General features: G+C 66.6%; 51 protein-coding genes (1 of these 51 running past the window's edge). 30 read left to right on the top strand and 21 right to left on the bottom strand.

Going from position 1 to position 56,810, the window contains the following annotated elements; all coding sequences use genetic code 11:
- Positions 1-1,959 carry the 3' portion of a hybrid sensor histidine kinase/response regulator gene (locus tag D7T59_RS00265; protein ID WP_180850780.1) on the top strand. The gene continues 441 nt to the left of window position 1, outside the view, so the window shows 1,959 of its 2,400 coding nt (coding positions 442-2,400); its start codon lies off the left edge, out of view; it ends in the stop codon at positions 1,957-1,959.
- 2 nt (positions 1,960-1,961) lie between these two features.
- Here D7T59_RS00265 and D7T59_RS00260 read toward each other — a convergent pair whose 3' ends face one another.
- From D7T59_RS00260 to D7T59_RS00250, 3 genes are read right to left on the bottom strand one after another with little or no spacing between them, the layout of a single operon-like run.
- Complete coding sequence (locus tag D7T59_RS00260; RefSeq protein WP_258012883.1) at positions 1,962-2,663, bottom strand: Rossmann-fold NAD(P)-binding domain-containing protein; 702 nt, start codon at positions 2,661-2,663, stop codon at positions 1,962-1,964.
- A 1-nt stretch (position 2,664) separates the two neighbouring features.
- The gene (locus D7T59_RS00255; RefSeq protein ID WP_180850779.1) at positions 2,665-3,339 is read right to left on the bottom strand and encodes a ChrR family anti-sigma-E factor; all 675 of its coding nucleotides are present in this window, start codon (positions 3,337-3,339) and stop codon (positions 2,665-2,667) included.
- Positions 3,336-3,959, bottom strand: coding sequence for a sigma-70 family RNA polymerase sigma factor (locus D7T59_RS00250; RefSeq protein ID WP_164136639.1), 624 nt, complete (start codon positions 3,957-3,959; stop codon positions 3,336-3,338). Before D7T59_RS00250 ends, D7T59_RS00255 begins: the two co-directional genes overlap by 4 nt.
- Before the next feature lie 133 nt (positions 3,960-4,092).
- Between D7T59_RS00250 and D7T59_RS00245 the strand changes: the two genes are divergently transcribed.
- From D7T59_RS00245 to D7T59_RS00190, 12 genes are all read left to right on the top strand, one after another.
- Positions 4,093-4,860 (top strand): hypothetical protein, encoded by a 768-nt coding sequence (locus tag D7T59_RS00245; protein ID WP_180850778.1) that lies wholly within the window; start codon positions 4,093-4,095, stop codon positions 4,858-4,860.
- Between the two features lie 81 nt (positions 4,861-4,941).
- Positions 4,942-5,892 (top strand): acyl-CoA desaturase, encoded by a 951-nt coding sequence (locus D7T59_RS00240; RefSeq protein ID WP_164136637.1) that lies wholly within the window; start codon positions 4,942-4,944, stop codon positions 5,890-5,892.
- Position 5,893: 1 nt separating this feature from the next.
- Entirely contained in the window at positions 5,894-7,171 is a 1,278-nt protein-coding gene (locus D7T59_RS00235) for an NAD(P)/FAD-dependent oxidoreductase (RefSeq protein ID WP_180850777.1), read from the top strand.
- Positions 7,168-7,935: a DUF1365 domain-containing protein gene (locus D7T59_RS00230; RefSeq protein ID WP_180850776.1), complete on the top strand. Its 768-nt coding sequence runs from the start codon at positions 7,168-7,170 to the stop codon at positions 7,933-7,935. The genes D7T59_RS00235 and D7T59_RS00230 overlap by 4 nt, the downstream gene beginning before the upstream one ends.
- A complete protein-coding gene (locus tag D7T59_RS00225; RefSeq protein ID WP_180850775.1) occupies positions 7,932-9,191 on the top strand; it encodes an SAM-dependent methyltransferase in 1,260 nt (419 codons plus the stop codon). Before D7T59_RS00230 ends, D7T59_RS00225 begins: the two co-directional genes overlap by 4 nt.
- Before the next feature lies 1 nt (position 9,192).
- The gene (locus tag D7T59_RS00220) at positions 9,193-9,735 is read left to right on the top strand and encodes a DUF2878 domain-containing protein (RefSeq protein WP_164136633.1); all 543 of its coding nucleotides are present in this window, start codon (positions 9,193-9,195) and stop codon (positions 9,733-9,735) included.
- The gene (locus D7T59_RS00215; RefSeq protein ID WP_180850774.1) at positions 9,732-10,517 is read left to right on the top strand and encodes a DUF1295 domain-containing protein; all 786 of its coding nucleotides are present in this window, start codon (positions 9,732-9,734) and stop codon (positions 10,515-10,517) included. Before D7T59_RS00220 ends, D7T59_RS00215 begins: the two co-directional genes overlap by 4 nt.
- The gene (locus tag D7T59_RS00210; RefSeq protein ID WP_180850773.1) at positions 10,514-11,587 is read left to right on the top strand and encodes an SAM-dependent methyltransferase; all 1,074 of its coding nucleotides are present in this window, start codon (positions 10,514-10,516) and stop codon (positions 11,585-11,587) included. The genes D7T59_RS00215 and D7T59_RS00210 overlap by 4 nt, the downstream gene beginning before the upstream one ends.
- An 8-nt stretch (positions 11,588-11,595) precedes the next feature.
- A complete protein-coding gene (locus D7T59_RS00205; RefSeq protein WP_180850772.1) occupies positions 11,596-12,138 on the top strand; it encodes a lipocalin family protein in 543 nt (180 codons plus the stop codon).
- Between the two features lie 134 nt (positions 12,139-12,272).
- Positions 12,273-12,833, top strand: a complete 561-nt coding sequence (locus tag D7T59_RS00200) for a fasciclin domain-containing protein (RefSeq protein WP_164136629.1) — start codon at positions 12,273-12,275, stop codon at positions 12,831-12,833.
- A gap of 312 nt (positions 12,834-13,145) precedes the next feature.
- Positions 13,146-13,772, top strand: coding sequence for a LuxR C-terminal-related transcriptional regulator (locus tag D7T59_RS00195; protein ID WP_180850771.1), 627 nt, complete (start codon positions 13,146-13,148; stop codon positions 13,770-13,772).
- A 14-nt stretch (positions 13,773-13,786) separates the two neighbouring features.
- Positions 13,787-16,081, top strand: a complete 2,295-nt coding sequence (locus D7T59_RS00190; protein WP_180850770.1) for an ATP-binding protein — start codon at positions 13,787-13,789, stop codon at positions 16,079-16,081.
- Here D7T59_RS00190 and D7T59_RS00185 read toward each other — a convergent pair whose 3' ends face one another.
- From D7T59_RS00185 to D7T59_RS00145, 9 genes are all read right to left on the bottom strand, one after another.
- The gene (locus D7T59_RS00185; protein WP_012480151.1) at positions 16,082-16,837 is read right to left on the bottom strand and encodes a SapC family protein; all 756 of its coding nucleotides are present in this window, start codon (positions 16,835-16,837) and stop codon (positions 16,082-16,084) included.
- 110 nt (positions 16,838-16,947) lie between these two features.
- Positions 16,948-17,220 (bottom strand): hypothetical protein, encoded by a 273-nt coding sequence (locus tag D7T59_RS00180; RefSeq protein WP_005409616.1) that lies wholly within the window; start codon positions 17,218-17,220, stop codon positions 16,948-16,950.
- Positions 17,221-17,537: 317 nt separating this feature from the next.
- Positions 17,538-19,574: an elongation factor G gene (gene fusA / locus D7T59_RS00175; RefSeq protein ID WP_180850769.1), complete on the bottom strand. Its 2,037-nt coding sequence runs from the start codon at positions 19,572-19,574 to the stop codon at positions 17,538-17,540.
- A 497-nt stretch (positions 19,575-20,071) separates the two neighbouring features.
- Positions 20,072-20,812: a hypothetical protein gene (locus D7T59_RS00170; RefSeq protein WP_180853136.1), complete on the bottom strand. Its 741-nt coding sequence runs from the start codon at positions 20,810-20,812 to the stop codon at positions 20,072-20,074.
- Between the two features lie 89 nt (positions 20,813-20,901).
- Positions 20,902-21,663: a heme ABC transporter ATP-binding protein gene (locus D7T59_RS00165; RefSeq protein ID WP_180853135.1), complete on the bottom strand. Its 762-nt coding sequence runs from the start codon at positions 21,661-21,663 to the stop codon at positions 20,902-20,904.
- The gene (locus D7T59_RS00160; RefSeq protein WP_111202636.1) at positions 21,660-22,703 is read right to left on the bottom strand and encodes a FecCD family ABC transporter permease; all 1,044 of its coding nucleotides are present in this window, start codon (positions 22,701-22,703) and stop codon (positions 21,660-21,662) included. The genes D7T59_RS00165 and D7T59_RS00160 overlap by 4 nt, the downstream gene beginning before the upstream one ends.
- Positions 22,700-23,746 (bottom strand): heme/hemin ABC transporter substrate-binding protein, encoded by a 1,047-nt coding sequence (locus D7T59_RS00155; RefSeq protein ID WP_180853134.1) that lies wholly within the window; start codon positions 23,744-23,746, stop codon positions 22,700-22,702. The genes D7T59_RS00160 and D7T59_RS00155 overlap by 4 nt, the downstream gene beginning before the upstream one ends.
- 51 nt (positions 23,747-23,797) lie before the next feature.
- Positions 23,798-25,174 (bottom strand): YncE family protein, encoded by a 1,377-nt coding sequence (locus D7T59_RS00150; RefSeq protein WP_180853133.1) that lies wholly within the window; start codon positions 25,172-25,174, stop codon positions 23,798-23,800.
- A gap of 122 nt (positions 25,175-25,296) precedes the next feature.
- On the bottom strand, positions 25,297-26,325 hold the full coding sequence (locus D7T59_RS00145; RefSeq protein WP_180853132.1) for an alpha/beta hydrolase: 1,029 nt from the start codon (positions 26,323-26,325) through the stop codon (positions 25,297-25,299).
- Positions 26,326-26,606: 281 nt separating this feature from the next.
- On the opposite strand from D7T59_RS00145, the gene D7T59_RS00140 reads away from it, so the two are divergent.
- A complete protein-coding gene (locus D7T59_RS00140) occupies positions 26,607-26,981 on the top strand; it encodes a hypothetical protein (RefSeq protein ID WP_180853131.1) in 375 nt (124 codons plus the stop codon).
- A 73-nt stretch (positions 26,982-27,054) separates the two neighbouring features.
- Here the strand turns inward: D7T59_RS00140 and D7T59_RS00135 are convergent, their stop codons facing one another.
- The 5 genes from D7T59_RS00135 to D7T59_RS00115 form a co-directional block, all read right to left on the bottom strand.
- The gene (locus D7T59_RS00135; RefSeq protein ID WP_164136619.1) at positions 27,055-27,444 is read right to left on the bottom strand and encodes a DUF805 domain-containing protein; all 390 of its coding nucleotides are present in this window, start codon (positions 27,442-27,444) and stop codon (positions 27,055-27,057) included.
- 189 nt (positions 27,445-27,633) lie between these two features.
- A complete protein-coding gene (locus tag D7T59_RS00130; protein WP_014037159.1) occupies positions 27,634-28,911 on the bottom strand; it encodes a replication-associated recombination protein A in 1,278 nt (425 codons plus the stop codon).
- A gap of 272 nt (positions 28,912-29,183) precedes the next feature.
- Positions 29,184-29,822, bottom strand: coding sequence for an outer membrane lipoprotein periplasmic chaperone LolA (lolA, locus tag D7T59_RS00125; RefSeq protein ID WP_005413289.1), 639 nt, complete (start codon positions 29,820-29,822; stop codon positions 29,184-29,186).
- Between the two features lie 111 nt (positions 29,823-29,933).
- Entirely contained in the window at positions 29,934-31,877 is a 1,944-nt protein-coding gene (locus tag D7T59_RS00120; protein WP_180853130.1) for a DUF3857 domain-containing protein, read from the bottom strand.
- Positions 31,878-31,916: 39 nt separating this feature from the next.
- Complete coding sequence (locus tag D7T59_RS00115) at positions 31,917-34,277, bottom strand: DNA translocase FtsK (RefSeq protein ID WP_032127351.1); 2,361 nt, start codon at positions 34,275-34,277, stop codon at positions 31,917-31,919.
- Between the two features lie 233 nt (positions 34,278-34,510).
- On the opposite strand from D7T59_RS00115, the gene trxB reads away from it, so the two are divergent.
- The 3 genes from trxB (at position 34,511) to D7T59_RS00100 (ending at position 37,877) form a co-directional block, all read left to right on the top strand.
- The gene (gene trxB / locus D7T59_RS00110) at positions 34,511-35,482 is read left to right on the top strand and encodes a thioredoxin-disulfide reductase (RefSeq protein WP_107230492.1); all 972 of its coding nucleotides are present in this window, start codon (positions 34,511-34,513) and stop codon (positions 35,480-35,482) included.
- Between the two features lie 149 nt (positions 35,483-35,631).
- Positions 35,632-36,678 carry a DUF2806 domain-containing protein gene (locus D7T59_RS00105; protein ID WP_180853129.1) on the top strand — a complete coding sequence of 349 codons (1,047 nt, stop codon included), beginning with the start codon at positions 35,632-35,634 and terminating at the stop codon, positions 36,676-36,678.
- Between the two features lie 74 nt (positions 36,679-36,752).
- Positions 36,753-37,877 carry a GNAT family N-acetyltransferase gene (locus tag D7T59_RS00100; protein WP_180853128.1) on the top strand — a complete coding sequence of 375 codons (1,125 nt, stop codon included), beginning with the start codon at positions 36,753-36,755 and terminating at the stop codon, positions 37,875-37,877.
- Positions 37,878-37,962: 85 nt separating this feature from the next.
- On the opposite strand, the gene D7T59_RS00095 is transcribed toward D7T59_RS00100, so the two are convergent.
- Positions 37,963-39,231 (bottom strand): hypothetical protein, encoded by a 1,269-nt coding sequence (locus D7T59_RS00095; protein WP_180853127.1) that lies wholly within the window; start codon positions 39,229-39,231, stop codon positions 37,963-37,965.
- A gap of 71 nt (positions 39,232-39,302) precedes the next feature.
- On the opposite strand from D7T59_RS00095, the gene aat reads away from it, so the two are divergent.
- The 3 genes from aat to D7T59_RS00080 all read left to right on the top strand — a co-directional run bounded on the left by aat (position 39,303) and on the right by D7T59_RS00080 (position 40,924).
- Positions 39,303-40,043: a leucyl/phenylalanyl-tRNA--protein transferase gene (aat, locus tag D7T59_RS00090; protein ID WP_180853137.1), complete on the top strand. Its 741-nt coding sequence runs from the start codon at positions 39,303-39,305 to the stop codon at positions 40,041-40,043.
- 86 nt (positions 40,044-40,129) lie between these two features.
- On the top strand, positions 40,130-40,348 hold the full coding sequence (gene infA / locus D7T59_RS00085; RefSeq protein ID WP_005409596.1) for a translation initiation factor IF-1: 219 nt from the start codon (positions 40,130-40,132) through the stop codon (positions 40,346-40,348).
- Between the two features lie 201 nt (positions 40,349-40,549).
- Positions 40,550-40,924, top strand: coding sequence for a hypothetical protein (locus D7T59_RS00080; RefSeq protein WP_180853126.1), 375 nt, complete (start codon positions 40,550-40,552; stop codon positions 40,922-40,924).
- 75 nt (positions 40,925-40,999) lie between these two features.
- Here D7T59_RS00080 and clpA read toward each other — a convergent pair whose 3' ends face one another.
- Positions 41,000-43,285, bottom strand: a complete 2,286-nt coding sequence (gene clpA / locus D7T59_RS00075) for an ATP-dependent Clp protease ATP-binding subunit ClpA (RefSeq protein ID WP_049432227.1) — start codon at positions 43,283-43,285, stop codon at positions 41,000-41,002.
- A 138-nt stretch (positions 43,286-43,423) separates the two neighbouring features.
- Here clpA and D7T59_RS00070 point away from each other — a divergent pair, with 138 nt between their 5' ends.
- Positions 43,424-44,236, top strand: a complete 813-nt coding sequence (locus D7T59_RS00070; protein WP_180853125.1) for an APH(6) family putative aminoglycoside O-phosphotransferase — start codon at positions 43,424-43,426, stop codon at positions 44,234-44,236.
- Between the two features lie 174 nt (positions 44,237-44,410).
- Here the strand turns inward: D7T59_RS00070 and clpS are convergent, their stop codons facing one another.
- Positions 44,411-44,737, bottom strand: a complete 327-nt coding sequence (gene clpS / locus D7T59_RS00065) for an ATP-dependent Clp protease adapter ClpS (protein ID WP_005409592.1) — start codon at positions 44,735-44,737, stop codon at positions 44,411-44,413.
- Between the two features lie 112 nt (positions 44,738-44,849).
- On the opposite strand from clpS, the gene D7T59_RS00060 reads away from it, so the two are divergent.
- The 7 genes from D7T59_RS00060 to D7T59_RS00030 all read left to right on the top strand — a co-directional run bounded on the left by D7T59_RS00060 (position 44,850) and on the right by D7T59_RS00030 (position 49,909).
- Positions 44,850-45,320, top strand: a complete 471-nt coding sequence (locus D7T59_RS00060) for a hypothetical protein (protein ID WP_164136611.1) — start codon at positions 44,850-44,852, stop codon at positions 45,318-45,320.
- 1 nt (position 45,321) lies between these two features.
- On the top strand, positions 45,322-45,783 hold the full coding sequence (locus D7T59_RS00055) for an NUDIX hydrolase (protein WP_180853124.1): 462 nt from the start codon (positions 45,322-45,324) through the stop codon (positions 45,781-45,783).
- A complete protein-coding gene (gene mnmA / locus D7T59_RS00050; RefSeq protein ID WP_180853123.1) occupies positions 45,780-46,922 on the top strand; it encodes a tRNA 2-thiouridine(34) synthase MnmA in 1,143 nt (380 codons plus the stop codon). The genes D7T59_RS00055 and mnmA overlap by 4 nt, the downstream gene beginning before the upstream one ends.
- Positions 46,919-47,533 carry a high frequency lysogenization protein HflD gene (gene hflD, locus D7T59_RS00045; RefSeq protein WP_180853122.1) on the top strand — a complete coding sequence of 205 codons (615 nt, stop codon included), beginning with the start codon at positions 46,919-46,921 and terminating at the stop codon, positions 47,531-47,533. Before mnmA ends, hflD begins: the two co-directional genes overlap by 4 nt.
- Positions 47,534-47,752: 219 nt before the next feature.
- Positions 47,753-48,943, top strand: coding sequence for a methyl-accepting chemotaxis protein (locus tag D7T59_RS00040; RefSeq protein WP_032127364.1), 1,191 nt, complete (start codon positions 47,753-47,755; stop codon positions 48,941-48,943).
- Between the two features lie 98 nt (positions 48,944-49,041).
- Positions 49,042-49,257 carry a hypothetical protein gene (locus tag D7T59_RS00035; protein ID WP_049427834.1) on the top strand — a complete coding sequence of 72 codons (216 nt, stop codon included), beginning with the start codon at positions 49,042-49,044 and terminating at the stop codon, positions 49,255-49,257.
- 124 nt (positions 49,258-49,381) lie between these two features.
- Entirely contained in the window at positions 49,382-49,909 is a 528-nt protein-coding gene (locus D7T59_RS00030) for a hypothetical protein (protein ID WP_180853121.1), read from the top strand.
- A gap of 76 nt (positions 49,910-49,985) precedes the next feature.
- Here the strand turns inward: D7T59_RS00030 and D7T59_RS00025 are convergent, their stop codons facing one another.
- Complete coding sequence (locus D7T59_RS00025; RefSeq protein ID WP_180853120.1) at positions 49,986-52,745, bottom strand: EAL domain-containing protein; 2,760 nt, start codon at positions 52,743-52,745, stop codon at positions 49,986-49,988.
- 131 nt (positions 52,746-52,876) lie between these two features.
- On the opposite strand from D7T59_RS00025, the gene D7T59_RS00020 reads away from it, so the two are divergent.
- Both D7T59_RS00020 and D7T59_RS00015 read left to right on the top strand, forming a co-directional pair.
- A complete protein-coding gene (locus D7T59_RS00020) occupies positions 52,877-54,979 on the top strand; it encodes a sensor histidine kinase (protein WP_164136604.1) in 2,103 nt (700 codons plus the stop codon).
- 4 nt (positions 54,980-54,983) lie between these two features.
- Positions 54,984-56,759, top strand: a complete 1,776-nt coding sequence (locus D7T59_RS00015) for an EAL domain-containing protein (RefSeq protein ID WP_180882678.1) — start codon at positions 54,984-54,986, stop codon at positions 56,757-56,759.
- Positions 56,760-56,810: the final 51 nt, after the last annotated feature.

Here is a 56,810-nt window from a genome sequence, read left to right as displayed (position 1 = left end):
GCCCAGTTGCAGCAGGTGACCGACGCCGTTCCTGCGCTGATCGCCCAGCTGGACAAGGACCATCGCTACCGGTTTGCCAACAAGGCGTTTCTGGACTGGCATGGCTTCAGCCTTGCCGAACTGCTGGGCCGCACGGCAAGGGAAGTCAGTGGCATTTCTGCGTTTGAGCACGCGTTGCCCAGCCTGGAGCGCGTGCTTCAGGGCGAGCGCGCCAGCTTCCAGGTGGAACTGATCCATCGCAGTGGCCAGTCACGATTCGTGCAGATGGATTGTGTACCGGAACATGCGGCCGACGGCGGTGTGGTTGGCTACATCTGCATGGGCAGCGACGTTTCCCAGCTGAAGCAGGCCGAGCTGGCGCTGCGCGAAGACAACCAGGAACTGGAGCGGCAGGTCCAGGCGCGCACGGCCGAGTTGAGGGCCAGCAAGCGTCGCCTGCAGGCCATTTTCGAATCCAGCTTCCAGCACCAGGTACTGCTCGATCTTTCCGGCGGCGTGGTTGATGCCAACGTCGCGTCGCTGGCCGCTGTGCTGGCCGACAAGAAGGATGTGGTGGGCCAGCCTTATATGCAGTCGCCGTGGTTCGCCACGACCGACGAGGTCGCCACGACCGTTGCTCAGGCCGTCACCGATGCCGTGCACGGCCATAGCTCGCTGCATGCACTGGATATCGAGCTGCCGACCGGACGGCGTAGCTTCGACTTCTCGTTCCGTCCCCTGCTGGACGCAGACGGCGCGGTTACGGCCGTGGTCTCCGAAGCGGTGGAAACCACCGCCCGGCTGCAGGCCGAACACGCGCTGCGCCAGTCACAGAAGATCGAAGCGGTGGGCCAGCTCACCGGCGGCATCGCCCACGACTTCAACAACATCCTGACGGTGATTTCCGGCAACGTCGAACACGCCATGCTGCTCAGCGAGCGGGCCGGCGAACCGGCCGCGCTGGTCGGCCGCGCCCTGGACAATGCCCTGAAAGGCGTGGGCCGCGCCGCCAGCCTGACCCAGCGCCTGCTGGCATTTGCCCGCCGCCAGCCGCTGCACAGCCAGGCGGCCAACCTCAATGACCGCCTGCTGGACATGCATGACATGCTGCAGCGTGCGCTGGGCGAACTGGTGCAGCTGGAAATCCGTGCCGCCGAGGACATCTGGAGCGTGGAAATCGACGTCAGCCAGCTGGAGGCCTCGGTACTCAACCTGGCCGTCAACGCCCGCGATGCCATGCCCCACGGTGGCCGGCTGGTGATCGAGGTCGACAACAGCCATCTCGACCACGACTACGCTGCCCTGTTCCCCGACGCGGCGCCGGGCGAGTACGTGATGCTTCGCGTGCGCGACAACGGACACGGCATGGACGCAGCCACCCTGGCGCGCGTGTTCGAGCCCTTCTTCACCACCAAGCAGGTTGGCCGTGGCACCGGCCTGGGCCTGTCGATGGTGCATGGCTTCGTCAAGCAGTCCGGTGGCCATGTACTGATCGATTCGGTGGAAGGCGGCGGCACCAGCATCACCATGATGTTCCCGCGTTCGGCGCTCGCCCTGCCCTGCGAGCCGAGCGCGCCACTGACCGGCCTGGCCGGTTACTCGCCACGCGAGGAAACCATCCTGGTGGCCGAGGACAACGACGATGTGCGTGCGCACACGGTTGAATCACTGCGCCTGCTGGGCTACCGCGTACTGGAAGCGCATGACGGACCGTCCGCACTGCGGTTGCTGGAGCGGCCGGACACCACGGTCGACCTGTTGTTCTCCGACGTGGTGATGCCTGGTATGTCGGGCTGGGAACTGGTCCGCGAGGTTCGCGGGCGCTGGCCCGACGTTGCCGTCCTGTTCACCTCAGGTTATCCACGCGATCACGACGCGGTCGGCAGCCAGGGCCGGGCGGCCGCGCTGCTGCCCAAGCCATTTACCCGCAGCGACCTGGCCCAGGCGGTGCGTATCGCGCTGGAAGGTACGGCGCACTGAGGTCAGGCAACCGGCTCGCGCACCTCCGCCGCGATCCGGTTGATGTCCGCGCACTCCACCGTGGCCGGCGGATGCTCCGTGCCGGCCAGCGCAATCATCGCCTGGCCCAGTGCCAGGTTGCTGGTCACCAGCGATGGCGCGATCACGCCCGCCAGTTTCATCAAGGGCGCGCCACCCCAGTACAGCGGCTTCAGCAGGCCATGACGGGTGCCGGTACCCTGCACGGGGCGTACGCCACCCGGACGCAGCATGACGGTGCGAACCGGCAGCGCCCGCAGTGCCCGCTCGGTCTCGCCCTTGATCCGCAACGGCATGAACCGGCTTCGCGCATCTGCGCCGGCACCGGATACATACAGGAAGCACCCCTGCGGATTTGCCGCGGCCCAGGCGCGGGCGACGGCCAGGGTGGTGTCCAGTGTCACCCGCCGGTACTCGGCCTCGGCCGTGCCCACCGGTGGAGCGCCGGCACAGTAGAAGCAGGCGTCGAATCCCGACAGATCATCCTGCAATTCCTGGATCCCGAGGAAGTCCGGCACGATCAGCTCGCTGCCACTACCGTTCAGGCTGCCCGGGCGCCGGACCAGTGCGGTCAGATCGGCGACCCGGGGCGAGCGCTGGCAGGCCAGGGCCACACCCTGCCCGACCAGCCCCGCGGCACCGGCCAGCAGAACCCGCAGCGCGCCTGTGGCCATCGCTGCACTCATCCTAGAGCTTCACAAAGCGCTGGATCTTCCGCGCCAGCCAGCCGCTGAACACCAGTGGCGCATCCAGCGCGGACACGCAGATGCAGGGAACGCCAGGTGCGGTCACCGGCTGATGCTCCACATCCTCATCCAGATCCGCCACGTCGCCCGGCGCGAACAACCCCAGCGCATCGTTGTACGAGCCCCGCAGGATCTGGGTCAGCTCGCTGCGGCCATGGCTGTGCATGGGCAGGCACTTGCCAGGGGCGATCTTCAGCATGATCAGCGAGGGCATCTGCTCGGCGCGGATGCAATGTACACCGGGTGCCATCCAGCGCCAGCGCAGGCCACCCAGCGAGGTGCCAAAGTACGGATGCAGTGACACCGGCAGATGATCGGGATCGGCCTCGGGGCGCTCCTTCGGCATCGGGCGCGCGGCTCCAGCCACGGCCATCGGCGTTTCCCTGGACAGCTGCATCAGCATTGCCTCGCGCAACCGTTCGCGGCGCACGTCCCCATCGGACGGCTGGGTCTGCTCCAGCAGCACCGAGCCGATCGCCTCTGCGTCGCGCAGGCGCTGGCGGCAATGCGCACACTGCTCCAGATGGGCGCCCGCCACGATGCTCAACGGCGCAGGAAGCGCGCCTGCGGCGTAGCTCATCAGCGTGGATTCGTGCAGATGGTGGTGCGGATTCACAGCGCACCTCCCACTTTTGACTGCAGCTGCAGGAACGCGCGCCGCAGGTGCGATTTCACCGTGCCCAGCGGCATGCCCAGCGCTTCAGCGATCTCGCTGTGGCTCTTGGCCTCGAAATAGGACATCCGCACCAGCCGCGCCTGCACCGCAGGCAGCTCGTTGATGCGCTGGCGAAGACGCGCGTGGTCGGCGAACTGCTCGGCGCTGCTGCGCTCGATCACATCCAGTGTTGCGGCGTCCTCCACCGCGGCCTGCACCTGCATCCAGCCACGCTCGCGGCGCACTCGATCAATATGCAGGTTGCGGGCGATGCGGTACAGCCAGGTACTCAGCGCGCCCTGGGCCGCATCGTAGTCGGCCGCCCGCAGCCACAGGCGCAACAGGCATTCCTGCGCCAGCTCCTCGGCCACGGCATCGGGCGCGCCCAAGCCGCGCAGGTACACGCACAGCCGCGGCATGAAGTAGTCGTAGATCCGCATGAAACAGTCGCGGTCGCGCAGCCGCGCGACACCGTCCATGTCACCGGCCCAGTTTTTCGGCTCGCTGCTGGGCTGCTGGGAGCTGGACACGATGCGTGCGCTGTCGAGGTTGGCAAGGGTGCTGGCGGCGTCAGGGTACATCTGCGTTCGCGGCGGGCGGGTGAAGGTCTGTCCTCTGTACGCGCAGAGGCAGCCATTGGATGCAGCCGGCACCGCGCATCCAACCGGCCATCCCTGCCGTATGACCTGAGCCCACCTCTTCCGGATGAACGCGATGCGCACCGCCTGGCTGCTGCTGTGCCTGCCCCATGCCGCGTTGGCGGCGCCCTGGCTGCGAAGCGAAGGCGTGGCCACCTCCGCGCAGGGCGCGATTCTCTACCGTGAAGTGCACTGGCGGCGCGATGCAACCGAGGGTGCCGAGCGCTGGGTGCTGTACCAGTGCCCGGGTGGCCAGCCGTTCGCCCGCAAGCACCTGCCGGCCAGCCTGCTTCCGCAGGCCCGAGGCTATTCGCTGCAGGACCGGCGCAGCGGCCAGACCGCCCAGATCGAGACCGCCAGCGGCGCGGTGTCGATCGTCTGGAAGGAGGATGCCGCCAGCCCGCCGCGGCAACGCAGGCTCGATCTGCCGCCGGACGCGGTGATCGATGCGGGATTCGATGCGGCGGTCCGCCTGCACTGGACAGCGCTGATGCAGGGCGAACGCGTTTCGCTGCCGTTCCTCGTGCCCGGCCGACAGCGCTACTTCCCGGTGCAGGTGAGGCATACCGGCAGCCTGCGCTGGCAAGGCATCGACGCCCAGTCGATCGAGGTCAGCCTGGACACCTGGTATGGCGGCATCGCGCCACGCCTGTCACTGGTCTATGCCAGCGCCGACCGGCGCCTGTTGGAATTCAACGGCACCAGCAATCTGCGCGATGCGCGCGGCTCGTATCCACAGGTGACGGTGCGCTTCAGCTCGCCACCGGGGCAACGCCCCGCGTCGGAGTGGCAACAGGCATGGGCGCAGCCACTGGTCGACCGCTGCCCCGTCACGAACGCGTGAAGTCGACATTCACTGCACTACGTCGCATCCATTGCGCATTCTGCTGCGTACAGGAAGACACGACACCCGCCGAGATCCGCCATGGCCTCTGTATCGCCCCTCCCCCGTCGACGCTGGCGCCTGCTGCGCACCCTGCAACGATGGGTCGATACCGGCAACGCTGCGGATGCCGGCACAGAGCAGCCGGGCCGCATCGACTGGCTGCGTGCGGTCCCGTTTGCACTGATGCACCTGGCCTGCATCGCGGTGATCTGGGTAGGCGTCTCGTGGACGGCAGTCATCGTGGCCGCGGCGCTTTATGCGGTGCGCATGTTCGCCATCACCGCCTTCTATCATCGCTACTTCTCGCACCGCACCTTCCAGGCACCGCGTGCGGTGCAGTTCGTGTTCGCGGTGATCGGCGCCTCCAGCGTGCAGCGGGGCCCGCTGTGGTGGGCTGCCCACCATCGCCACCATCACCGCCACGCTGACCAGCCACTGGACCCGCACTCGCCGCGCGAAGGCGGCTTCTGGCGCAGCCACATGGGATGGTTCCTGACCCGCGAAGCATTCGCCACCGACCTGTCGCGGGTGCCGGACCTGGCGCGCTTCCCTGAACTGCGCTGGCTGGACCGTTTCGATACCGCCATTCCGGTGCTGCTGGCCATCGCACTGTATGCACTGGGTGCAGCACTGGAGCGCTGGGCGCCGGGGTTGCGCACCTCGGGCCCGCAGTTGCTGGTGTGGGGCTTCTTCATCTCCACCATCGTGCTGTTCCATGCCACGGTCACCATCAACTCGCTGGCGCACCGCTTCGGCCGTCGCCGCTTCGAGACCCGCGACGACAGCCGCAACAATCTCTGGCTGGCCCTGCTGACCTTCGGCGAAGGCTGGCACAACAACCACCACTTCTTCCCCGGCACCGTACGCCAGGGTTTCCGCTGGTGGGAGATCGACCTGACCTGGTACGGGCTGCGCGCAATGGCGGCATTCGGCCTGGTCAAGGGACTCAAGCCCATCCCCGAGTGGGTGCTGGCAAAGGCGAGGTACTGACATGCGCATCGCCATCATCGGCTCGGGCATCTCAGGGCTGGCCAGCGCCTGGTGGCTGCAGGAACAGCACGACGTGACGCTGTTCGAGGCCAACGATTACCTGGGAGGCCACACCCATACCCACGACGTGCAGGTGGGAGGCGTGCGCATGGCCGTGGACACCGGTTTCATCGTCTTCAATCCCCAGCACTACCCGCTGCTGACGGCACTGTTCGATGAGCTGGGCGTGGCCTCGCAGCCGACCACGATGAGCTTCTCGATGCACAGCGAGCGCAGCGGCGTGGAGTACAACGCCACCTCGCTGGATGGCCTGTTCTGCCAGCGACGCAACCTGGTGTCACCGCGTTTCTGGGGCATGCTGGCCGATCTGCGTCGCTTCTATCGGGATGCCCCGCTGCTGCTGGCTGAAGAGGACGGGCCGACGCTGGGCGAGTACCTGCGCGCCCAGCGCTATGGCGATGCCTTCATTGAAGAGCACCTGCTGCCGATGGCCTCGGCGCTGTGGTCGTCGCCCACCGCCACCGTGCAGGACTTTCCCGCGCGCTACCTGGCCCAGTTCATGGCCAACCACCAGATGCTGCAGATGACCGGGCGGTCGCCCTGGCGGGTGGTCACGGGTGGCTCGGCCCGCTACGTGGATGCACTGCGCTGCCGCTGGCAGGTACGTGAGCGCCTGCAGTGCCCGGTCCAGCGGGTGGAGCGCATGCCTGGTGGTGCACGCGTGTACAGCGCCGCCGGTGTCGAGGCCTTCGACGAAGTCATCCTGGCCTGCCATAGCGACCAGGCGCTGGCCCTGCTGGGTGATGCCGACCCCGTCGAGCGCGAGGTACTGGGTGCCATCCGCTACCAGCGCAACGAAGCGGTACTGCATACCGATGCCTCGCTGCTGCCGCGCAACCGCAAGGCCTGGGCGGCCTGGAACGCGCACGTCCCGCAGGATCCGGCTGCGCACTGCACGGTCAGCTACTGCATGAACCTGCTGCAGGGCCTGCCTGGCAGCACGCCGCTGGTAGTCACCCTCAACCGCAGCGAGGCCATCGACCCTGCCAGGGTGCTGCGCACGCTGCACTATGCACACCCGGTGCATGATCACGCTGCGGTTCGTGCGCAGCAGCGCTGGGCAGACCTGCAGGGCCATCGCCACACCTGGTTCGCAGGGGCCTATTGGGGCTGGGGCTTCCATGAGGATGGCATCCGCAGTGCCCGCCGCGTGGTGGATGCACTGGAGGCCTGCGCACCGCACCGCCGGGGCTTGGTACCGGGCGAGGTGGCGGCATGAGCGCCAGCGCACTCTATTTCGGGCAGGTGATGCACCGCCGGCATCATCCGCACCCCCATGCATTCCGCTACCCGGTTGCGCAGCTGCTGCTCGACCTGGATGAACTGGAGAGCGTGTTTGCCGGGCGCTGGCTGTGGTCGGCCAATCGCCGCAACCTTGCCGAGTTCCGGCGCAGCGACTATTTCGGCGATCCCGCACAGCCTTTGGCCGATGCCGTGCGCGACCATGCGGCGATGACGCTCGGTCATCGACCCTCGGGGCCGGTGCGCCTGCTCACCCACCTTCGCTTTGCCGGGCATGTGTTCAACCCGGTCAGCTTCTACTACTGCTACCACGCCGACGGCAGCACGCTGGACTGCATCGTGGCCGAGATCACCAATACGCCCTGGAAGGAACGGCACGCCTACGTGCTGCCGGTCGCTACGGCCGTCCACGAAGGGGCGTCACTGCGTTGGCAGTTCGACAAACGCTTCCACGTCTCGCCGTTCATGCCGATGGACTGCCGTTACGACTGGCGCTTCAACAGCCCTGATGAGGATCTGCGCGTGCACATGCAGGTCTGGCGCGACGGCACCCGCCAGTTCGATGCCACCCAGACGATGCACCGCCGCCCCCTGGACGGCCGCGGCCTGGCGCAGGTACTCGTCTGCTACCCACTGATGACCACCCAGGTGGTGGCCGCCATCCACTGGCACGCACTGCGGCTGTGGCTGAAGCGCAACCCCGTACACGACCACCCCACCCTTGCCGGGAAACCGCGATGAACTCGATGACACCTTCGGTGACCCTGCCGCGCCCCGGCGCGCTGGACGCCTTCCTGCGCCGCCGCCTGCTGGCCCAGCTTGCCCCCTTGCGCGATGGCCACCTGTGCGTGCGCGATGCGCTCGGCGAGGTCCGGCTGGGCAATGCCCACGCCGGCCTGCAAGTGACGGTGACCATCGATGACCCATCGTTCTACCGGAAGGTCGCTGCGCAGGGCAGCGTCGGCGCTGGCGAGAGCTACATCCAGGGCGACTGGCACTGTGATGATCTGGTCGCATTGATACAGCTGCTGGTCCGCAACCGCGACCTGCTGGACGGCATGGAGCGCGGCCCGGCCAGGGTGGGCGGGTGGCTGCTGCGTGGCTGGAACCGGCTGCGCCGTAACAGCCGCGAGGGCAGCCGGCGCAACATCGCGGCGCACTACGACCTCGGCAACGATTTCTTCGCCCTGTTCCTGTCACCGGACCTGATGTACTCGTCGGCGTTGTTCGCCAGCGAATCCGAATCGTTGGCGTCCGCCTCGCGTCGCAAGCTGGACCGCATCTGCCAGCAGCTGCAACTCAAGCCGGGCGATCGCGTGGTGGAGATCGGCACCGGCTGGGGTGGCTTCGCGGTGCATGCAGCCCAGCACTATGGCTGCCACGTCACCACCACCACCATTTCCGCCGAACAGCATGCGCTGGCCGCCGAGCGCGTGCGGGCCGCCGGCCTGCAGGACCGGGTGACGTTGCTGATGCAGGATTACCGTGACCTGCAGGGCCAGTACGACAAGCTGGTGTCGATCGAGATGATCGAAGCCATCGGTGCCGAGTACCTGGACACCTACATGGCAACGCTGCAGCGCTTGCTGAAGCCCGATGGCGTTGCACTGCTGCAGGCCATCACCATCGAGGATCATCGCTATGAGCAGGCACGGCGCAGCGTCGACTACATCAAGCGTTACGTGTTCCCTGGCAGCTTCATCCCGTCCATCAACGCCATCATGGCGGCCAAGACGCGGTCCAGTGACCTGCAGCTGATCGCCCAGCAGGATTTCGGCCATTCCTACGCGCTGACCCTGCGCGCCTGGCGCCAGCGCTTCCTTGCGCAGCTGCCTGCGGTGCAGGCGCAGGGGTTCGATGCGCGCTTCTGCCGCCTGTGGGACTTCTACCTGGCCTACTGCGAAGGCGGCTTCCTGGAGCGCTCAATCGGGGTCTCGCACCTGCTGCTGGCACGCCCGGGCCATCGGCCTGCGGTCCCGCCTGGTGAAGGCCACTGAAATGCGACGGTTCTGGGCCAACCTGCTTGGCAACCAGCTGGTCTGGCTGTGCGCCGTGGCCGGGGCCGGGCGCGGCTGGCAGTGGCCCGCGTTGCTGGCTGCTTCGCTCTACATCGGCAGCCAGCTGCTGACGTCGGCGCATCCGCGACTGGACCTGCGGCTGCTGGTGCTTGCGTTGGCCTGCGCCTGGCTGGTCGACGCCAGCGCGGCCGCCAGCGGCACCGTGCGCTATGCCGCCGCCCCACTGGGATGGGCGCCGCCGCCCTGGATCATGGCCTTGTGGGCTGCATTCGCAATGACCCTGACCACTTCGATGCGCTTCCTGCAGCGCCATCCTGCCCTGCCGCCCCTGTTCGGCCTGCTGCTGGCGCCACTGGCCTACCTGTCGGCCGCGCATGGATACGGTGCGGTGCAGTTCAACAGCCCGATGTGGCAGGGCGTCCTGATGCTGGGCACAGGCTGGGCCATTGCACTTTCCCTGTTGTGCCGCGCCGCCCGCCCGCGCACCACACCGCAGCCACCTCTCATCGGAGCGTCATCATGATCAATCTGCTCTGGGTGCTGCTGTATGCAGTGCTGGTGATGAGCTGGGGCTGGGCCTGGCAGCGCTGCCACCACAACATCGGTGTTGTGGATGTGCTCTGGGCCAAGGGCGTGGCCGCGGCCGCGCTGCTGCTGGCGTTGCTGGGCGATGGAGCGGTGGCGCCACGGGTGGCGCTGGCTGTGCTCGGCGGCCTGTGGGGCGGTCGCCTGGCCTTTCATCTATGGCATCGCGTCCGGCACGAAGAAGAGGACGGGCGCTATCGCTACCTTCGTGACCACTGGCAGGGACACCAGGGAAAGATCTTCGGGTTCCTCATGGCACAGGCACTGCTGGTGGGGTTGTTCGCCCTGCCCTTCGTCGCGGTCGCCGGCAATCAGACCGCTGGCATGACGCGATGGGTGCTGGCGGCCGCGCTCGTCTGGCTGCTGAGCGTGGGCGGAGAGGCGCTGGCCGACCGCCAGCTGGCCCGGTTCCGCGCCAATCCGGCGAACAAGGGCCACACCTGCCGTGACGGGCTCTGGCGGTATTCCCGCCACCCCAACTACTTCTTCGAGTGGCTGCACTGGTTCACCTACGTACTGCTGGCCGTCGGCTCCCCGCTGTGGTGGCTGGCCTGGCTCGGCCCCGTGCTGATGTATGTATTCCTGCGCTATCTCAGCGGCGTCCCGTTCACCGAAAAGCAGGCCCTGCGCAGCCGCGGCGACGACTACCGCGCTTACCAGCGCAGCACGCCGATGTTCTTCCCCTGGTTCCCCCGCCCTTCCAAGGAGCATTCCGCATGAACGCGATACCGTCACTGAATCCGGCCGAGGAAGCAGAAACCGGGCTGACCGCCTGGGCCGAACGTGGCCTGCTGCCGGATGCCGCGTTGCGTGCCGGTATCCGGCGACTGTGCGCGCAGCGCCTGCAGGAGGAATCAGAAGGTGGCATCGAAGCGCAGTCCGCGCGTTTCAGCCGCCGCATCGCCGAACTGGCCGACAGCCCGCTGGCGCTGCATACCGATGCAGCCAATCGCCAGCATTACGAAGTGCCCGCAGCGTTCTTCCAGGCCTGCCTGGGCAAGCGGCTGAAGTACAGCAGCTGCTACTACCCCGCTGGTCACGAAACGCTGGACCAGGCTGAAGAAGCAATGCTGGAGCTGTACGGCCAGCGCGCTGGCCTGGCAGATGGACAGCACATCCTGGAACTGGGCTGCGGCTGGGGCTCGCTGACGCTGTGGATGGCCGAGCGCTATCCGCACGCAGCAATCACTGCCGTGTCCAACTCGCACAGCCAGCGCGATCACATCATGGCGCAGTGCCAGGCACGAGGGCTGCACAACGTGCAGGTGCTCACCCGTGACGTGAACCAGCTGGAGTTGCCCTCGGCGCAGTTTGATCGCTGCGTTTCGGTCGAGATGTTCGAGCACGTGCGCAACTACGAGCGCCTGCTGGCGCGCATTGCGCAGTGGCTGAAGCCGGACGGTGCGTTGTTCGTGCACATCTTCGCCCATCGCACGCTGATGTACCCGTTCGAAACCGAGGGTGGCGACAACTGGATGGGCCGCCACTTCTTCACCGGCGGCCTGATGCCCGCCGCCGATACCCTGTTGCATTTCCAGCGCGACCTGCGGCTCGACCAGCGCTGGCTGCTTGATGGCCGCCACTACCAGCGCACCGCCGAACACTGGCTGGCCAATCAGGACGCTGCACGCGACCGGGTGATGCCGGTGCTGTCGGCGACCTACGGTGCGGCGGCCGCACGCATCTGGTGGCAGCGCTGGCGGATGTTCTGGATGGCATGCGCCGAACTGTTCGGCTACGACGATGGCCAGCAATGGCTGGTGGCCCATTACCTGTTCCGTCCCCGCTGAGGTGTGACATGCGCATGTTCCCACTGCTTCCGCTGATCGCGGTCGGCCTGTTCGGCTCAGGCTGCTCCTCCAGCGACACCCGGCCACTTCCACATGCGCCTTCGGTGGATGTGCCGCGCTTCATGGGCGACTGGTACGTGATCGCCCATATCCCGTCCTGGCCCGAACGCGATGCCTACGATGCAGTGGAAAGCTATGCGTTGAAGCCCGACGGGCGCATCCAGACCACCTTCACCTATCGCAAGGGCGGCTTCGATGCCCCGCAGAGGTCGATGCACCCCATCGGCCATGTCGAAGAAGAAGGCCGTGGTGCGGTCTGGGGCATGCAGTTCATCTGGCCGATCCAGGCCGAGTACATCATCGCCTGGCTGGATGACGACTACCGCCAGACCATCGTGGCGCGCAGCAAGCGCGACTATGTCTGGTACATGGCACGCACGCCGCAGGTGTCCGACGCCGATTACCAGAAGGCCGTGCAGCGCATCGCCGACATGGGCTATGACATCCAGAAGCTTCGCCGCGTACCGCAGTCGGTCCGAAGCACGCCTTGAGCGGACGGCGCCCCGCCCTCCTGCATTCCTGCTGTACGACGCAGATTCAATGCTCTGGGAACTGCATCCACCCGCGTCCTCGGAACGTACATAAGATGCCTGCGCTCTGCAGGCGTCCCGTGGAGGAAGGCACCATGAACACGCTTCAGCGCATGGCCACCGCAATGGGTTTTGCCGCACTGGCTTCAGTAAGCTCGGCGAGCTTCGCCGCCAACACCGTGATGGTCGGCGGAGCGGCGATGTACCCGACCCGGACCATTGTGGAGAACGCGGTCAACTCGAAAGACCACACCACCCTGGTGGCAGCGGTCAAGGCCGCCGGCCTGGTGGATACCCTGAACGGCGCAGGCCCGTTCACGGTCTTCGCCCCCACCAATGCAGCCTTCAACAAACTGCCTGCCGGAACCGTTGATACGCTGGTCAAGCCGGAAAACAAGGCGCAGCTGACGAAGATCCTCACCTATCACGTTGTGCCAGGCAATTACAGTTCGGCCTGGCTGATGTCCGATGCCAGGAAGCATGGCGGCAAGGCGACGCTCAAGACCGTCGAGGGGGAGCCTCTCACCGTCGTGCTTCGCGATGGCGCGTTGTGGGTGGTTGATGCAAAAGGCGGAAAGGCCTCCATCAGCATCGCCGACGTGGGTCAGTCCAACGGCGTGATCCACGTCATCGACACGGTGCTCATGCCGAAATGATCGCTCGATGCGCGGCGGGCATTCGATGGAATGCCCGTTGCCGCACGTGCCGACCGGCGTACTACCATTGGAGGGCGACTGTGACGGACGATCAGGACAACGCGCAACGATCCAGATCAGTCCACGGGCAGGCCGGGCGCATGGATTGGCCTTCACGATTATCGAGATAATCAATCGACGACGTGATTATCGATACCCGTTGGCAATCAATCTTTAGGAATAATCGCAAAAGTCGGGCAATTTCGGTGTTCGACGCGACAGCAGCGCCAGAATGATCGCCACGCCCCATGGGCGCCGATCACCTCCCTGCGCATGAATGGATTCCCTGCACCGCGTCGGCTGCGGCTGGCGCTCCTGGACGATCATGAAATCGTCCGTCGCGGCACCGCCCTGCATCTGTCCAGCGATGCCCGCTTCAGCATCGTCGCCAGTCATGCTCGCAGTGACGAATTCATCGACAGCCTGCGGAAGATGCCCGTGGACGTAGCAATCATCGATCTGGCGCTGGGCCGTGAGGACCGCGGCACCGCAGAACTGGTGAGCCTGCTACGTGACTGTTTTGCCCGGGTTCCCCTGCTGGCCTTCGCCACCCTCTCGCCCACCACGCACATCAGCCAGCTGATTGCCAGCGGCATCAGCGGGGTCGTCAGCAAGGCAGAGCCGCTGCACATGTTGTCGGACGCGATCGTACGCATATCCCAAGGCCTGACGCGACTACCACCGGATGTCACCCTTCCAGGCCGTTGCCACGAACTCAGCCGCAACGAGCGTGAAGTGCTTGATCTTCTGCTCGCAGGACTGACCGTTTCGGAGATCGCGCTCCAACGTCATCGCAGCATAAAGACGATCAGCACACAGAAGACCGCGGCCCTGCGCAAACTCGGGCTGCGCAACGATGCCGAGATCTACGCCATGCGACAACTGCCGGAATCGCCGTGAGGCCGCGCGAACGAATGCACACCTCGCCCCTGCTGCTGGCCCTCATCCTGTTGCCAGCCGCCTCGGCCGAGGATGTGCTCTCACATCAGTGGCCGGCGGGGCGCGAAGTGCGGGTAGCCACCGCACCATCACTACACCCGATACCGGCAGCCCTCGCCGATACGACGCCACTCCCCACCCTGGTACACGGCTATGCCAAGCTGGTGGCGCGACACGCGCAACTGCAGTTCATCGAACAACCGCACCCCAGCACCGGCGCATCCCTGGCTGCAGTCTGCAGCCGCGACGCAGACCTGGTGCTGGTGGTGGGTGGCAGCGTGCACCTGCAGCCGCCCTGCCCCGGGCTGGTCACATCCAGCACCTTCCGCGGCGACAAGACCATGCTGGCCGGACGCACCGGCGAGCGACTGCCCCGCGATACCGTGGAACTGGAGGGTCGGGTACTGGCAGTGGTCGAAGGGGGGCCGTATGCAGGCTGGCTGGAGGCACACCACCCGCGCATCCGCCTGCTGCACCTGAGCGACCGCCATGCTGCACTGGCGGCGGTCGAGCGCGGCATCGCCGATGCGGCCATCGGCGTGGAAACCACCCTGCGACCACTGATAGGCCGGCACTTCGCCGGACGCCTGCATCTACAGCCCTTCGACAGTGACGTCTCCACCGATCTGCATCTGCTCGCCCGCCGCGAAGACCGGCAACTGCTGGAACGCATCGAACAGGCACTGCGCGAGATCACACTGGAGGAGCATGCCGGCCTGCTGCAGTCATGGGCGCAACAGGCGGCACCCGCTTCGATGCAGCAGGCGCTGGACTGGATGCACCAGCTGCCCCTGCCCTGGCCGCTGGGCCTCGTTGCAGCACTCACCGTCATCTCGGTCCTGTGGCAAGCACGGCACAGGCGCCTGCACAGCGAACGCCACGCCCGGGCGCGAGCGATTGGCATGTTCAGCCACGAGGTGCGCAATTCGGCTCAGGCGGTGCTGGCCTCGATCGACCTGCTCAACCAGTCTTCGCCCCCCCGCGGACAGCGCGAGCTGCTGGCCGCTGCACATGCAGCCGGCTCTTCACTGCGCAACCTGCTCAACCGCTCGCTGGAATTCTCACGCCTGGCCAGCGGCACCTTCAAGCCGAACGCGCAACCCTGCGACATCGCACGACTCTGCCGCCAGTCGCTGGATGCGATTCGTCCCCAGGTTCGACAGCGCGGGCTGACGCTTCGCTTCGACTGTCTCCCCGAGCCTTTCCCCATCATCGCCATCGACCCGGAGGGGCTGCGTCAGATCATCGACAACCTGCTGGGAAACGCACTGAAATTCACCGATGTCGGCGGTATCGAGCTGCGCCTTCAACTGACCCCAGGCAACGGCCCTCGTGAACTCATGCTGGATGTGATCGACAGCGGTATCGGCATCATTGCAGAGCAACTCCCCCTGCTGTTCCAGCCATTCCAGCAGGGCGAAGACGGCAAGGAGCGCGGCGGCAGCGGACTGGGACTGATGATCGTGCATCAGCTTGGCCGCGCAATGGGCGGCAACCTGTCAGTGCACAGCGTCCCCGGGCGAGGCAGTCGCTTCACCCTGCGTCTGCCGGTACGCCCCGCCAAGGCCGAGGCCCTGTCAGGCGCAACCGACGTGGGAACGCCGCTCGGCGGCCTTGAGCTGCTGCTGGTGGAAGACCATGCACTCAATCGTAGGGTCATCAGCGAGCAGCTGCGCCGCCTGGGTGCCGATGTGCACGCGTTTGGCGACGCCGCCAGCGCGCTTGCCGAGCAGGCCGTGCGGCCACGCAGCGTGATCCTGCTCGACATCGGGCTCGGGGATATGGATGGCTATGCGCTGGCCATGCGGTTGCGCAGGCAGGCACGTAACCCACTGCGACTGATCGCGCTGTCGGCACGCCGCGATCGTCGTCATGTGGCGCGCTGCCGTAAAGCCGGGTTTGATGCCACCCTGACCAAGCCACTACAGCTTGAGTCACTGCTGCGGGCGCTGGAGCGGCCGGTGACCGCACAGACCATCACATCGGGCACGGCCGCCTGTGACCCCGCCTACATGACGGATATCGGACACGAGCTGATGAAGATCGAACAGGCCATGGATGACGCCAGCACCACTGACCTGTGCCATCACGCACACCGCCTACAGGGAACCCTGCAGATGTACGGTGCCACCGCACAGGCGAACACGGCGGCCGACCTGTGGGAGCTGGGTTGCGACGCCGCACCGGACTGGACCGATGCGCGACGCCTGCTGCGAGCCCTGCAGCAATGGCACGGCTCCCGCACTGCGGAAGCCATGCCCAGGACCTGATCAGGCCGCCAGACGCTCGACCTGGCGACGGGTCAGGTCGTTGAAGCGACCCAGCGACATCAGGTGCTGGTGGATCAGGGCCAGCCAGCCGCTGCGGTGCCACTCGACCACGGTCGCTTCCGGCAGCGCGACGAATTTCTCGACGTCGACGACCTGGAAGCCATTGAGGTTGAACTCACGGCCATCCGGGGTACGCACGGTGGCATTGCGCTCGACCAGCAGGCCGTTGTCGATCAGGGCCTTGGAGAAGGCCTGGGTCTGCTCGTGCTCACGGGTGAACTGACCACAGAACTCCAGCGCCTGCTGCACCATGTCGGTGGCCTTGCCGTCGACAAACAGCGGCTGGCCTTCGTCACCGCCCTTGACCACGCGCGAGCTTTCTTCGTCGATGCCCAGCAGGAAATCATTGTCCGAGCCGGTGTCGATGAAGATGAAGGGGTGGCGGCGCAGGTAGGCCGGGATGTAGGCCTCGTCTTCCCACAGACCGTCCTTGATGAACAGGTTCTGGTCGGATACGCCAACGGCGGCCATCGGCACTGCAGTCGGGCCAGCGAACAGGATCGGGAAGTGGTGCAGTGCCAGCGAGAACTCGCCGAGCACCAGCGGAATGGCGTTGTTGCCCGCGGCAAACTCGAGCCTGCCCGGCAGGATGCGCAGGTCGGCGTGCACATCGGCCTGCAGCGGCACCGGACGGGTGTAGAACAGGGGGGCGTTGCTCGGCGCCGCTTCGGTGGTGGTGTCGCTGGTGGTGGTCATCTTGGGAACCGTTCGATCATGCGCGCCTGCCATCCCGGGCGCGCCAGCGGGAACAACCTGAATCCCGCATTATCAACAAGCGCGATGACAACGGCCACCCCATCGATGGCCTATTTCAGCTGCAGGGGGTACCGCTGCCAGAGCACATGGACCAGGAAACCGGCCAGTTCGGTGTCGCGGGCGCTGACCGCCGCGCGGATCTTGTCCAGCAGCACCATGTCCGAGCAGGAGCGCACATCGGCGTGGTTGGCCTGCCCCGCCCGGCGCGCGCGATAGCGTGCGGCCCGCTGCGCATCACTCATGGCGTACCCGAACTTGGGCGGACGACCGCGCTTTCGCGGCAGGGTCAGCTCCAGGGTTCCGGGGTCTTTGTCATCACGCATGAGAGGGGTGCGGGCGGCGGCGAGCAACGGGGGGTGCGCAATTTATCGTGAGGCATCACTTTAATCCAGCTTTTTCTGCACTTTTGTTGCAGTGCAGTGCAAATACATCGCGCGCCGCATGGATCCATCCACGCATGGCGAGGATCTACTGACGCGCCGGCAGCCCGATCTCCCGATGGATGCCGCACCACGCGAATGTACACGCCCATTCCAGGCCATGCGCAACGACATCCAGTAGATCCACGCCATGCGTGGATACGGGACGCCACCAACACCCACAAAAAAGGGAGCCCGCGCACGGGCTCCCCTCGCCTTTCTCATGCAACCCGCACCGGCTCGTAGCCATGCAGGTGCGCTTCGCTGCTGGCCCGTCCCTGGCTGAGCGAGCGCAGCGAGGTGGTGTAACCCACCAGCTGCGCCAGCGGCGCGAAACCGCTGACCTCGGCACGACCGTCCTGGTCGTCGATGCGGGCAATGCGACCGTGGCGGCGGTTGAGGTCGCCGACCACATCGCCCACCGACGCCGACGGCGAATGCACCGTCACCGCCATCACCGGCTCCAGCAGCTGCGTGCCACCCTCGGCCAGCGCCGCCTTGATCGCCTCGGCACCCGCGCGATGGAACGCCATCTCCGAAGAGTCCTTGGCATGGGTCTGGCCATCGACCAGACTGACCTCGATACCGACCACCGGATGCCCCTGTGGCCCCTCCGACAGCGCGGCACGCACGCCCTTCTCCACCGCTGCGATGAAGCTGCGCGGCACCACGCCACCGACGATGCGGTCGTTGAACACCACCTGGTCGTCGTCACGCGGCACCACGTCCAGCACCACGTGCGCGAACTGGCCCTGGCCACCGGTCTGCTTGACCAGCCGCCCGACCACACCGGACATCGCCCGCATCGGCGTCTCCTGGTAGGCCACGCGTGGCGCACCCACGCCCACATCGACCTTCCACTCGCTACGCAGGCGCTCGACCATCACCTCCAGGTGCAGCTCGCCCATGCCCCAGACCAGGGTCTCCGCCGTGTCGCGGTCGGTTTCGACGCGGAACGAGGGATCTTCCTGGGCCAGGCTGGCCAGCCCCTGCGCCATCCGGATCAGGTCGGCCGCACGCGCCGGCTCCAGCCGCCAGGCCAGTACCGGCGCCTGTGCCTGGATGTTCTCCAGGCGCAGCGGCTGTGCTCGGCCGCTCAGCGTTTCACCACTGACCGCATCCTTCCAGCCCAGCACCGCCACGATATCGCCGGCCACGGCCTGTTCAATGTCGTGGGTCTGGTCAGCCTGCACCCGCACCAGGCGGCTGACACGCCGACCCTGCGGATGCTGCGAACTGGACACCGCGTCGCCTACCTTCAACGTGCCCGAGTACAGCCGCACGAAGCTCAGCGCACCGTGCTGCTGATGGGTGATCTTGAACAGCAGGCCTGCCAGCGGACCGTCGGGATCCGGCGGCAACACCACGTCGCCGCCTTCGCTTTCGGCAGTCACCGCAGGACGATCCAGTGGCGACGGCAGGTAATCGACCACCGCATCCAGCAGCGTCTCGATGCCCTTGTCCTTGAAGGCCGCACCGGCCAGCACCGGCACGCCCGCACCGGCCAGCGTCGCCCGGCGGATCGCCGCGCGCAACAGCTCGGCATCGATCACGCGACCTTCCAGCCAGGCATCGGCCAGTTGTTCGTCGTGATCAGCTACGGCCTCGACCAGTGCGTCGCGCTGCGGCTGCCACAGGGTGCGCGCCGCGTCGTCCCACGGGGTGATCCTCGCCACGGCAGCGTCCTGCCACTGCAGCACGCGCTGATCGACCAGGTCGACCCAGCCGTTGAAGCCGCTTTCGCTGCCCAACGGCACGCCCAGCGCCCACGGGCGTGCCTGCAGCTTGTCCTGCAACTGCTCCAGCACGCGCTCGAACGAGGCGCCGACGCGGTCCATCTTGTTGACGAAGGCGATCAGCGGCACGCGATGGCGGCGCGCCTGGCGCCACACCGTCTCCGACTGCGGCTGCACGCCGTCCACGGCCGAGAACACGGCCACGGCGCCGTCGAGCACGCGCAGCGAACGTTCGACTTCAATGGCGAAGTCGATGTGGCCGGGGGTGTCGATCAGGGTCAGCCGATGCGGCGGCAGGTCGCGCGGCGCCCACTGTGCCTGCACGGCGGCCGCGCCGATGGTGATGCCACGTTCGCGCTCGATCGCCGAGAAATCGGTGGTCGCATTGCCATCGTGCACTTCGCCGACGCGATGGATCTCTCCGCTTTTCCACAGCAGGCGTTCGGTCAGCGTGGTCTTGCCGGCGTCGATGTGGGCAATGATGCCGAGGTTGCGACGGCGGGAAAGGGTCTGGGTGTTCATGAGAAAGGTTCCTGCAAAGCCAACTCCAGGGGCCGCACACCCCGGTTGGCGACAGGGTGCGCGGCTAGCGTTCGGTCTCGGCGATCTGGTGCATGGCACGTTCTCCTTGGCGGCACTGGGTAGAGTCGACTGGGTAGGGCCGACTGGGTAGGGCCGACTGGGTAGAGTCGATTGGGTAGAGTCGATTGGGTAGAGTCGACGGTTAGTCGACTTGCGGGAAATMAGAAACGAAAAGAGCGCCCCGGAGGGCGCTCTGTCGAAGGTCCAGCGATGGCCGTCTCAACGGCCTCGTGGCACTCCAGGCAGACACGCCCGTTCCGCGCTTGCGCGGGTCAGGGTGAAAAACTTCAGGAGCGGCATCCGGTTCATGGGGCGCATTCTAGACCTGCCAATCTGGCGCGCAAGTGAATATTGCGCACACAAATAGAACGATGAGGCCGGTCGGCATCGGGGTCGGATCCCTTTGCGACGGCAAAGGGATCCGACCCCAGCTCGGCTCACTTGCAGTCGTGCAGCTTGCGCGCCTCACCCACGGTCACAGCCTGCTTGTCGACAGTGGACACCCAGCCTTTCAGCGACATCCCTGCATCGACACCCGGCGAGCGAGGCGCGCCATGGATCACCAGTTCAGTCCAGCTATCGACGGGAGCCAGTTCGGCCAGCCGTGCGGCCTGGTCGTCGTCGGTGCTGAACGTATCGTCGGGCGCGGACGGCCCCACCTTGTTCACCGTCTCGGTCTTGCGTGCGCGCACCCGCACCGCACCTTCGGGCAGGCGCTGAGTGATCACTTCGTAGCGCTCCACGCCATAGGCCCACGAACCTTCACGCGTGCTGCGCAGTTCGCTGCCGTCGTCCGCATACTCGATCGTTTCGCCGGTCAAGCCCACCACCGCGGCCACGCCGCCGATTCCGGCCATCATCGCCTCGTAGGCGACCATCTGCCGCTGCTCGATGGTCAGCGTGCCCGCCGCCGGCTTCATGCCGGGCAGATTCAGATACGCCGCCTTGTTGCACATCAGCAGTACACGCTGATCGTCCCATCGCATCATGATTTCGCCATTGGCGAAGTACTCGGTCGTGAAAGACGTCACCGCAGCGCCCGGCGCCTTCGAGTAACGGGTATCGATGCTGGAGGCCTGCACGACGGCATCTTCAAGCGACAGCGTGCCGGCGTGTGCGGCACCTGTCAGGCTGATCAGCGAAACAGACAGCGCAACGCGGCGCACGATACGGTTCATGACGGTCATTCCTTTGAAAAATGCGAACCGCCAATGATAGAGCGTTACGCAGTACCCGGTGCGACCCAGGCCGCCCCAGCTGATCCAGGCTAGGTCACCACCACCAGCGGCACTCCGCGGCGCGGATGCTCCAGCACCACCACATCCTGCTGGTAGACCCTTCGCAGGTTGTCCTCGGTCAGCACCTGCAACGGCGTGCCATCGGCGGCCACCCTGCCCTGCTCCAGCAACACGATGCGATCGGCATAGCCGGCGGCCAGGTTCAGATCGTGCAGCACCACGATCACGCACGCACCGGCTTCGGCACAGGCGCGCACACTGCGCAGCGTGCGTTCCTGGTGACGCAGATCGAGCGCGGCAGTCGGCTCATCCAGCAGCAGCAACGGCGTGGTCTGTGCCAGCACGCGCGCGAACGTGGTCCGCGCGGACTCGCCACCGGACAGCTGCTGCACTTCGCGCAGCCGCAATGCCTGCAGTTCGGCAGCATCGATTGCAGCTTCCACCTGGGCGTCATCGGTGACCGGATCCGGCGGATGCGGCAACCGCCCCATCGCCACCACTTCCTCCACGCTGAAGGCAAAGCGCACGCCGTGCTCCTGCGGCATCACCGCGCGCTGGCGCGCCAGCGGCCCGGCCTTGTACCCCGCCAACGGTTTGCCCAGCAGGCTTACCTCACCTGCATCTGCGCGCAGATCACCGGCCGCAACGGCCAGCAAGGTCGACTTGCCCGCGCCATTCGGGCCCACCAGCGCGGTCACCGTACCCGGTTCGAACGCCAGCGAGATGCCATGCAGGATCTCGCGCTGCTGGCGGCGCACCAGCACCTCGTGCAGCTTCAACAGCACGCTCATGGCGCGGCCTTGCGGCGCTGCTGCAGCACCAGCCAGAGGAAGAACGGCGCACCCAGTGCGGCCGAGAACAGGCCCAGCGGAATCTCCGCAGGCGGATCGAGCGTGCGTGCGGCGGTATCGGCCACCACGATCAGCAGCGCACCGAGCAGCCCGGACAACGGCAGCAGCCAGCGATGACCGGGGCCGACCAGCAGGCGCGCCACGTGCGGCACCACCAGGCCGACGAAACTGATCGAGCCGGCGAACGCCACCGCTGCGCCCACCAGCAGCGCGCTGAACGCCACCAAGCGACGCCGCGTGCGGGTCACATCCAGCCCGAGGTGCTGTGCCTGGCGTTCGCCCAGCGCCAGCATGTCCAGCGGCGTGGCCAACCGCTGCAACGCAAACACGCCGATGGCGAACAACGGCACCACCGCCGCCACGTCGGCCCAGTTGGCGCGTGCCAGCGAGCCCATCTGCCAGAACACCAGCGACTGCAGTTCGCTTTCGCTGGCGATATATGTGAGGAAACCAATCAACGCCGAGCAGAACGCCGCCATCGCGATGCCGACCAGCAGCAGCGTGGCGTTGCCCGTACCCTTGCCGGGCCGGGCCAATGCGTAGGTCAGGCCGATTGCCAGTGCGCCGCCAGCGAACGCGGCCACCGGCACCAGCCAACCGGCCGCACCCGCAGCGCCCAGCACGATGGCGGCAACTGCACCCAGTGCGGCGCCCTGGCTGACACCGACAATGCCAGGATCGGCCAACGGATTCCCGAACAGGCCCTGCAGGCTGGCACCAGCCATCGCCAGCGACGCGCCCACCATCGCACCCAGCAGGGCACGCGGAATGCGCAGCTGCCAGACCACCGCCAGATCGCGGCTGCTGACTGCCTGCGGATCAAGCAGGCCCAGCTTCACTGCCAACGCCTGCATCACCTCCAGCGGCGGCAAGCGCAGCGGACCCACGGCAAACGACGCCAGCACTGCCCCCAGCAGTGCCAGCAACGCCACCATCAACATCGTCCGCCCGCGACGGCGGCGCCGATCCGCTGGACTCATGCCTTCGGCATCGCCGAAAACGCCTTGGCCAGCGCCAGCGCCCCGGCACCGGAGCCGACACTGGTGTACTTCAGCTGCACATCGGGCATCACCCAGACCCGGTTGGCCTGCCCGGCCGGGGTCTGCTTCAGCGTCGGGTACGCCTTCCACAGGCCTTCGGCACCGCCGAACAGCTGCAGATCGTGCTCGGTCACCAGGATCACCTCCGGCGCCGCGGCGACCACGCCTTCATTGCTCAGCTGCGAGTAGTTCTTAACCCCGGCCTCGGTGCCGATGTTGACGCCGCCGGCCAGTGCGATCAGCTGCGCCGACGCGCTGTCGGCACCCGCAACGGTCGGTGAGCCACCGGCACCTGTTGCCGAGACGTGGATCACTCGTGGCGCATGGCCCAGGCCCTTGCCAATCGATGCGGCCTCATCGAGCTGGCGCTGCACCTGGGTGGCCAGCGTCTGCCCTGCCTCGACCAGCCCCAGCGCGGCGGCAACCTTGCGCACCTTCTCCGGTGCGGGCTGCAGGTCATCGATGACCACGGCCGGCTCGCCCACTTCGCGCAGCTTCTTTGCCAGCTCGGTATGCCGACGCAGGCTGTTGCCCAGGAACAGCGAGCCCTTCAGGCTGAGCACGCCCTCCACGCCCGTAGTGCGGTTGAACAGGAACTGGTGTGGCGCGGCCAGGCCGGCCTGGGTAGTGGTATTGGTCGGCGCAGCGAACACCTGCTTGCCCAGCCCCAGCGCCTCGATCACCGCAATGACATCGTCACCACCTGCGATGATGCGGCTGGTATCGGCCACTTCGACGTCGGCACCATCATCGGAATGCACCTTGGCCGGCAGCGAAGCCTTCTGGTCGCGCACAGCCGGCATCTCGGCACCGGCCACGCGCTGCCACCCTGCCGGCAATGCGGCTTCCGCAGCCGGCGCTGCGGCCGACGGCTCGGCAGGCTTCGCAGCGTCCGAGGAGGCCGAGGGCCCGCCACAGGCTGCCAGCGCGAGTGAAACAGCCAGCGGAAGCGCACACAGGCGCAGACGGGAAGCGATGTTCATGGACATTCTCCTTGCAGGCAGGGCGACGCGCACGCCGCCCCGCCGGGTGACTTACTGCTTGGGGGTGATGCGGGTGATGCGGTCACCCTTCGGGTCTTCAGCACCGCGCGACTTGTTCACCGCGAACACGTTGCCCTTGCCGTCGGCGCGGACATGGTTCGGCAGCGTGCCACCGTCGAGGTTGGCGACCACCTTGCCGTCGCCATTCACCACGGTGACGGTGCCGGCGCCGCGGTTGCTCACATAGGCCAGACCGGAGGCGTCATCGAACGCGACGTTCAGCGCACCGGCGCCGACCGGCACATCGTGCAGCACTTTGCCGGCGGCGACATCGACGATCAGCAGGTTGTCGGTGCCCTGCGAGGCCACATACAGGCGATTGCGCGCTGCGTCGAAGGCCACGCCCGAGGCGCTGATCGAATTGCCCAGGTCGATGACCTTCTCGACCTTGCCGCTGGCCACGTCGATCACTGCCGCTTCCGGGGTGCCGATGCTGACGGTGAACAGCTTGCCGCCCTTCTCGTCCAGCACCAGGCTCATCGGGGTGAACTTGCCGTCGTCCACGCCGGACTCCAGCGTCACCGCCGGCAGCTCCTTGAGGGTCTTGGCGTCGAACACCGACAGGTGGTCCTCGCCGGTGGCCGAGGCGAACACCTTGCCGTGGGTGCCGTCGACCACCACGTCGCGCGCGTGCGGCACGGCATCGACCGGGAACTGGTGGACCAGCGACAGATCCTTCTGGCGGTAGACGGCAATCGAGTTCTGGCGGGTATTGGTCACCCAGACGTTGCCGTTGGTGTCATCCACGCCCACGCCATAGACCGCGTACACCGCACCGTTGGTGCTGCCCGGCACCTGCGCCGGGGTGATCGCCTTGGTCACCTTCAGCGACTTCGGGTCCAGCTTCAGCAGCTGCGACTGGGTCACCGGCGGGCGGCCCACGGCCGAGGTGACGAACACCGCGTTGCTGGCGGCGCTGTAGGCGGACTGGTACAGGCCCGGCACCAGCTTGTTGGACTGGGTGGCGAACTGCGCCTGGCCGGACAGCGGCAGCTGCGGCGACACGCGCAGCTTCAGCACCGTTGCCGCGGCCGGCTGGCTGGCGCGCACCACCACCGGGTGAGTGCCCGGCACGGCGTCGGCCGGAATGTTCAGCTGGGTCTTGAAGTTGCCATCGGCATCGACCACCAGCGGCTGCGTGTTGAGCACGCTGTCGCCACGCAGCAGGCTGACCTTCTGGCCCGGCACGAAGCCACGACCGATCACGTCGGCGGTGCTGCCGGGAACCACGTTCTCACCGCGCGAGACAACTTCACCCTTGAAGGTGGCGTTGGCGGGCTGATCGAACACCGGCTGCGCGGTGGCGGTCACCGCCAGCAACAGGCCGGCGGCGAGAGAGGTAAGGCGGAGAGACGGACGGAACGACATGGAAGGCTCCTTGCACACGTAGGCCGCGCCACGTGGCGCGGGATTCATCGGTTGCCTGGGCCGCTGCACGCCGGCAGCCTCGCCTGGGTAGTGGGGTCGCACGGCATCGCGTGCGAAGGGATTCATTCGGCGGCGTTGTCACCGCCAGTGGGGGCGCCATCACCGGCGCTGCGATCGGTCACGCCGTACAGTTCGTGCAGCGCTGCGTGGAACGAGGCCGGCAGCATCGGGCCATGGCCCAGCCCCTCGAACTCGCGATACTGCACGCTCAGTCCCGGTACCTTGGCCAGCCGCTCGGACAACTGCATGGCCGCATCCGGCGTGGCACCGCCAATGCGGCGCAGGTGCGCGACCACGCGCGGATTGTTCATGTCGCGCTTGCCGCGATCGCCAACACGCTCGGCACCGCCCAGCATCAGCCACACGCGTGCCGGCTGGCCATGCACGTTCTGCACGAACTGCTGCTCGGGATCGCCCAGCGCCGCGCCTTGGCTCCACCACAGCGACGGGCTGGCGGCCAGATAGGACTGGAACGCCGCGGGTCGGGTATACAGCGCATTGAGCACGAACAGACCGCCCAGCGAGTGGCCCCACAGCGCTTGCTGCTGCGCATCGATGCGTGCACGGCGCTCGACTTCCGGCTTGACGCGGCGCTCGATCACATCGAGGAAGGCAGCCGCGCCACCGCCTACCGCCTGCGTGCTGCCGCTCTCGTCGTCGGCGCGGTCGATCCACGCGGTGTAATCACGGGTGCGCGCCTTGGAATCGATGCGCAGATCGTTGTCATAGCCGATCAGTACCAGCACCGGCGGCACCTTGCGTGCCGCCAGCTCAGCCAGGATCGGCTGGTCCAGCACCATCGCCACGGCGTTGCCATCCAGCGCGTACAGCACCGGCAGCGGCGACTTGCCGGCCCTGGCCGGGATCGCCACATTCACCCGCCAGCGGCGTTGCTGGTCCGGGCTGTCCACCACGAACTGCTCGAAGCGATAGCTGGCCGCGGGCTCGTCAAGCACGGTGTGGCCGATCTTCTGCAGCGGATTGCGCTGCTGCGCATGGGCGTACGGGGTGGACAGGAGCAGACCCATCATCAAGGCGACCAGTCCGCGGACCAGCGGACCACGGTGCGAAGGCAGGACGAAATGCTTCATCGGCGGCGGCAGGAGCGGCCCGCGGCCGCCGGTTCACAAGGGACCGCAGTCTACCTTAAACGCGAATGATTATCACATCGATCGAACGTCACGCTGTGTATCACGCGCGCGCATGCCCTGCTGCACAGGGGGCGGCACTTCCCCTATTTTTCCGCCCACCGGGGCATTGGATCGCTCCGCTTACAGCGCAGCCATGGACGGCGGGCACGTTGCCGCCGGCCGGGCCGCGTTTATCGCGCCACGACCGCCATGGGATCGGATCCCATGAATGTGAGACCCTCTTGAAGCACACCGCACTGATCGCCCTCACCCTCGGCCTGCTTGCACCGTTGGCCGCGCACGCCGCGCAGGATCTGTCGACGCTCTACCAGGCCTATGAAGAGGCCGGCAATTCGACCCTGAGCATGGAAGAGCTCAACCAGACGGTGACCTTCACCGCCGTGGCACTGGGCGTCTCCAGCAACCTGGCAGGCGAACCGCTGATTGAGGCCGGCGATGACCAGGGCAATGTCCTGGCCCGGCTGACCACCTCCGATGACCAGCAGGCCGCCAAGCTGGGCGGCCTGGAAGAAGGCGCCCTCTTCACCGCTAGCTGCACGCTGCAGTTCAGCTCCGGCACGGACTACCTGTCCTTCGGTGATTGCGCCATCAAGTAAAGACGAAGCCGGCGAAACGCCGGCTTCTTTTCATTGCCTCCGTAGCGTCGAGCCACGCTCGACTTCCACAGCGTCACGGCCCCGAAGGCACCGGACCGTAAACATTCTCCTGCGGCGTGCCCGGCAGCAGCGAGAAGATCATGATCACGATTCCACCGCCCGGCACCAGCGCCAGCAGGAACAGCCAGCCCGACTGGTTGCAGTCATGCAGGCGGCGCACGGTCACGGCGATCAGCGGAACGATCGTGGCCAGCCACATCACACACAGCAGCACCACCATGCCGATCAGGATGCCGGCCAGCGCATCGGCACTGTTGCGCAGCAGGATCGCCAGCACACCGGCCAGCAGCATCACCGCCGTCGCCACCAGGAACAGGAACAGCTGGTACATCCAGTACTCGCGGCGGTTGGCGCGGCCCTCGAACTGGGCATAGCGCTTCAACGGCAGAATCATTTCCTGCACGGCATCAATCCTTGAAAAAGTGGCCGCGCAGTGTGCCAAATGCAGGCGCGCAGAACAATGTGGCGACGAACCATGCTCGACTGCCATTGCCCCCTGTAGAGCCGAGCCATGCTCGGCTGCTGTTCCAGAAGGCACCCGTAACCCGCGCAAGAGCGAAGTCGAGCATGGCTCGACGCTACATGAACCGACTCAGCGGCCCTTCGCGGCCCTTGCCGCTTCGCGCTCGGCACGCAGCCGGTCCAGCTTTTCCTTCAGCTTGATTTCGAGCCCTCGCGGCACTGGGTTGTAGTACACGCGCTCGCCCATCGCATCCGGGAAGCCGGTCTGGTCCAGCGCGATGCCACCCTCCGCATCGTGGTCATACTGGTACTCGGCGCCGTAGCCCAGCTCCTTCATCAGCTTGGTCGGCGCGTTGCGCAGGTGCAGCGGCACTTCTTCGGTGCCACTCTCGCGCACATCGGCCTTGGCCTGATTGAAGGCCGCATAGCCGGCATTCGACTTGGCCGTGCTGGCCAGGTACAGCACCAGCTGAGCAAAGGCGAGCTCGCCTTCCGGACTGCCCAGCCGCTCGTAGATGTCCCAGGCTTCCAGCGCCATGCTCTGTGCACGAGGGTCGGCCAGACCGATATCCTCGATGGCCATGCGGGTCAGTCGGCGTGCCAGATACGACGGATCGCAACCGCCGTCGAGCATGCGGGTCAGCCAGTACAGCGCCGCATCCGGATTGGAGCTGCGCACGGATTTGTGCAGCGCCGAGATCTGGTCGTAGAACTGCTCGCCGCCCTTGTCGAAGCGACGGGTGCGGTCGGCCAGCACCTGGGTCAGGGTCTGCGGCGTGATGCGACCGCCCTCCCCGCCCGCCAGCTCGGCGGCGATTTCCAGCAGGGTCAGCGCACGACGCACGTCACCATCAGCAGCGGTGGCAATTTCCAGCAGCAACTCGGGGGCGACCTCGATGCCCTCCTCGCCCAGGCCGCGTTCGCGGTCGCCCAGTGCACGCTCCAGCGCCTCGACGATATCCGTGGGCGAAACGCCTTCCAGCACATGCACGCGGCAGCGCGACAGCAGTGCCGAGTTCAGCTCGAACGACGGATTTTCAGTGGTGGCGCCGACGAACAGGATGGTGCCGCGCTCGATGTGCGGCAGGAACGCGTCCTGCTGTGCCTTGTTGAAGCGATGCACCTCGTCCACGAACAGCACGGTGCGGCGACCTTCGGCGAACCGTTGCGCAGCCTCGGCCAGCACCTGGCGCACTTCCGGCAGCCCGGACAGCACCGCGGAGATGGCACGGAACTCTGCATCGGAGTACTCGGCCAGCAGCAGCGCCAGCGTGGTCTTGCCACAGCCCGGCGGCCCCCACAGGATCATCGAATGCACGCGCCCGGATTCGACCGCGCGGCGCAGCGCGCTGTCCGGCGCCAGCAGGCGCTTCTGCCCGACCATCTCGTCGAGGGTGCGCGGGCGCATGCGCTCGGCCAGCGGGCGCAGATGTTCCCGATCGACGCTCAGCAGATCGGGGCCGGGAAAGGAAGTTGAACGATGTCTTGCCACGCGGTCATTGTACCGCGAGAGCGCGCCAACCAAGGTTGGTACCCACCAACGCCAGGCCACGGGAATCGGTAGTGCCGGCCGCTGGTCGGCAGATCAAAAGCGTGTCAACCAAGGTTGACACCTACCAAGGCGATGCCGGTTGACACCCACCCAAGCAGGTAGCGCCGGGCCATGCCCGGCGACCCTTATCAGTTACCGATGACGTCGGTGCCCTTCGGCGGGGTGAAGCTGAAGGTGCCGGCGGCGAAGCCCGGGTTGCGCTTCCAGCCGCTGAAGCTGATCACGGTGCGCTGGCCGACCGCGTCGGTGATCTCCATCTTGGCCAGGCCCTGGGCGTTGAAGCCCAGCGCGGCGTACTGGAAGCTGGCTTCGGTTTCGCGCTTCGGCGACAGCGACAGCCACTGCAGGCCGTCGCGCTGCGCGGCCTCTTCACTCACGTCGTACTGCTGCTCCAGCAGCGCCGGGTTGATCAGCGCGGTCAGCGGGCTGTTCTGCTCTTCCTTGCCCTGCTCGCGCACGGTGGCCTGCTCCAGGTCCGGCTCGTACATCCAGACCTTCTTGCCATCAGCCACGATCAGCTGTTCGTGCGGGCGCACGTACTCCCAGCGGAACAGGCGCGGCGCCGACAGGGCCACGCGACCGCTGGTCGATTCCTTCACCTTGCCGCGGCTGTCGAACACCTGCTGGCTGAACTGGCCATCCAGGCCCTTCAGGCCACTGGTGAAGGTCTTCAGGTCATCGCGGGCGCCTGCCCACGCGCTGCCGGCGGCGGCGCAGGCCACGGCCAGGGTGGTGGTGGCAAGGAAACGGCGGAAGCGGAAGTTCATGCGGGAATCCTGTGGGCGCGAGCGCCAGGAAAGGTGGTTGCCAGTGTGCCCGGGCAAAGATGAATGGGCGATCAGGGCGACATTATGCCGCCCCGAACGTCCATCGGCGATTCAGCCGCCGGATCCCGGCAGCTTGCCGTACAGCACCTGGCCGCGGAAGCCGCGCCGCACTTCGCGATACAGCGCGCGGAATGCGGCGTAGTCCTGCGGCTGGCACAGCGCCTCCGGACCGCGCACCGCGTTCTGCTGCAGGCGATGATGCACGGTCACCTCCTGCCCTTGGCGACTCCAGTCCACCCGGTATTCGCCGGCCGCGTTGGCAAAGCGCTGGCTGGCCGGGACCGCGATGACCGGTGCGTTGGCCGGGAACTGCAGGCGATAGGTTTCCTCGCGCAGGCTGGCGTTGCAGTAGAAGGGGGTCTCGTTGGCCGGCGCCGACGCGGTGGCATACAGCCCGCGCACCGACTCACCACCCGGCGGGTCCGGCACGGCCATGCCGCCGGCCACGCTGAAATCGGCGTAGTCCTCGGCCTGGAACCCCATGCGATAACCGAACGGCCGGGTCAGGTCGACCGGCACGCCCTGGATCTGCAGCTGCCCTCGCCCATCGAAACCGGACGCGGCCATGATCTGCTCTTCAGCGCGCGCGCGGTTCTGCGCGTTGAGCTGGGAGAACTGGGCGCGCATGCCGATCTCGGCGTTCTCGCCCAGTTTCGGGATCGTCTCGCCGCGCAGGTTGCCGTTGGCGTCGAAGGTGAAACGCACTTCCATCGAGGTGGCGTTACGCTCCGGCGTGTTGGCCGGGGTGCGTGCCAGCGTGGCGTCGCGGGTACGCATCACCGGCGCACCCAGGTCACCTTCCGGCAACTGACCGAAGCGCGCCCAGGCGGTGGTCGAGTCCAGGTATAGATCGAATTCGGGAATGTAGGTGATGGCGTGGTTGAAGCGGCCCAGCACCGGAATCTTCGGCAGCGTCGGCCCGCCACCGGCACCGATCAGCACCGGCGAACTGGCGATACCCTTGGCCGCCAGCAGCGCCTCCAGGATCGTCACGTGGTCCTTGCAGTCGCCATAGTGGTTGTCGAGGATGCTCTGCGCACTGTTCGGCTCCAGGCCGCCATTGCCCAGATACACGGCCACGTAGCGGATGTTCTGCGCCACCCAGCGGTACAGCGCGTCGGCCTGCTCGCGGCTGTCGCTGATGCCAGCGGTGATCTCATCAGCCAGCGCCTGCAGCGCCGGGGTCACCTCGGCCGCCGGGCCGGCCTTCAGCTGGTAGGCGCGACCCATCTGCGACCAGTCACGATACGTGCTGGCCATGATGTTCGGGCCGAACTCCCAGCCCGCCGCCGACCAGTTCTGCGCCGGCATGGCTTCGCGACGCTGGTAGCGCCAGCGCCACTGCGCCTGGCCGTTCTTCACCGTCGGACGGTCGCTGCCCTGCACGCCACGGCTGTCGACGAACATCGGCAGGTTGGCCGGCGCGCTGAGGGTGACCTCGGCGTCCTCGTACTCGGTGAATACATTGAACGTCTCCCACAGGCCGAAGTAGCCCGGGAAGTACGGCGTGGCCTGGGTGCGGCGCACCTGGTAGTACAGGCGCGTGCCCGGGGCCAGGTTCGGGAACACGATCACCCGCACCTTGCGGTCGGCGTACATCGCCGCCGAGGCGCTGGAGTAGCTCTCCTGGGTGTAGATGCGGTCGGCCGGCACGTCGCGGCGCTGGCCATCGGCGGTGATGGTGTAGGCGCCAAGCACGTCCAGCGTTTCCATCTTCTCGCTGTAGCTCAGCCGCACCTGGCTGAACTGCTCGACGGAGGCCTTGGTCTTGAGCAGGACTTCGTAGGTTTCGGTCTGCACATTGCCTGCATCCGGCCGCACCTGGTAGTCGGCGCGGTAACGGACAATGCTGAAATTGTTGCTGGCTTCGGTATCGCCGCTGGTGGAAGGCGGCGCCGTGGCGGGCGCGGAGGTGGCGGTTTCTGCCAGTGCCGGGCCGGCAGCCATCAGGGCTGCCAGCGCCAGTGCCAGCGCGCTTGGTACGGGGTGAAGCATGCGTCGGTTCCTTGGACGTCGTGGGGGATACGTCGGGCCTTACTTCGGCGGCGGCGGTGCCAGCACCGTGCGGTCGCCGTTGTGCTCGGGCGGGCTGACCACGCCGGCCGCTTCCATGGCCTCGATCAGTCGCGCTGCACGGTTGTAGCCGATCTTCAGCCGGCGCTGCACGCCGGAGATCGAAGCACGGCGGGTCTCGGTGACCACCCGCAGTGCTTCGTCATACAGCGGGTCGGACTCGTCGCCGGCAGAACTGTTCTCGGGCAGGCCGGTGGCGCCGACGACCACGCCGTCGCCCATCGTCTGCACTTCGTCCAGCACGCCGTCGACATAGTCGGCCGGGCCCATCGCCTTGAGGTGTTCGACCACGCGGTGCACTTCCTCGTCGGAGACGAAGGCGCCGTGTACGCGCTCGGGCATGGCGGTGCCCGGCGGCAGGTACAGCATGTCGCCGTGGCCCAGCAGGGTTTCCGCGCCGGACTGGTCGAGGATGGTGCGCGAGTCGATCTTGGAACTGACCTGGAAGGCGATGCGGGTCGGGATGTTGGCCTTGATCAGGCCGGTGATCACGTCCACCGACGGGCGCTGCGTGGCCAGGATCAGGTGGATGCCGGCCGCACGCGCCTTCTGTGCCAGGCGCGCGATCAGCTCTTCCACCTTCTTGCCGACGATCATCATCATGTCGGCGAATTCGTCGATGAAGATGACGATGAACGGCAGCGTCTCCAGCGGGCGCGGCGCCTCGCCCAGTTCCGGGTTCGGCTTGAACAGCGGGTCCATCAACGGCTGGCCGGCGTCCTGCGCTTCCTTCACCTTCTTGTTGAAGCCGGCCAGGTTGCGCACGCCCACCGCGCTCATCAGCTTGTAGCGGCGCTCCATCTCGGCCACGCACCAGCGCAGGCCGTTGGCGGCCTCCTTCATGTCGGTGACCACCGGCGCCAGCAGGTGCGGGATGCCCTGGTAGACACTCAGTTCGAGCATCTTCGGGTCGATCATCAGCATCCGCAGGTCTTTCGGCGAGGCCTTGAACAGCAGGCTCAGCACCATGGCATTGACCGCCACCGACTTGCCCGAACCGGTGGTACCGGCCACCAGCAGGTGCGGCATGCGCGCCAGGTCGGCCACGGTGGAGCGGCCGGCGATGTCCTTGCCCAGCGCCAGGGTCAGCACGCTGGCCGACTTGTCGTATTCCTTCGAGCGCAGCAGCTCGGACAGGTAGATCATCTCGCGGGTGACGTTGGGGATTTCCAGGCCGATCACCGACTTGCCCGGAATCACGTCGACCACGCGCACCGACTTCACCGACAGGCCGCGCGCGATGTCCTTGTCCAGCGAACTGATCTGGCTGACCTTGATGCCCGGCGCGGGCTCGATCTCGAAGCGGGTGATGACCGGGCCCGGGTTGGCGCCGACCACCTGCGCATCAATGCGGAAATCCTTCAGCTTGAACTCGATCTGCCGCGACAGTGCGTCCAGGGTTTCCTTGTCGTAGCCCACCGGTTGCGGCTTGGGGTCGTCCAGCAGGGCCAGCGGCGGCAGGTCCGAGCCATCGCCGTTGACACCCCGGAACATCGGGATCTGCGTGTCGCGCTTGGCCCGGTCGCTCTTCTCGATCACCGGCTCCGGGCGCGGCTCGATCTTCACCGGCTCACGCTTGGCGCGCACTTCGGCGTCGGCCTTGCGCACTTCCTGGCGCTCCTCGCGCATCACCCGGGTCTGCTGCCATTCGGTGACTTCTTCCTTCTTGCGCGCCAGCAACGGCGCCAGCGACATCACCCCGCGGCCGATCTTCTCCATCACCGTGAACCAGGACAGCCCGGTGGCCAGCGTGATCGAGGCCAGCAGCAGCACCAGCACGAACAGGTTCGCGCCCAGCGCGCCGAAGCCCACCGTGAGCGAGTTGCCCACCAGCTTGCCGAGGATGCCGCCGGCACTGGAGACATCACCACTGAACAGGCGCACGTGCAGGAAGCCGGTACCGGCGATCAGGAAGCCGACCAGGCCGACCAGGCGCAGCGCCGGGTCCAGGTCGTTCTCGCCCTTGCTCTCGCGCTTGAGCCCGAACATGGCGATCCACGCCAGCGCGCCCAGTACCACCGGCAGCAGGAAGGCGATGTAGCCGAACAGCTGCAGCAGCACGTCGGCGATCCAGGCGCCGGCGCGGCCGCCGAGGTTGTGCACCGGCGCGACCACGCTGCCGGTATGCGACCAGCCCGGGTCGGTCGCTGAATACGTGAACAGACTGGCCGCCAGATACAGCAGCGCCGGCGCGATGGCGATCAGGCCAAGGTCGCGCCAGAGGCGTTGGCGGCGTGGATTGTCGGTCGTCGCCGCCGCGGCCGTGCGACGTGACGCCTTGCTGTCGTCGGACTTGGAGCGTTCGGGGACCTGCTTCGCCACCTTAGACCATACCTTTGGAATGCGCTGTTAGTGATTGATAATAAATGAGACGGCGTCAGTTTTCAGTTATGCGACATCCGGCAGGCCAATCAGGGGGCCGAAACCACTGCTGGATGACGGCGTTCCGTTCATCGGCTTGAATCGCCCTGCCCCAGCCGCCACTCTATGACCAGCCACGGATGCTGCGCAAACATCGCCAGCGCCTTGTCCCATCTACCTTTTCGCGAGTCTACATGAGCACCAGCCTGCCCTCCCGCCACCAGCGTCTCGTCATCCTCGGTTCCGGCCCGGCCGGCTGGACCGCCGCCGTCTACGCCGCCCGCGCCAACCTGAAGCCGGTCGTCATCACCGGCCTGCAGCAGGGCGGCCAGCTGATGACCACCACCGAGGTGGACAACTGGCCGGGTGACGCCCATGGCCTGATGGGCCCGGACCTGATGGCACGCATGCAGGCCCACGCCGAGCGCTTCGAGACCGAGGTGATCTTCGACCACATCCACACCGCTGACGTGTCGCAGCGCCCGTTCAAGCTGATCGGCGACAGCCACGAGTACACCTGCGATGCGCTGATCATCGCCACCGGCGCCACCGCCAAGTACCTGGGCATTCCGACGGAAGAGGCCTTCAAGGGCCGCGGCGTCTCTGCCTGCGCCACCTGTGACGGCTTCTTCTACCGTGACCAGGACGTGGTCGTGGTCGGCGGCGGCAACACCGCCGTGGAAGAGGCGCTGTACCTGTCCAACATCGCCCGCAAGGTCTACCTGGTCCACCGCCGCGACACCCTGAAGGCGGAAAAGATCATGCAGGACAAGCTGTTCAAGAAGGTGGCCGAAGGCAAGATCGAAACCGTCTGGCACCACCAGGTGGAGGAAGTGCTGGGCAACGACGCCGGCGTGACCGGTGTGCGCGTGAAGTCCACCCTGGACGGCAGCACCCGCGACATCGACGCCCACGGCTTCTTCGTGGCCATCGGCCACCACCCGAACACCACCCTGTTCGATGGCCAGCTGGCAATGAACAACGGCTACCTGGAAATCCGCTCCGGCCTCGGCGGCAACGCCACCCAGACCTCGGTGGAAGGCGTGTTCGCCGCAGGCGACGTGGCTGACCAGCACTATCGCCAGGCGATCACCTCGGCCGGCTTCGGCTGCATGGCCGCACTGGACGCCGAGCGCTTCCTGGATGCCGAGGGCAAGGCCAGCTGAGGAATTGAGCCGGGCAGGGGAATGGATTTCTATTTCGCCCCCCCCTGCCCATGAGCCAAGACGAATCTAGCTCATAGCAGCGGCAATTCTGTGCATATGCCAAACGCTAGGCAGGAACTTTACCTGTTTCAAAGTAAGGAATTGAATACATGGACTATCCCGGCGAAAAGTTCGTAATCAGGCTCTGGGAGACGATTGCCGAAAAGGGGATAGGCAGCTTATTCAAGCCTTGGCAGACCCGACGAGAGGGCATGACCTCAATTGAAGTCAAGCGTGCAGAGCTGCTGGCGCTTGCTCAAGCAGAGGTGGAAGCAGAGAAGATCCGACGCGGAGATGCCACCTATTCCGTGGATCAGCAACGACTTATCTCACACGACATATCCAAAGGACTTGACACCTCCGCCCTGCACAAAGAGGCAGCCCAACCCCTCTCGCTGATGGAACGAGCGGAACACGCGGCCACCGCTGAATTCATAAGGCGGGAAGTCAACGTGGCAAGATCTCTTCTCTTTGCTGAAGATGTCCTCGCGAATCACACCGGAGTACCGCCTGAGACAAAGCCTTCTACCGAATGGCTATTGAGATGGAAAGAAAGTGCAGGCCACGCCATAGACGAACAGGCCCAAGATCTGTGGGGAAGAATCTTGGCTGGCGAGATTGAAGATCCCGGGAAATTCTCGATGAGAACGATGGACTTCCTTAGAAGTCTGAGCAAAGAGGAAGCTGAACTCATTTCCACAGCTGCTCGTTACATGTTCCAGGGAAGAATGTTTCGACCAGAAACATGGGACTTTCACACATCCAAGGGACTGCCTTTCGCCACACTTATGGAGCTCCAGGACCTTGGGATCATCTCTGCCGTCGACTCTCTTGGCCTAACAGTTACTTACGCAAGCCACGATGACTCACCGCTAGTCCAGATTCTTCCATTCAACCAGCACCTCCTAGTCGCCACCGCAATGGAGCCAGGAAGAACTCTCACTCTCGCACATCTCCCTTTCACAAAGCTGGGCCGTTGCATCGCGAGTCTTTCCTTGCATGAGGATGACTTGCAATACATCAGCCTTATACGAGATGAAATCGCAACCCAAGGCTTCAAGGTTACAGCTCATCGAATTATCGCTCATAAAGAAAATTCTACGGTCGAGTACGAGAAGGAGCCAACTGATCTGCCCCCACCCTCAGTACTTAGCTAAAAATCGTCGTCGTGCTCGCTTCTATGTACGGGCCGAGACACTTGGCTTGCGCGAAACTGAGCAATGATCAATCGATGCCCTCGCCCAGCTTCCTCGACTCCCTGAAGTCCATTGCCGCCACCGACTGGGATGCCCTGCACGATGGGCAGAACCCCTTCGTCAGCCACGCCTTCCTCTCAGGCCTTGAACAGCACGGTTGCCTGCGCGAGGACTGGGGCTGGCAGCCCCGGCACTTCACGCTATGGGAAGGCGACCGCCTGATGGGCGCCATTCCGGGCTACCTGAAGACCAACTCGCACGGCGAGTTCGTGTTCGACCATGCCTGGGCCAACGCCTATGCCCGTCATGGCCGCGACTACTATCCGAAGTGGCTGGGCGCGGTGCCGTACTCGCCGGTCACCGGGCCGCGGCTGTTGGCCCGTCACGATTCAGGCCGCGCCGCGCTGCTGTTGGCGTTGCGCGAGGCACTGCCCGCGCTGGACGTATCGTCGGCCCACATCAACTTTCACAGCGCTGGCGACGAGGCATTGTTCGGCGACGACTGGCTGCTGCGCGAAAACGTGCAGTTCCAGTGGCATAACCCGGGTGACTGGTCGACATTCGACCAGTTCCTCGGTGCGATGAACCACAAGCACCGCAAGAACATCCGCCAGGAACGGGCCAAGGTCACCCGCCAGGGCATCACCTTCCGCGTGGTGCACGGCGATGATGCGAGCCGCGCCGATCTGCAGGCGATGTACCGCTTCTATCTGCAGACGTTCCTCGAGTACGGCAACGCCCCGGCGTTGACCGAGGCCTTCCTGCGCCATCTGGCCATTTCATTGGGCCGCGGGCTGGTGCTGTTCCTGGCCGAAAAGGACGGCGAGCCGATTGCCGGCGCCCTATGCCTGCGCGGTGGAGACACGCTGTATGGGCGCTACTGGGGTGGCGCCACCCTGCCCGGCCTGCATTTCGAGGCCTGCTACTACCAGGGCATCGAGTACTGCCTGCACGAAGGGCTGACCCGTTTCGAGCCCGGCGCGCAGGGCGAGCACAAGCTGGCGCGGGGCTTCCTGCCGACGCTGGTGCGCAGCCGGCACTGGGTGGCTGATGCGGACTTTGCAGAAGCACTGCAGGACTGGTGCCGGCAGGAGCGACGCGATGTGCGGCGCTACCAGCAGGAGCTGCAGGGGCATGGGCCGTTCCGCGCAGAGCCGTAGTGCCGAGCTGGCTCGACTGGCGCGGTGCCGAAAAGCGTGCCAACCAAGGTTGGCACCTACCAGGACAATGGCGAGGGCGCTGCGCTCAGGTGCACTGCCAGAAATGCCCACTCACCCGGCACTTCGCGCACCAGAACGTATAGAGCATGCCGCCACTGCCCCACAGCAGCGCGCCCCCACCGGTGGTCGGCAGCGTCGAATCGAGCTGCATCACGAAGGGCATCTCTTCGCCGCAATCGATGCACGCCGGGTACCAGGCACTCTGCACCCAGCTTGGCGCACCGCCCACGCGCGACAGGTTCTGCCGATGGTTGGACTGCCCCCAGTCCTGCTGCCGCCAGCGCGCGCTGCCCAAGACGGCCAGGCCCACTTCGGCAAGCATCAGGTCACCACTGTCGGTGGGCGTGGCCGGCACTGCGCGGTACTGGCTCGGGTGGCAGGCGGGCAGACCGGTGGCATCGTGGCGATAGAAACGCACGGGCGGCTCCTCCCAGCCACAGCAATCCAGGCATAGCCCCAGCGTGATCTCGCCCGTTGCGCCCGGCTGCAGCGCGGCGGCATCGGCCTCCAGCAAGCGCTGCAGCGGCGCATGGCAGCTGCCACATTGCGCATCCAGTGGTCCCCCCATGTGCCCAGCATGATGCACCTGCCCCCCATTCCAGGTCGGGTGCAGCCGCCAGATGCGCTTGCGCCAGCTCGGCTCGTCGGCCTGCTGCGCACGATGCTGCTCGCGGCCGAAGCGGATGTGCAGCGGCCGCTCCCCATGCAGGCGTCGCGGCTGCGGCCCGTCGGCGACCCCGGCCCAGTGCGCCCAGACCTCGGCGTCCAGCCGCCCCCAGTCGACCGTGTAGCCGCGGGCAACGGCGTAGGTCTCAGGCTGGGCGGCAAGCAGCAACGCCCTGGCTCGCGCCATTTCGCGATCATCATCGGCTTCAGCCAGGATCTGCGCCCAGTGCGCGGCAATGGCAGGGGGCAAGCCCCGCCATACCTGTGAGGCCAGCTGCAGCTCATCTTCAATGGCCACCGCCAGCAACGCCTCCCAGTCATCCTGCAGCACCTGCGGCGCCTGGTAGCTGGCGAACTCCATCACGCTGGCCAGCAGTTCACCGCGCTCGCCGTCGCGATAGCGGCGCCAGGCCTCGGCACAGACCGGCTCGACAGCTTCATCGGGCAGCAGGTCCAACGCCATGTCGAGAAAGGCCGAAGCCGGTGAGCAACGCGCCAGCGCAACCCGGATCAGGTCGCCGAGCTGATCCGGCGCTTCGCCGGCCAGCGACAGCAGCATGTTCTGGCTGTCGTTGCGGGTGCGCGGGGTGTCGTGCACATCGAGGATGGCAGTGATCGACTCACTCATGCGGGGCTCCTTGCCGATGGAGACTGATGGTGCCAGACATCGCCGATCACCACGACGAATACAATGCCGGCATGACCCGTCAGCTGCCCTGGCGCCTGGCCGATACGCCGGACGCCCCCTTTCCTCCGGCCGAGACCGCGCTGCGCCAGCCTGATGGCCTGCTCGCCGTTGGTGGCGACCTGCACCCCGTACGCCTGCTCAATGCCTACGCTGGCGGCATCTTCCCGTGGTTCAGCGAGCGCGAGCCGATCCTGTGGTGGTCGCCGGACCCACGCATGGTGTTCCGCACCGGTGGCGTGCATCTGTCCAGCCGCTTCCGCCGCCAGTTGCGCAGCAGCACGTGGGAGGTCACCGCCGACACCGCCTTCAGCCGCGTGATGCGTGCCTGTGCGGCGGCACCGCGGCCCGGCCAGGACGGCACCTGGATCAGCCCGGCGATGGTCGAGGCGTACAGCCAGCTGCACGACCTGGGCTTCGCCCATTCGTTCGAGGTCTGGGACCGGCAGACCCTGGTCGGAGGCATCTACGGGGTGGCAATCGGGTCGATGTTCTTTGGCGAGAGCATGTTCAGTGGCGCCAGCGGTGGCTCCAAGATCGCCCTGGCCGCCCTGGCCTCCACCCTGCGTGGCTGGGGCTGGGAACTGATCGATGCCCAGGTGGAGAATCCGCACCTGCTGCGGATGGGTGCCGAGCACCTCCCGCGCGCGGAATTCCTGCAGCACGTGCGCCGGGCTGTGCGCGTTGACGGCCGGGAGGGCCCCTGGACCCGGGCGGTCGGACGCTTGCCAGCACGGCGTTTGGCCGGGGGTTAACACAAACTTTGCAAGCTGGCGCCGTCACGCGTAAAATACTGCGCCTTAGGCCCAGCGTGGCCGTTTTCTGAACCGCACAGGACTACATGTCGAAAGACGATTCCATCGAGTTCGAGGGCACCGTCAGCGAGACGCTGCCGAACACCACTTTCCGCGTTCGTCTGGAAAATGGGCACGAAATCATCGCCCACATCTCCGGCCGCATGCGCAAGAACTACATCCGCATCCTCACCGGTGACCGGGTCAAGGTTGAAATGACCCCGTACGACCTGACCAAGGGTCGTATCACCTACCGCATGAAGTAAGCGGTCGGCGCCTGGCGCCACTTCGACAAGGCCAGCCCTGGTTGCTGGCCTTTTGTCATGCCCGGAATCCGGCCCTGCCGGAGGTCACCATGACCGAGCTCACCGTGGCGTCGGTCAGCCCTGCTTGCGGCAGATCCGCGCTTGCAGCAGCCGCGGCATCGTGGGATCCGATCCAGTCCGGATCGCCACCCCCGCCCGATCATGAATGCCCTGTTCCCGCACGTCCTGCTGCCGGCAGTTCTGCTGGTCAGCCTCCCCCCGGCGGCATTCGCCGCTGAACCCAGCAAGCCCTCCAATGCGTCCGAGTGCATCGCTCTCGGCAGCAATCGCGATATCCGCCCCTCCAGCACGGAGCGCGAGGTGCTGCTGCGCGACGGAGACAACCACTATCGGGTGCATCTGCAGAAACGCTGCCTGGGCGCTGCCGCCTCGGCCAGCTACGTCTTCTTCACGCCCCGCATCCCTGAACGGATCTGCGGGGATGCCCGCAGTACGCTGAAGACCGACAGCAACCACTGCACCGTGACCCGGATCGAGCCGATCGATGCGGCGACCTTCAGGCGACTGGGGCGTTGAGTTGCAGCACATGCAACAAGGGCAGCCGAAGCCGCCCTTGTCCCTGCCCGCATCTGGCACCGGCCCGGTACGAAGTTACTCCACCGTCACCGGCAACAGGCGCTCCGGCTCGGCCTGGGTCTCGACCACCAGCTCGTCGTCGCGCACGTCGATGCTGACCTTGCCGCCGTTGACCAGCTTGCCGAACAGCAGCTCGTCGGCCAGCGGGCGCTTGACCTTGTCCTGGATGACGCGGGCCATGGGCCGGGCACCCATCAGCGGGTCGAAACCGTGGTGGGCCAGCCAATCGCGCGCGGTCGGGGTTGCCGACAGGCTCACGTGCTTCTCCTGCAGGCGCATCTCCAGCTCGATCAGGAACTTGTCCACCACGCGCAGGATGTGCTCGAAGCCCAGCGCCTGGAACTGCACCACCGCGTCAAGACGGTTGCGGAATTCCGGGGTGAAGCTGCGGCGGATGGTCTCCATCGCGTCGGTGGCATGGTCCTGCTTGGTGAAGCCGATCGAACGCCGCGAGGCCTGCGCCGCACCGGCGTTGGTGGTCATCACCAGCACCACGTTCTTGAAGTTCGCTTCGCGACCGTTGGTATCGGTCAGCACGCCGCGGTCCATCACCTGCAACAGGATGTTGAAGATGTCCGGATGCGCCTTCTCGATCTCATCCAGCAGCAGCACGCAATGCGGCGTCTTGACGATCTTCTCGGTCAGCAGGCCGCCCTGGTCGAAGCCGACGTAGCCCGGAGGCGCGCCGATCAGGCGGCTGATCGAATGCGGCTCCATGTACTCGGACATGTCGAAGCGGACCAGCTCGATGCCCAGCTGCAGCGCCAGCTGCTTGGTCACTTCGGTCTTGCCGACACCGGTCGGACCGGCGAACAGGAAGTTGCCGATCGGCTTTTCCGGGTTGCCCAGGCCCGAACGGGCCAGCTTGATCGCCGAGGACAGCGTCTCGATGGCCGGGTCCTGGCCGAAGATCACCATCTTCAGGTTGCGCTCCAGGTGCTGCAGCACATCCTTGTCGGTGGCGCTGACCTGCTTGGCCGGGATGCGCGCCATCTTGGCCACGATCGCCTCGACCTCCTCGACGTCGATCAGCTCCTTGCGCTGCCCCTCGGGCAGCAGGCGCTGGCGGGCACCGGCCTCGTCGATCACGTCGATGGCCTTGTCCGGCAGCAGGCGGTCGCCGATGTGCTTCACCGACAGGTCCACTGCGGCCTGCAGGGCCTCGTCGGAGTAGGTCACGCCGTGATGCAGCTCGTACTTGGACTTCAGGCCCTGCAGGATCTCGTAGGTCTCGCCCACGGTCGGCTCGACGATGTCGATCTTCTGGAAGCGGCGGGCCAGTGCACGGTCCTTCTCGAAGATGCCGCGGTATTCCTGGAAGGTGGTCGAGCCGATGCAGCGCAGCTCGCCGGAGGCCAGCGCCGGCTTGATCAGGTTGGACGCATCCATGGTGCCACCCGACGCCGAACCGGCGCCGATGATGGTGTGGATCTCGTCGATGAACAGCACCGCGTTGGGCACCTTCTTCAGCGCGGTCAGCACGCTCTTCAGGCGCTTCTCGAAGTCGCCGCGGTACTTGGTGCCAGCCACCAGTGCGCCCAGGTCGAGCGAGTAGATCACCGCGTCGGCCAGCACGTCGGGCACCGAGCCCTCGATGATGCGACGGGCCAGGCCCTCGGCGATGGCCGTCTTGCCCACGCCAGCCTCACCCACGTACAGCGGGTTGTTCTTGCGGCGGCGGCACAGGACCTGGATGGTCCGCTCGATCTCGTCGGCACGGCCGACCAGCGGGTCGATGCGACCTGCCCGGGCCTGGTCGTTGAGGTTGCTAGCGAATTCGGTCAGGGCATCCCCCTTGGGCTCGCCCTCCCCGCCTTCCATGCGGCTCTCGCCTTCCGAGGACGAAGACGGCTGCTCGCCCTCCTCGCCCAGCTTGGCGATGCCATGGGACAGGTAATTGACCACATCCAGCCGGGTCACATCCTGCTGGTTGAGGTAATAGACGGCGTGGGAGTCCTTTTCGCCGAAGATGGCCACCAGCACATTGGCGCCGGTGACCTCCTTCTTGCCCGAGGACTGCACGTGGTACACGGCCCGCTGCAGCACGCGCTGGAAGCCCAGGGTCGGCTGGGTATCGCGGCCATCATCCTCGGCCAGGCGGGACACGGAGGCCTCGATGGCCTGCTCCAGCTCCTGGCGGAGGCGTTCGGCGTCGGCACCACAGGCCTTCAGTACAGCCTGGGCAGACGGGTTGTCGAGCAGTGCCAGCAGCAGGTGTTCGACCGTCATGAACTCATGCCGGGCCTCACGGGCGCGCTTGTAGCACTGGCCGATGGTGTGTTCGAGGTCTTTGCTGAACATGGATTACTCCGGCGGCAGATGGGGACAATATGCGGCCTGACTACGCGTTTTCCATCACCCTAGCGGATTGCTGCGTTCAGATGGCGTTAGCAGTACACATCGCTTGATCTTGATTCACTCCAGGACAGCCCGCCCAGCATGAGCGAACCCTACCTGAGCCGCTGGCGATTGCGGCGTGATGGCGCGACCATCGAAACGCCCCATGCCCGGCTCTGGCCGGTGCTGACCGCCGCCGGCGAGCCGGCCATGCTGAAGATCAGCAGCGAAACCGAAGAGCAGAACAGCCATCGCCTGCTGCGCTGGTGGCAGGGCGATGGCGCCGCCCGCCTGCTGGCCCACGAGGGGCCGGCGATCCTGATCGAGCGTGCCGGTGGCGACTCGCTGCGGCAACGTTCGATCCAGGGCGACGATGACGCCTGCACCACGATCCTGTGCCAGGTCCTGCAGCGGCTGCACCGGCCACGGAGCGCGCCGCCAGCGGAACTGGTCTGCCTGCGTACATGGTTCGCCGACCTGCTGCAGCCAAGGGCCGCGCTGCCGCCACTGCTGGAACAGTGCAGATCACTGGCGGAGGGACTGCTGCATGACGAGCGGGAGATCCGGCCGCTGCACGGCGACCTGCACCACGACAACGTGCTGGATTTCGGCGCGCGCGGCTGGCTGGCGATCGACCCGAAGCGGCTGCTGGGCGACCGGGCCTTCGACTACACCACACTGTTCAGCAACCCGGACCTGTGCGGCCCCGGCATCCATGTCGCGACGCGGCCGGAACGGTTTGCGGCTCGTCTTGAACAGGTCACCGCACTGGCCGAACTGGAACGCACGCGCCTGCTGCGCTGGATCGCGGCCAGCATGGGATTGTCGGCGGTGTGGTTCCGGGATGACGGCGACCCGGCCGAGGTCGACGAGGCGGTGGCGCGGATGGCGCTGCAGGCGCTAGCGGAGGGGTGATCTCGACCTGTAGAGCCGAGCCCATGCTCGGCTGTTCTTCCTGGAATGCGGAACATCTGAACGAAAAGCAGCCGAGCGCAGGCTCGGCTCTACAGGCCTCTGCTTTGGTAGCTGCCCACCTTGGTGGGCACACTCATCCGGGGACGATGCGCCCGGATGAAAATCGACAGCCGGTCAGGCCTTTTCCATCGTGCACAGCAGCGGGTGCTGGTTCATCCGCGAGTACTCGTTGACCTGCGCAACCTTGGTCTCGGCCACTTCGCGGGTGAACACCCCGCACACGCCACGGCCGCGGGTATGGACGTGCAGCATCACCTGCGTGGCCTTGTCCAGGTCCATGCTGAAGAACTGCTGCAGGACGTCCACCACGAAATCCATCGGGGTGTAGTCGTCGTTGAGCAGCATCACCTGGTAGAACGGCGGCGGCGCCACTTCCGGGCGCGCGGCCTCTACGGCGACGCCGTGCTCGTGCTGGGAATCGGGGGAAGACTCATGGGGCATCGGGCCATTATAGAGGCTCGGGCGAGCCTGCGTCGGCCCGCCGCAGATTGGACGGCACGCACGCCCGCCGTCACAATTGCACCCTCTCCCAGCAATGTTTCACAGGATCTTCATGAAAAGGACCTTTCTCTCCACCCTGCTGATCGCCCTGGCTGCATCCGGCTCCGCCGCTGCAGCAGACGCCGACAAGGCCGTGGCCCGCCACCTGGACAAGCTGGGCTACACCTACGAAGTCGACGAGGACGGCGACTACCGCATGGTCTTCGACGTCGAGGGTGACCGCACCCAGATGGTCTATGTGCGTTCGTCGGTGGAGGATTTCGGCACCCACAACATCCGCGAGATCTGGTCGCCCGCGTACAGCGCCAAGACCAAGCAGTTCCCGGTGGCCGTGGCCAACCGCCTGCTGGAAGATTCGCAGGATGCCAAGATGGGCGGCTGGGTAAAGCAGGACACCACCGCCATGTTCGTGGTCAAGATCGACGCCGATGCCACTGCCGACCAGCTCAGCGACGCCATCGATGCGGCCATCCGCACCGCCGACGCCATGGAACTGGAACTGACCAAGAAGGACGAGTTCTGAGTTGAACGCCACGCCGGACCCGCGCTGGGCACCGCACGCTACCGTCGCCACCGTGGTGGTCGAGGGCGGCCGCGTGCTGCTGGTCGAAGAGACCATTGACGGCCGGCAGGTGCTGAACCAGCCAGCCGGCCACCTCGAGCCCGGCGAAAGCCTGGCCGAGGCAGCCCTGCGCGAGACCCGCGAGGAAACCGGCTGGACGGTGCAGCTGACCCATTTCATCGGCTGCTACCAGTGGACAGCCGGCGACGGCACGAGCTTCCTGCGCTTCTGCTACGCGGCGCACCCGCTCTCGCATGACCCGGCGCAGCCGTTGGACACCGGCATTGATCGCGCGCTGTGGCTGACCCCGGCCGAGCTGCAGGCCGCCGGCCAACGCCAGCGCAGCCCGCTGGTCTGGCAGGTGGTGGCTGATTACCTGGGTGGCCAGCGCCACCCGCTTTCGCTGGTCCGGGAGGTCGCATGAGCACTCCGCGCGTGATGGTGGGCGTCTCTGGTGGTGTCGACTCTTCGGTCGCCGCCTGGCGCCTGGTGCAGCAGGGTGAGGCCGTGGCCGGCCTGTTCATGCAGAACTGGGCCGACGATGGCAGCGGCGACTGCCGCGCCGAGGACGACCGCCGCGATGCCGTGGCGGTGTGCGGCCTGCTCGGCATTCCCTTCCACTTCCGCGATTTTTCCAGCGAGTACTGGCAGGGCGTGTTCGAACACTTCCTGGCCGAGTACGCCGCCGGCCGCACGCCGAACCCGGACGTGCTGTGCAACCGCGAAGTGAAGTTCAAGCACTTCCTGGATGCCGCCCGCGAGCTGGGCGCCGAGCGCATCGCCACCGGCCATTACGCGCGAGTGGCCCAGCGCGGCCACCAGTGGCTGCTGCTGCGCGGCGCAGACCGCTCCAAGGACCAGAGCTACTTCCTGCACCAGCTGGGCCAGGAACAGCTGTCGGCGACCCTGTTCCCGATCGGCGACCTGGAAAAGACCGACCTGCGGCGGATCGCGCGTGACGTCAGCCTGCCGACCCACGCCAAGAAGGACTCCACCGGCATCTGCTTCATCGGCGAGCGTGACTTCCGCGAGTTCCTCGGCCGCTACCTGCCGGCCAAGCCCGGCCAGATCCTCGACCCGGCCGACGGCAGCGTCATCGCCGAACATCCGGGCGTGTTCTATTTCACCCTCGGCCAGCGCGAGGGCCTGAACATCGGCGGCGTGCGCGGCCGCCCGGCCGCACCGTGGTACGTGGTCGGCAAGGATGTGGCCAGCAACGTGCTGTATGTGGACCAGGACCGCGACAGCAAGTGGATGCTGTCCGACCGGCTGCGCTCGGAAACCGCGCACTGGATCGCCGGCTCGCCGCCGGCGCGGCGCTTCGAGTGCACCGCCCAGACCCGCTATCGCCAGCCCGACGAGCCGTGTACGGTCGAGGTGCTGGACGATGGCAGCGTGCTGGTCACCTTCGCGCGCCCGCAGCGCGCCGTTACCCCCGGTCAATCACTGGTGCTGTATGACGGTGAGGTGTGCCTGGGTGGCGCGGTGATCGCCGCCACCGATGCGCCGCTGGAGCAGCGCCTGCGCACCACCCCTTCCCCTTTTGAGGTAATCGCTGCATGAGTTTCACTGTCGACGACCGCGTCCTGGCCCTGGCCGGCATTGCCCAGGCCCTGCAGCAGGTACGCCGCATCGCCGATACCGGCCATTCCGACGCCGCCGCCGTGCGCACCGCCGTGGACAGCGTGTTCCGTGTCGATGCATCCTCGCCGCAGGAGGTGTTCGGTGACCGCCATGCACTGAAGGCCGGCCTGCGCCTGCTGCACAACTACTTCCGCAGCCAGGGCCAGGACCCGGTCCTGCCCAAGCTGGCCCTGTCGGTGCTGCAGCTGGAGCGCCGCTTCGTGCAGGACGGGGCGACCGTGAACAAGGTCGCCTCGGGCATCGAACGCGCCCAGCGCCAGGCCACCGAGCTGGGCGACAGCGGCCATCCGGACGTGCTGGCCAACCTGGGGGGCCTGTACGCGGACACCATCAGCCACCTCAAGCCGCGGGTGATGGTGCAGGGCAACCCGCACTACCTGGGCCAGGCCGGCGTGGTGGCCGAGATCCGGGCGCTGCTGCTGGCCGCGGTACGTTCGGCGGTGCTGTGGCGCCAGCTGGGCGGCAGCTACTGGGACTTCCTGTTCAGCCGCAAGGCGATGATCGAGGCTGTGGACCGGCAGCTGGCGTGAGGGCGTGGGGTCAGAGCCCTTTTCCATGGAAAAGGGATCCGACCCCGTCGCTGCCTGCCCAAGGGGTCGGATCCCTTTCCGGCACGKAAAGGGCTCTGACCCCGAAGCCGCCAAGGCGCCGGAAAACCGGCGCATTCAGAATGCACTTCGAGGCACATCGACGTTAAAGAGAAAGGGGGTACGGCCGATACATCCTCCGTGCACCTCCCGAGAACGTCCATGTACTCACGCATTTTCATCCGTCTGGCCGCCCCCCTGGCTCTGACCCTGCTGCTCCCCTTCGCCATCGGTTTCGAATGGCCGGCCGCCCTGCGCTGGGCGATCCTGACCACGATGACGCTGAGCTGGCTCGGCTTTGCGTGGTGGACCACCCGCGCCCAGGCGCACCGTTCCCCGGAACACGCCCGTGTCCTGCGTGAGCAGGACCAGCTGCTGACCGAACTGCGCAACTTCGTCGGCAACGAGATCGACGGTTCGCGCGGTGAAGTGGAACGCGCCCGCGACCTGATCCGCCAGGCCGTCTCCAGCCTCGGCGGCAGCTTCGATGCCATGAACCGCAAGTCGCGCCAGCAGAGCCAGGCCCTGTCGCGCATCGTCGACCGCGCCGGTGATGAAGGCAATGCCGGCCTCGACGTTGCCCGTTTCGCCCAGCACGCCAGCCACCGCATGGAACAGCTGGTGGAAGCTCTGGAACAGGTGAGCGGCCAGAGCAGCACCACCGTGCAGCACATCGACCAGATGGCGCAGCACCTGGATGGCATCTTCGCCCTGCTGGAAGACGTCAAGTCGATCGCCGACCAGACCAACCTGCTGGCCCTGAACGCCGCCATCGAAGCCGCGCGTGCCGGTGAAGCCGGTCGTGGCTTTGCGGTGGTCGCCGACGAGGTCCGCAACCTGTCCGAGCGCTCGACCACCTTCAACGAGCAGATCCGCAAGCTGGCGCACAGCTCCAAGGACGCCATCGCCAAGGTGCGCGAGACGGTCTCGCACATGGCCTCGCGCGACATGGACCGCTCCCGCGAAGCACGCCAGGAAGCGGCGGCCATGCTCGACAACGTGGCGCAGATCAATGCCTCGCTTGGCGACGGCATGCGCGAAGTGTCCGACTGCGCACGTTCGATCGATGGCAGCGTGGCCGAAGCCGTGCGCGCCCTGCAGTTCGAAGACATCGCCACCCAGGCGCTGGGTGGCGTGCATACCCACCTGGACCGCCTGACTGCGATCAACCGCGAAGCGGTGGCGCTGCAGGAACTGCTGCACCGCAATGGCGGCGTGTTCGACGAAGAGATCGCCACCGCCCTGCAGCGCACCGGCAGCCGCCTGCGCGAGCTGCGCAGCGAGTGGGAACGTCCGCCGCACAAGCCGGTTGCCCAGCAGAGCATGGGCGCCGGCACCGTCGAGCTGTTCTGATCCTGATGTCCGCTGCCCTCGCCGGCAGCCCGCAAGGCCCCGGTCATCCCGGGGCCTTTGCCTGTACCCTGCCGTTGGATGCATCCTGTACGCGCACCATGACCCTGATCCGCGCCCTGCCCTCCCTCACCGACACCGAGCGCCCGCGCAACGCGAGCGTGCGTGAGCAGCTGCAACAGCTGGAAGAGGTCGCGCGCGAGGAGATCCGCGAACTGCAGCAGCTTGCGGATGCGCGCCCTGCCCCGTCACGGGCTGACGAGGAGCTGCTGGGACTGGCGTGGGATCTGGGGCTGGATGGCGAAGCCTTGAGGTAGATCCACGCCATGCGTGGATGGTGTGGCAGCGCGGGTACCCGGATATCATCCACGCATGGCGTGGATCTGGCTGATGGGCTGAATCGCTGTGGCATGATGCCCCGGACCCGTCCATGGAAGACCGATGGCCATCGCCCTGATCGCAGTGATGCTGTTGGAGCTCCTGCTGCTGCTGTTCTGGGTGCCGTTCTTCTTCCGCACCGGCATCGTCCTGTTCAACCAGCGCATCGCCGCTTCCCCCGCTGAACTGGACCAGCTGTCACTGATCGGGCTGGAATACGACCTTCCTACCAACAAGTGGCTGAGCTTCATGTTCCGTGTGTTGCCCGACCGCAGCGTGGCGTTCCGTGAGAGCTTCGCGCCAGGCTTTGGTGGCCGCTACTTTCCGCTCATGCACGGGCAGCTGTTGGTCGACAAGCGACGCCGCGAAGTGCGTGTGATCGGCCGATGCAGCTGGTTTGCGCTGATCCTGACCGTGGTGCTGCTGCCGATAATCCTGGTACGCCCAGTTGCGTGGCCGATGCTGGGCCTTTTGCTGGTGTTCTACATGGGCTATCGCATCCAGCTGCGACGCTACGCCGAGATTGTCGAAGCAGTGCGCGCGCGGGTGCGCTCCGAGTTCCCGCGGCGGTTCGTTGACCCAATGCGGTAGATCCACGCCATGCGTGGATGGTCGCGCGCGCAGACATTCGTGCCGACCAACGGTCGGCACCTACCAGGGCTGGGTTTCAGCGCACCAGCACCACTTCTCCACTGGCATCGGTGCGCAGCGAAACCGGCTGTGGCTGGCGCAGCCACTGCGCCAGGTCGCGCGGGCTGAGCGGGCGCGAGTACAGGTAGCCCTGGATCTCGTCGCAGCCCTGGCGGCGCAGCATGTCCTCTTCCTGGTGCGTTTCCACGCCCTCGGCCACCACCTTCATGCCCAGCGCGTGGCCCAGGTGCACGATGGCCTGGGTCACCTCGGCCGTGCCCGAGTCATGCAGCATGCCCTGCACGAAACTGCGGTCGATCTTCAGGCGGCCCACCGGGAAGCGGTTGAGGTAGTTGAGGTTGGAGAAGCCTGTACCGAAATCGTCCACCGCCAGCGGCACGCCATGCCGTTCCAGCACGTCGAAGCAGTGGCGCAGGATGTCGGTGTCACGAATCAACGCCGACTCGGTCAGTTCCAGTTCCAGCCGCTGTGGTGGCCAGCCATGGGCGTGGCAGATTTCGATCACACGCTCGGCAAAGCCGCGGTCACGCAGCTGTACCGCAGAGACATTCACCGCGATTCGGTCGAAGCGCAGGCCGGCGCGGTCCCAGGCTGTGGCCTGGCGGCAGGCCTCATTCAGTACCCAGTCGCCGATCCGCACGATCTCGCCGCACTTTTCGGCGATGGGGATGAACTCGGCCGGGCTGCAGTAGCCGATGCCAGGCCGGTGCCAGCGCAACAGCGCCTCGATCGCCGGCGGCTCGCCATGATGGGCATGCAGCAGCGGCTGGTAGGCCAGGCTGAACTCTTCGCGCTCGATCGCCCCATGCAGGGCGTGCTCCAGCTCCAGCTTGCGCTGGATGCGGGCCAGCGCGTCCTGGCTGTAGTACTGGTAGGTATTGCGGCCAGCTTCCTTGGCCGCGTACATCGCCGCATCGGCGGCACGCAGCAGGGAGTCGAAGTCGGTCTGCGCGTCACCCAGCATTGCGATGCCGACGCTGGCGCCCACCTTCAAGGTGGTTTCGCCCCGGCGCAGCGGCTCGGCCAACGACGCGATCAGCTTGCGCGCCACATGGCCCGCATCCTCCGGTTCGGCCAGGTCGCGCAGCACCACGATGAATTCATCGCCGCTGAAGCGGCCGAACAGATCGTTGTTGCGCAGGTTCTGGTGCAGCCGGGTGGCGGCCGCCTTCAGCAGGGCGTCGCCGGTGGCGTGGCCGAAACTGTCGTTGATGGTCTTGAAGCCATCCAGATCGATGAACAGCATCGCCAGCGAGGTGCCGCGGTCGCGCGCCTCTTCGATGGCTTCGGCGGTCTGTTCGCCGAGCAGCACGCGATTGGGCAGGCCGGTCAGCAGGTCGTAGTGGGCCAGCAGTTCGATGCGCTCGTTGGCCTCGCGCTCGCGGGTGATGTCACGGAACAGCACCACGAAGCGCGGCGGCAGCCCATCACGACGGTCCAGTTCGATCAGCACCTGCACCCAGACGCGCAGGCCGGACTGGCGGTAGAAGCACAGGTCCAGCTGCTCGGGCAGCCCGCCATCGGCGATGCGCCCCAATGCCGCTTCGAAGGCGTTGCGTGAATCCTCGGTATACAGCGCCAGCGCCTGGTCGAGGGTGATCGGCTCCTTGCGCAGTCCATGGATGCGGTAGCACTCCTCGGTCCACTGCATGTGCCGGGTCTGCACCTCGATTTCGCAGCCGCCGATGCGGCCCAGCGCGGAGACGCGGTTGAGCAGCTCGGTACGCCAGCGGATCAGCGCATCGGTCTGGTGCTGCTCGGTGATGTTCTGCACCTGGCCAAGCAGCCGCTTGGGCTGACCGTCCATGTCCAGCAGCGGCTGCATCCACAGCCGCAGGTGCTGCGACGGTTCGTTGCCCCGGGTCAGCTCCAGTTCGAGGTTGGCGGCACGGCCATCGCGCCACAACCGTCGCCAGGCTGCACGCAGTGCGCCACGTGAACGTGGGTGCAGCTGCTTCAGCCAGCGGCGCTGGCCGGGCACGGCGCCCTGCTCCAGCGCCAGCAGCGAACGCAGCTCCGGCGACCACCAGAAGTGACCGCTGTTGGGGTCGAACGACCAGCTGCCCATGCTGGCGATGCGCTGGGCCTCGCTCAGGTGCAGCTGCTGTTCCTGAAGCAGCCCTTCCAGCTGCTTCTGCTGTTCGATATCGGTATGCGTGCCGACCATGCGCAGCGGCTGGCCGTCGGCGGTGCGCGCGACCACGCGGCCCCGGTCCAGCACCCAGCGCCACTGGCCATCGGCCTGGCGGAAACGGAACTGTGCGCTGTACTGCTCGCTCAGTCCACGCAGATGCTCGTCCAGTGCGAGCCGTACCTGGGCGATGTCCTCGCCGTGCACGCGCGCCAGTATCTCGGTGGCGGTTTCATCGCCCAGTGCCGGGGTGCGCACCACCCGATCGCTGGGAATGTCCCAGTCCCACAGGCTGTGGCCGGCACTGTCCAGCGCCAGCTCCCAGCGCCCACCGCCGCCGAGCGGCACCGGTTCGGGAATGCTCAACGTGAAGGCCAGCAGGTTGCCGGCGCCATCATGCACGGCGCGCAGGTGGCCGTCGTAGTGTCCGTGCGGGCCACCCGGCAGTGTGCAGGCCACGATGCCGCCATCGGCCGCCATCAGGCGCAGATCCTCCAGCATCGGCGCGTAGGCGGCCACGGTGGCCGGCAGGCCGTGCTCGCGCGCAGCCGGATTGGCCGCCAGCGGGCGGCCCGTGCGGTCGACGATGACCAGCGCCGACGCAAGCGGGTGCTGCAGCAGGCTGGCGATGATCCCTTGGTCCACGCGATCTTGCTCCGGATGACACGCCCGTCAGCGGGGCACGCAGTGGTTAACGGCGCCTGCGGCGGATAATTGAGTGGTCAGGGCATCCCTGCGCGGTAAGATGGCCAGCGCCCCTTTCATCCAGCCCGTCCATGCCTGCAGAACCGACCGGCACCGCCCCAGTTCCCGACCCGCGGATGGCGCAGGCGCTGAGCCGCGACCGGCGACGGGTGGTGCTGAGCTACCTGGTGATGGCGTTGGCCTGGATGATCGCCTCCGACAGTGCCGTGCAGGCGCTGGTGCCGGATCCGCAGCAGGCGGCGATGTGGCAGAGCGTGAAGGGCTCGTTCTTCGCACTGGCCAGTGCCGGCCTGTTGTACCTGCTGCTGCGGCCGCTGGCCGAGCACGTGCTGCACACCCATGCGCGCCAGCAGGCGTCGGAGCTGCGCCTGCGGCAGATGTTCGAGGGCAACCCCGGCCCGATCCTGGTCTACGACCTGGACACGCTGGCGATCCTCGACGCGAATCCGGCCGCCTGTACTGCCTTCGGCTGGGACCGCGACGAACTGCTGGAACAGACCATCGACTCGCTGTGGCCACCCGGCCAGGACCAGGCACTGCAGACCAAGCTGGAGGCGATCCGTGAAGCACCCGAGGAGCTGTGCATCCTGCGCACCCAGCTGCAGCTGCGCGACGGCTCGCGGCGGCAGATGGAACTGCGCTCCAACGCCATCAGCTATGACGGCCACAATGCCCGCTTGCTGATTGCCATCGACCGCACCGCGGAAGACCTGGCCCAGTTGCGCCGCGATCAGGCGCTGGCGCGGGTCGAGGAAGCCCACGAACTGGCGCGCATCGGCGCCTGGGAACTGGATCCATCCACCGGCATGGGCCGCTATTCCAACCAGGTCTACCGCCTGCTTGGCCGCCGACCTCCGGAAGCCCGCCGCTGGCACCGCTTCGATGAGCTGCTGGTGCCCGCCGACCCGGCCACCGCCACCCAGACCGAACAGCTGCTGGCCGACCTCTGCTCGGGTGATCCGGTGCAGGTGGACGTACTGCTGCCGCTGCTGTCGATGGATGGCCGCGCCCTGATGGTGCACCTGCGTGCCGCCAGTGGCGTCGATGAGTCCGGCCGCAGCCGCGTGCTGGGTACCCTGCAGGACGTGACCGAGCGCGAACAGTCGCGGCGCCTGCTGCGCGAGCGCGAGGAGCAGTTCCGCGAGCTGGTGCGGGTGCTGCCCGATGGCGTGGTGATCCTCTCGGAGGAGCACGTGCTGTACACCAACGCCTGGGCCGCCAGCCTGTTCGGCTATGGCAGCCATACCCTGCTGGGCGAGCCGCTGTCGGCGCTGGTCGCGGCCGGTGACCTGGCCCGCGTACGCGGCCAGCTGCGCGCCGGGCAGCCCCACCTGGGCCCCGGCCACAGCAGCGTGGTGGCCATGCAGCGCGCAGACGGCCGCAGCTTCCATGCTGGCCTGGCGGTGGGCGAGGTGCGCTACGGCGGCCGCGACTGCAAGCTGCTGATCGTGCGCGACCTGAGCGATTCCGAACGGACACGCAGTGCGCTGGAAACCAGCAACCGCGAACTGCAGGCGATGGCCGGCCGGCTGTTCTCGCTGCAGGAGGACGAGCGCCGCGCGATCTCGCGCGACCTGCATGACGACATCGGCCAGGCGATCACTGCGATCAAGTTGTCCGCCCATGCGGCGCAGGACGAACACGATCCGCAGCGCCGCGGCGAGGATCTGGCACAGATCGTCAGCCTGGCCGACACCACGGTGGCCAAGCTGCGCGACATCTCCACCCTGCTGCGCCCGCCGCAGCTGGACGCGCTGGGCCTGGAAGCGGCCCTCAGCTGGCAGGCACGGGTGCTGTTCCGTTCGTCGCCGGTCGAACTGCTGGCCGAGATCGAGCCCCTGCCGCACCGCCCCGACAACAGCATCGAACAGGCCTGCTTCCGCATCGCACAGGAGAGCCTGACCAATGTGCTGCGGCACGCGCGCGCCAGCCAGGTACAACTGCAGCTGCGCGACGTCGGCCAGCGCGGCCTGCACCTGCAGATCCGCGACGACGGCGAAGGTTTCGACCCGGACGGCCCGCGCGGCCTGGGCCTGATCGTGATGCGCGAGCGTGCGCAGAGTGTCGGCGGCCATGTGCGGATCGAGTCCGCACACGGCGAAGGCACCCTGATCGACGTCCACCTCCCCTACCAGGCGGCCAGCATGGCCGCCGTTGAGTCACCGGAATACTGAGCCTATGTGGAATCCCAACCAGCCCCCGGTCAGCATCGACGATGCACCCGACCGCCTCGGCGCCGGCAACCCCGAGCTGCAGGCGATGGTCGCCGAGGCGGCCTCGGGCGGCACCGCGCTGATGCTCATGCACGTGGACATCGACCACTTCGCTTCGGTCAACGAAAACATGAGCGCCGAGGTAGGTGACCAGGCGCTGGTGCTGGTGGCGCAGCGGTTGCAGTCCTACCTGCGCGGTCGCGGCAAACTGTGGCGGCATGGCAGCGACGAATTCCTGATCGCGGTGCCGCGCACCGCCGACGTGCCGCTGCCGGAGGACTTCGCCGAGGAGATCCGCCAGCAGATGGAGTTGCCCCTGTCGGTGCTGCCGTACACGCTGTTCATGACCGGCAAGCTGGGCGTGAGCCTGTGCCCGGACCACGCCAGCAGCACCTCGCGCCTGCTCGACCACGCCGAGGATGCGCTGTACCAGGCTGCCCGCGAAGGCGGCAATGCGGTGCGCATCCACGCAGTGGATACCCCGCCGAGAGCGCACAGCGAGAGCATCATCGCCCGCCAGATCGTCGATGCCATTCCCAACGGTGAACTGAAGCTTCGCTACCAGCCGCTGGTCAGTGCCCGCGACGGCCACGTGGTGGGCATGGAGGCGCTGCTGCGCTGGCAGTCCCCCACGCTGGGCATGCTGGTGCCGGAGCGCTTCATGCGCACCGCCGAACGGCTGGGCATCATCGTGCAGATCGGCACCTGGGTGCTGGAAGGCGCGCTGAAGCAGGCCCGCCTGTGGCGCGACCAGGGCTTCGACGACTTCACCATTGCCGTGAACGTGTCGACCCTGCAGCTGCTGCGGCCGAATTTCTTCGCTGAAGTCATGGGCCTGATCCAGGCCGCGGGCGTGCCGGCACAGATGTTGACGCTGGAGATCAACGAAAGCGCGCTCACCAACAATGTCAACTTCGTGCACGAGACGCTGGCCAACCTGCGCAACGAAGGCATCAGCCTCAGCCTGGACAACTTCGGCACCGGCGATTCCAGCCTCAGTGCACTGGTCCGTTACCCGGTGGACAAGCTGAAGATCGACCGCAGCTTCATCAAGAGTGCACCTGCCGGCAACCGCGAGGCGGCCATCGCCCGCGCGATCATCGCCATGGGCCACCAGCTGGGCATGACCGTGATTGCCAACGGCGTGGAATCCCAGGCCCAGCTGGGCTTCCTGCGCCGCAACGACTGCGACGTGTTCCAGGGCTACCTGTTCGGCGAACCGATGTCGGCCGATGCCGCCGGCATGACCCTGCGCCGCCGCTACCTGCGCCCGGAAGCCTTCGCCGAAACGCGCCCGGACCGGACACTGCTGCTGCTGGATGACGAGGAGAACGTGCTGCGCTCGCTGGTGCGCCTGTTCCGCCGCGACGGCTACCGCATCCTGGCGGCCGGCAACGTGCGCGATGCGTTCGACCTGCTGGCGATCAACGACGTGCAGGTGATCCTGTCCGACCAGCGCATGAGCGACATGAGCGGCACCGAGTTCCTGGGCCGGGTGAAGATGCTTTACCCCGATACGATCCGCCTGGTGCTGTCCGGGTACACCGATCTGAACACGGTGACCGACGCGATCAACCGTGGTGCGATCTACCGCTTCCTGACCAAGCCCTGGAACGACGATGAGCTGCGCAAGCACATCCACCAGGCGTTCCGYACCTACGAGGAACAGCGGCGCAGCAATGCCGGGCCGGCGMCGGTGGAACCAGCCGATGGTGGAGAGGATCGTCCACCGTTGCGGTAACGRTCCCCTCTGGTAGAGCCGGCCGCTGGCCGGCTGCTCTGAATGTCGGGT

Origin of the sequence: Stenotrophomonas maltophilia (assembly GCF_013464915.1) — a bacterium.
GTDB classification, from domain to species: domain Bacteria; phylum Pseudomonadota; class Gammaproteobacteria; order Xanthomonadales; family Xanthomonadaceae; genus Stenotrophomonas; species Stenotrophomonas maltophilia_AT.
This window is presented reverse-complemented; position numbering and strand designations above follow the sequence as displayed.

What these genes read in the sequence shown, in the direction of transcription:
- clpA (WP_049432227.1), bottom strand. Translation starts at nt 43,285, where the DNA reads ATGTTCAGCAAAGACCTCGAACACACCATCGGCCAGTGCTACAAGCGC.
- D7T59_RS00205 (WP_180850772.1), top strand. Translation starts at nt 11,596, where the DNA reads ATGCGCATGTTCCCACTGCTTCCGCTGATCGCGGTCGGCCTGTTCGGC.
- D7T59_RS00095 (WP_180853127.1), bottom strand. Translation starts at nt 39,231, where the DNA reads ATGAGTGAGTCGATCACTGCCATCCTCGATGTGCACGACACCCCGCGC.
- D7T59_RS00180 (WP_005409616.1), bottom strand. Translation starts at nt 17,220, where the DNA reads ATGCGTGATGACAAAGACCCCGGAACCCTGGAGCTGACCCTGCCGCGA.
- D7T59_RS00260 (WP_258012883.1), bottom strand. Translation starts at nt 2,663, where the DNA reads ATGAGTGCAGCGATGGCCACAGGCGCGCTGCGGGTTCTGCTGGCCGGT.
- D7T59_RS00185 (WP_012480151.1), bottom strand. Translation starts at nt 16,837, where the DNA reads ATGACCACCACCAGCGACACCACCACCGAAGCGGCGCCGAGCAACGCC.
- D7T59_RS00200 (WP_164136629.1), top strand. Translation starts at nt 12,273, where the DNA reads ATGAACACGCTTCAGCGCATGGCCACCGCAATGGGTTTTGCCGCACTG.
- aat (WP_180853137.1), top strand. Translation starts at nt 39,303, where the DNA reads ATGACCCGTCAGCTGCCCTGGCGCCTGGCCGATACGCCGGACGCCCCC.
- D7T59_RS00240 (WP_164136637.1), top strand. Translation starts at nt 4,942, where the DNA reads ATGGCCTCTGTATCGCCCCTCCCCCGTCGACGCTGGCGCCTGCTGCGC.
- D7T59_RS00210 (WP_180850773.1), top strand. Translation starts at nt 10,514, where the DNA reads ATGAACGCGATACCGTCACTGAATCCGGCCGAGGAAGCAGAAACCGGG.
- D7T59_RS00150 (WP_180853133.1), bottom strand. Translation starts at nt 25,174, where the DNA reads ATGTCGTTCCGTCCGTCTCTCCGCCTTACCTCTCTCGCCGCCGGCCTG.
- fusA (WP_180850769.1), bottom strand. Translation starts at nt 19,574, where the DNA reads ATGAACACCCAGACCCTTTCCCGCCGTCGCAACCTCGGCATCATTGCC.
- trxB (WP_107230492.1), top strand. Translation starts at nt 34,511, where the DNA reads ATGAGCACCAGCCTGCCCTCCCGCCACCAGCGTCTCGTCATCCTCGGT.
- D7T59_RS00220 (WP_164136633.1), top strand. Translation starts at nt 9,193, where the DNA reads ATGCGACGGTTCTGGGCCAACCTGCTTGGCAACCAGCTGGTCTGGCTG.
- D7T59_RS00105 (WP_180853129.1), top strand. Translation starts at nt 35,632, where the DNA reads ATGGACTATCCCGGCGAAAAGTTCGTAATCAGGCTCTGGGAGACGATT.
- infA (WP_005409596.1), top strand. Translation starts at nt 40,130, where the DNA reads ATGTCGAAAGACGATTCCATCGAGTTCGAGGGCACCGTCAGCGAGACG.
- clpS (WP_005409592.1), bottom strand. Translation starts at nt 44,737, where the DNA reads ATGCCCCATGAGTCTTCCCCCGATTCCCAGCACGAGCACGGCGTCGCC.
- D7T59_RS00170 (WP_180853136.1), bottom strand. Translation starts at nt 20,812, where the DNA reads ATGAACCGTATCGTGCGCCGCGTTGCGCTGTCTGTTTCGCTGATCAGC.
- D7T59_RS00020 (WP_164136604.1), top strand. Translation starts at nt 52,877, where the DNA reads ATGCCTGCAGAACCGACCGGCACCGCCCCAGTTCCCGACCCGCGGATG.
- D7T59_RS00035 (WP_049427834.1), top strand. Translation starts at nt 49,042, where the DNA reads ATGACCCTGATCCGCGCCCTGCCCTCCCTCACCGACACCGAGCGCCCG.
- D7T59_RS00070 (WP_180853125.1), top strand. Translation starts at nt 43,424, where the DNA reads ATGAGCGAACCCTACCTGAGCCGCTGGCGATTGCGGCGTGATGGCGCG.
- D7T59_RS00130 (WP_014037159.1), bottom strand. Translation starts at nt 28,911, where the DNA reads ATGCGCCCGCGCACCCTCGACGAGATGGTCGGGCAGAAGCGCCTGCTG.
- D7T59_RS00060 (WP_164136611.1), top strand. Translation starts at nt 44,850, where the DNA reads ATGAAAAGGACCTTTCTCTCCACCCTGCTGATCGCCCTGGCTGCATCC.
- D7T59_RS00215 (WP_180850774.1), top strand. Translation starts at nt 9,732, where the DNA reads ATGATCAATCTGCTCTGGGTGCTGCTGTATGCAGTGCTGGTGATGAGC.
- D7T59_RS00100 (WP_180853128.1), top strand. Translation starts at nt 36,753, where the DNA reads ATGCCCTCGCCCAGCTTCCTCGACTCCCTGAAGTCCATTGCCGCCACC.
- D7T59_RS00245 (WP_180850778.1), top strand. Translation starts at nt 4,093, where the DNA reads ATGCGCACCGCCTGGCTGCTGCTGTGCCTGCCCCATGCCGCGTTGGCG.
- D7T59_RS00190 (WP_180850770.1), top strand. Translation starts at nt 13,787, where the DNA reads ATGCACACCTCGCCCCTGCTGCTGGCCCTCATCCTGTTGCCAGCCGCC.
- lolA (WP_005413289.1), bottom strand. Translation starts at nt 29,822, where the DNA reads ATGAACTTCCGCTTCCGCCGTTTCCTTGCCACCACCACCCTGGCCGTG.
- D7T59_RS00195 (WP_180850771.1), top strand. Translation starts at nt 13,146, where the DNA reads ATGAATGGATTCCCTGCACCGCGTCGGCTGCGGCTGGCGCTCCTGGAC.
- D7T59_RS00230 (WP_180850776.1), top strand. Translation starts at nt 7,168, where the DNA reads ATGAGCGCCAGCGCACTCTATTTCGGGCAGGTGATGCACCGCCGGCAT.
- D7T59_RS00030 (WP_180853121.1), top strand. Translation starts at nt 49,382, where the DNA reads ATGGCCATCGCCCTGATCGCAGTGATGCTGTTGGAGCTCCTGCTGCTG.
- mnmA (WP_180853123.1), top strand. Translation starts at nt 45,780, where the DNA reads ATGAGCACTCCGCGCGTGATGGTGGGCGTCTCTGGTGGTGTCGACTCT.
- D7T59_RS00165 (WP_180853135.1), bottom strand. Translation starts at nt 21,663, where the DNA reads ATGAGCGTGCTGTTGAAGCTGCACGAGGTGCTGGTGCGCCGCCAGCAG.
- D7T59_RS00250 (WP_164136639.1), bottom strand. Translation starts at nt 3,959, where the DNA reads ATGTACCCTGACGCCGCCAGCACCCTTGCCAACCTCGACAGCGCACGC.
- D7T59_RS00145 (WP_180853132.1), bottom strand. Translation starts at nt 26,325, where the DNA reads ATGAAGCATTTCGTCCTGCCTTCGCACCGTGGTCCGCTGGTCCGCGGA.
- D7T59_RS00040 (WP_032127364.1), top strand. Translation starts at nt 47,753, where the DNA reads ATGTACTCACGCATTTTCATCCGTCTGGCCGCCCCCCTGGCTCTGACC.
- D7T59_RS00080 (WP_180853126.1), top strand. Translation starts at nt 40,550, where the DNA reads ATGAATGCCCTGTTCCCGCACGTCCTGCTGCCGGCAGTTCTGCTGGTC.
- D7T59_RS00235 (WP_180850777.1), top strand. Translation starts at nt 5,894, where the DNA reads ATGCGCATCGCCATCATCGGCTCGGGCATCTCAGGGCTGGCCAGCGCC.
- D7T59_RS00225 (WP_180850775.1), top strand. Translation starts at nt 7,932, where the DNA reads ATGAACTCGATGACACCTTCGGTGACCCTGCCGCGCCCCGGCGCGCTG.
- hflD (WP_180853122.1), top strand. Translation starts at nt 46,919, where the DNA reads ATGAGTTTCACTGTCGACGACCGCGTCCTGGCCCTGGCCGGCATTGCC.
- D7T59_RS00160 (WP_111202636.1), bottom strand. Translation starts at nt 22,703, where the DNA reads ATGAGTCCAGCGGATCGGCGCCGCCGTCGCGGGCGGACGATGTTGATG.
- D7T59_RS00120 (WP_180853130.1), bottom strand. Translation starts at nt 31,877, where the DNA reads ATGCTTCACCCCGTACCAAGCGCGCTGGCACTGGCGCTGGCAGCCCTG.
- D7T59_RS00155 (WP_180853134.1), bottom strand. Translation starts at nt 23,746, where the DNA reads ATGAACATCGCTTCCCGTCTGCGCCTGTGTGCGCTTCCGCTGGCTGTT.